The organism is Pseudomonas sp. GW456-E7 (genome assembly GCF_059424105.1).
On the sequence record NZ_JBWKZB010000036.1, the window covers coordinates 1 to 55,844 of the forward strand.

General features: G+C 61.3%; 53 protein-coding genes (1 of these 53 running past the window's edge). 20 read left to right on the forward strand and 33 right to left on the reverse strand.

The window, feature by feature from the left end; translation table 11 throughout:
* Positions 1–196: 196 nt before the first annotated feature.
* On the reverse strand, positions 197–1,036 hold the full coding sequence (locus tag AC07YV_RS21100; RefSeq protein WP_102701052.1) for a helix-turn-helix domain-containing protein: 840 nt from the start codon (positions 1,034–1,036) through the stop codon (positions 197–199).
* A 94-nt stretch (positions 1,037–1,130) separates the two neighbouring features.
* On the opposite strand from AC07YV_RS21100, the gene AC07YV_RS21105 reads away from it, so the two are divergent.
* Positions 1,131–2,051, forward strand: a complete 921-nt coding sequence (locus AC07YV_RS21105; RefSeq protein ID WP_256357968.1) for a LysR family transcriptional regulator — start codon at positions 1,131–1,133, stop codon at positions 2,049–2,051.
* A 136-nt stretch (positions 2,052–2,187) separates the two neighbouring features.
* Here the strand turns inward: AC07YV_RS21105 and AC07YV_RS21110 are convergent, their stop codons facing one another.
* Positions 2,188–3,102 (reverse strand): LysR family transcriptional regulator, encoded by a 915-nt coding sequence (locus AC07YV_RS21110; RefSeq protein ID WP_102701054.1) that lies wholly within the window; start codon positions 3,100–3,102, stop codon positions 2,188–2,190.
* Between the two features lie 71 nt (positions 3,103–3,173).
* Between AC07YV_RS21110 and AC07YV_RS21115 the strand changes: the two genes are divergently transcribed.
* Positions 3,174–4,214 carry an AraC family transcriptional regulator gene (locus AC07YV_RS21115; RefSeq protein WP_102701055.1) on the forward strand — a complete coding sequence of 347 codons (1,041 nt, stop codon included), beginning with the start codon at positions 3,174–3,176 and terminating at the stop codon, positions 4,212–4,214.
* Positions 4,215–4,885: 671 nt separating this feature from the next.
* Here the strand turns inward: AC07YV_RS21115 and AC07YV_RS21120 are convergent.
* From AC07YV_RS21120 to AC07YV_RS21150, 7 genes are all read right to left on the reverse strand, one after another.
* Positions 4,886–5,896: a YeiH family protein gene (locus AC07YV_RS21120; protein WP_102701056.1), complete on the reverse strand. Its 1,011-nt coding sequence runs from the start codon at positions 5,894–5,896 to the stop codon at positions 4,886–4,888.
* Entirely contained in the window at positions 5,893–6,219 is a 327-nt protein-coding gene (locus AC07YV_RS21125; RefSeq protein WP_015093598.1) for a Rieske (2Fe-2S) protein, read from the reverse strand. Before AC07YV_RS21125 ends, AC07YV_RS21120 begins: the two co-directional genes overlap by 4 nt.
* Positions 6,216–6,878, reverse strand: a complete 663-nt coding sequence (locus tag AC07YV_RS21130; RefSeq protein ID WP_102701057.1) for a DsbA family oxidoreductase — start codon at positions 6,876–6,878, stop codon at positions 6,216–6,218. The genes AC07YV_RS21125 and AC07YV_RS21130 overlap by 4 nt, the downstream gene beginning before the upstream one ends.
* On the reverse strand, positions 6,875–8,206 hold the full coding sequence (locus AC07YV_RS21135) for an MFS transporter (protein ID WP_102701058.1): 1,332 nt from the start codon (positions 8,204–8,206) through the stop codon (positions 6,875–6,877). The genes AC07YV_RS21130 and AC07YV_RS21135 overlap by 4 nt, the downstream gene beginning before the upstream one ends.
* Before the next feature lie 92 nt (positions 8,207–8,298).
* Positions 8,299–9,351 (reverse strand): beta-keto acid cleavage family enzyme, encoded by a 1,053-nt coding sequence (locus AC07YV_RS21140; RefSeq protein ID WP_007979210.1) that lies wholly within the window; start codon positions 9,349–9,351, stop codon positions 8,299–8,301.
* A gap of 100 nt (positions 9,352–9,451) precedes the next feature.
* The gene (locus AC07YV_RS21145; RefSeq protein ID WP_102701059.1) at positions 9,452–10,300 is read right to left on the reverse strand and encodes a TauD/TfdA dioxygenase family protein; all 849 of its coding nucleotides are present in this window, start codon (positions 10,298–10,300) and stop codon (positions 9,452–9,454) included.
* Between the two features lie 13 nt (positions 10,301–10,313).
* A complete protein-coding gene (locus tag AC07YV_RS21150) occupies positions 10,314–11,294 on the reverse strand; it encodes a quinone oxidoreductase family protein (protein ID WP_015093595.1) in 981 nt (326 codons plus the stop codon).
* A 267-nt stretch (positions 11,295–11,561) separates the two neighbouring features.
* On the opposite strand from AC07YV_RS21150, the gene AC07YV_RS21155 reads away from it, so the two are divergent.
* The 4 genes from AC07YV_RS21155 to AC07YV_RS21170 all read left to right on the forward strand — a co-directional run bounded on the left by AC07YV_RS21155 (position 11,562) and on the right by AC07YV_RS21170 (position 14,821).
* Positions 11,562–13,484 (forward strand): alkaline phosphatase D family protein, encoded by a 1,923-nt coding sequence (locus tag AC07YV_RS21155; RefSeq protein ID WP_102701060.1) that lies wholly within the window; start codon positions 11,562–11,564, stop codon positions 13,482–13,484.
* A gap of 140 nt (positions 13,485–13,624) precedes the next feature.
* Positions 13,625–14,107 (forward strand): P-loop NTPase family protein, encoded by a 483-nt coding sequence (locus AC07YV_RS21160; RefSeq protein ID WP_102701061.1) that lies wholly within the window; start codon positions 13,625–13,627, stop codon positions 14,105–14,107.
* 208 nt (positions 14,108–14,315) lie between these two features.
* Positions 14,316–14,570: a type II toxin-antitoxin system prevent-host-death family antitoxin gene (locus AC07YV_RS21165; protein WP_056728535.1), complete on the forward strand. Its 255-nt coding sequence runs from the start codon at positions 14,316–14,318 to the stop codon at positions 14,568–14,570.
* Positions 14,567–14,821 carry a Txe/YoeB family addiction module toxin gene (locus AC07YV_RS21170; RefSeq protein ID WP_015093589.1) on the forward strand — a complete coding sequence of 85 codons (255 nt, stop codon included), beginning with the start codon at positions 14,567–14,569 and terminating at the stop codon, positions 14,819–14,821. Before AC07YV_RS21165 ends, AC07YV_RS21170 begins: the two co-directional genes overlap by 4 nt.
* A gap of 8 nt (positions 14,822–14,829) precedes the next feature.
* On the opposite strand, the gene AC07YV_RS21175 is transcribed toward AC07YV_RS21170, so the two are convergent.
* Positions 14,830–16,005 carry an aspartate aminotransferase family protein gene (locus AC07YV_RS21175; RefSeq protein ID WP_102701062.1) on the reverse strand — a complete coding sequence of 392 codons (1,176 nt, stop codon included), beginning with the start codon at positions 16,003–16,005 and terminating at the stop codon, positions 14,830–14,832.
* A gap of 102 nt (positions 16,006–16,107) precedes the next feature.
* Here AC07YV_RS21175 and AC07YV_RS21180 point away from each other — a divergent pair, with 102 nt between their 5' ends.
* Together AC07YV_RS21180 and AC07YV_RS21185 are read left to right on the forward strand one after the other, a co-directional pair.
* Positions 16,108–17,013, forward strand: a complete 906-nt coding sequence (locus AC07YV_RS21180) for a LysR family transcriptional regulator (RefSeq protein WP_102701063.1) — start codon at positions 16,108–16,110, stop codon at positions 17,011–17,013.
* Between the two features lie 61 nt (positions 17,014–17,074).
* Positions 17,075–18,088 (forward strand): sensor domain-containing diguanylate cyclase, encoded by a 1,014-nt coding sequence (locus AC07YV_RS21185; RefSeq protein ID WP_102701064.1) that lies wholly within the window; start codon positions 17,075–17,077, stop codon positions 18,086–18,088.
* Positions 18,089–18,092: 4 nt separating this feature from the next.
* Here AC07YV_RS21185 and msrA read toward each other — a convergent pair whose 3' ends face one another.
* Together msrA and msrB are read right to left on the reverse strand one after the other, a co-directional pair.
* Positions 18,093–18,800: a peptide-methionine (S)-S-oxide reductase MsrA gene (msrA, locus tag AC07YV_RS21190; protein ID WP_102701065.1), complete on the reverse strand. Its 708-nt coding sequence runs from the start codon at positions 18,798–18,800 to the stop codon at positions 18,093–18,095.
* A 42-nt stretch (positions 18,801–18,842) separates the two neighbouring features.
* Positions 18,843–19,361: a peptide-methionine (R)-S-oxide reductase MsrB gene (gene msrB / locus AC07YV_RS21195; RefSeq protein WP_102701066.1), complete on the reverse strand. Its 519-nt coding sequence runs from the start codon at positions 19,359–19,361 to the stop codon at positions 18,843–18,845.
* A gap of 298 nt (positions 19,362–19,659) precedes the next feature.
* Between msrB and AC07YV_RS21200 the strand changes: the two genes are divergently transcribed.
* Together AC07YV_RS21200 and AC07YV_RS21205 are read left to right on the forward strand one after the other, a co-directional pair.
* Entirely contained in the window at positions 19,660–20,379 is a 720-nt protein-coding gene (locus AC07YV_RS21200; protein ID WP_102701067.1) for a response regulator transcription factor, read from the forward strand.
* Complete coding sequence (locus AC07YV_RS21205; protein ID WP_102701068.1) at positions 20,376–21,896, forward strand: sensor histidine kinase; 1,521 nt, start codon at positions 20,376–20,378, stop codon at positions 21,894–21,896. Before AC07YV_RS21200 ends, AC07YV_RS21205 begins: the two co-directional genes overlap by 4 nt.
* A gap of 112 nt (positions 21,897–22,008) precedes the next feature.
* On the opposite strand, the gene AC07YV_RS21210 is transcribed toward AC07YV_RS21205, so the two are convergent.
* The 4 genes from AC07YV_RS21210 to AC07YV_RS21225 form a co-directional block, all read right to left on the reverse strand.
* Positions 22,009–22,764, reverse strand: coding sequence for a class II aldolase/adducin family protein (locus AC07YV_RS21210; protein ID WP_102701069.1), 756 nt, complete (start codon positions 22,762–22,764; stop codon positions 22,009–22,011).
* Positions 22,761–23,711 carry a CobW family GTP-binding protein gene (locus tag AC07YV_RS21215; RefSeq protein WP_102701070.1) on the reverse strand — a complete coding sequence of 317 codons (951 nt, stop codon included), beginning with the start codon at positions 23,709–23,711 and terminating at the stop codon, positions 22,761–22,763. The genes AC07YV_RS21210 and AC07YV_RS21215 overlap by 4 nt, the downstream gene beginning before the upstream one ends.
* Positions 23,708–25,456: an amidohydrolase gene (locus AC07YV_RS21220; RefSeq protein WP_102701071.1), complete on the reverse strand. Its 1,749-nt coding sequence runs from the start codon at positions 25,454–25,456 to the stop codon at positions 23,708–23,710. The genes AC07YV_RS21215 and AC07YV_RS21220 overlap by 4 nt, the downstream gene beginning before the upstream one ends.
* A gap of 81 nt (positions 25,457–25,537) precedes the next feature.
* On the reverse strand, positions 25,538–27,142 hold the full coding sequence (locus AC07YV_RS21225; protein WP_102701072.1) for a 5-guanidino-2-oxopentanoate decarboxylase: 1,605 nt from the start codon (positions 27,140–27,142) through the stop codon (positions 25,538–25,540).
* A gap of 293 nt (positions 27,143–27,435) precedes the next feature.
* Between AC07YV_RS21225 and AC07YV_RS21230 the strand changes: the two genes are divergently transcribed.
* From AC07YV_RS21230 to AC07YV_RS21260, 7 genes are all read left to right on the forward strand, one after another.
* Entirely contained in the window at positions 27,436–28,341 is a 906-nt protein-coding gene (locus AC07YV_RS21230; RefSeq protein ID WP_102701073.1) for a LysR substrate-binding domain-containing protein, read from the forward strand.
* A 302-nt stretch (positions 28,342–28,643) separates the two neighbouring features.
* On the forward strand, positions 28,644–29,735 hold the full coding sequence (locus AC07YV_RS21235; RefSeq protein WP_102701074.1) for an ABC transporter ATP-binding protein: 1,092 nt from the start codon (positions 28,644–28,646) through the stop codon (positions 29,733–29,735).
* Between the two features lie 88 nt (positions 29,736–29,823).
* Entirely contained in the window at positions 29,824–30,936 is a 1,113-nt protein-coding gene (locus AC07YV_RS21240; protein ID WP_102701075.1) for an ABC transporter substrate-binding protein, read from the forward strand.
* Positions 30,937–30,946: 10 nt separating this feature from the next.
* Entirely contained in the window at positions 30,947–31,819 is an 873-nt protein-coding gene (locus AC07YV_RS21245; RefSeq protein WP_095965821.1) for an ABC transporter permease, read from the forward strand.
* A gap of 7 nt (positions 31,820–31,826) precedes the next feature.
* The gene (locus tag AC07YV_RS21250) at positions 31,827–32,654 is read left to right on the forward strand and encodes an ABC transporter permease (protein ID WP_015093575.1); all 828 of its coding nucleotides are present in this window, start codon (positions 31,827–31,829) and stop codon (positions 32,652–32,654) included.
* A 211-nt stretch (positions 32,655–32,865) separates the two neighbouring features.
* Positions 32,866–33,570, forward strand: coding sequence for a hypothetical protein (locus AC07YV_RS21255; protein WP_008018881.1), 705 nt, complete (start codon positions 32,866–32,868; stop codon positions 33,568–33,570).
* Between the two features lie 359 nt (positions 33,571–33,929).
* Complete coding sequence (locus tag AC07YV_RS21260) at positions 33,930–35,360, forward strand: aminotransferase-like domain-containing protein (protein WP_102701076.1); 1,431 nt, start codon at positions 33,930–33,932, stop codon at positions 35,358–35,360.
* Positions 35,361–35,474: 114 nt separating this feature from the next.
* On the opposite strand, the gene AC07YV_RS21265 is transcribed toward AC07YV_RS21260, so the two are convergent.
* The 10 genes from AC07YV_RS21265 to AC07YV_RS21310 form a co-directional block, all read right to left on the reverse strand.
* Complete coding sequence (locus tag AC07YV_RS21265) at positions 35,475–36,275, reverse strand: N-acyl homoserine lactonase family protein (protein WP_102701077.1); 801 nt, start codon at positions 36,273–36,275, stop codon at positions 35,475–35,477.
* A 14-nt stretch (positions 36,276–36,289) separates the two neighbouring features.
* Positions 36,290–37,249 (reverse strand): diiron oxygenase, encoded by a 960-nt coding sequence (locus AC07YV_RS21270; protein ID WP_102701078.1) that lies wholly within the window; start codon positions 37,247–37,249, stop codon positions 36,290–36,292.
* A 67-nt stretch (positions 37,250–37,316) separates the two neighbouring features.
* On the reverse strand, positions 37,317–38,075 hold the full coding sequence (locus AC07YV_RS21275) for a TauD/TfdA family dioxygenase (protein WP_102701079.1): 759 nt from the start codon (positions 38,073–38,075) through the stop codon (positions 37,317–37,319).
* A 21-nt stretch (positions 38,076–38,096) separates the two neighbouring features.
* A complete protein-coding gene (locus tag AC07YV_RS21280) occupies positions 38,097–38,969 on the reverse strand; it encodes a branched-chain amino acid aminotransferase (RefSeq protein ID WP_102701105.1) in 873 nt (290 codons plus the stop codon).
* Between the two features lie 31 nt (positions 38,970–39,000).
* Positions 39,001–40,341: a KamA family radical SAM protein gene (locus AC07YV_RS21285; protein ID WP_102701080.1), complete on the reverse strand. Its 1,341-nt coding sequence runs from the start codon at positions 40,339–40,341 to the stop codon at positions 39,001–39,003.
* Positions 40,342–40,373: 32 nt separating this feature from the next.
* Positions 40,374–41,018 (reverse strand): glutathione transferase, encoded by a 645-nt coding sequence (gene yfcF, locus AC07YV_RS21290; RefSeq protein ID WP_102701081.1) that lies wholly within the window; start codon positions 41,016–41,018, stop codon positions 40,374–40,376.
* Positions 41,019–41,251: 233 nt separating this feature from the next.
* On the reverse strand, positions 41,252–41,737 hold the full coding sequence (locus tag AC07YV_RS21295) for a cupin domain-containing protein (protein WP_102701082.1): 486 nt from the start codon (positions 41,735–41,737) through the stop codon (positions 41,252–41,254).
* Positions 41,738–41,820: 83 nt separating this feature from the next.
* Positions 41,821–42,315 carry a RidA family protein gene (locus AC07YV_RS21300; protein ID WP_102701083.1) on the reverse strand — a complete coding sequence of 165 codons (495 nt, stop codon included), beginning with the start codon at positions 42,313–42,315 and terminating at the stop codon, positions 41,821–41,823.
* Positions 42,316–42,363: 48 nt separating this feature from the next.
* Positions 42,364–43,644: an ATP-grasp domain-containing protein gene (locus AC07YV_RS21305; RefSeq protein WP_102701084.1), complete on the reverse strand. Its 1,281-nt coding sequence runs from the start codon at positions 43,642–43,644 to the stop codon at positions 42,364–42,366.
* Positions 43,645–43,686: 42 nt separating this feature from the next.
* Positions 43,687–44,787: an MFS transporter gene (locus AC07YV_RS21310; protein ID WP_102701085.1), complete on the reverse strand. Its 1,101-nt coding sequence runs from the start codon at positions 44,785–44,787 to the stop codon at positions 43,687–43,689.
* A gap of 148 nt (positions 44,788–44,935) precedes the next feature.
* Here AC07YV_RS21310 and AC07YV_RS21315 point away from each other — a divergent pair, with 148 nt between their 5' ends.
* A complete protein-coding gene (locus AC07YV_RS21315) occupies positions 44,936–46,354 on the forward strand; it encodes an aminotransferase-like domain-containing protein (RefSeq protein WP_102701086.1) in 1,419 nt (472 codons plus the stop codon).
* Positions 46,355–46,731: 377 nt separating this feature from the next.
* On the opposite strand, the gene cyoE is transcribed toward AC07YV_RS21315, so the two are convergent.
* The 5 genes from cyoE to cyoA are packed head-to-tail and all read right to left on the reverse strand — an operon-like array spanning position 46,732 to position 51,578.
* Positions 46,732–47,619, reverse strand: coding sequence for a heme o synthase (gene cyoE / locus AC07YV_RS21320; RefSeq protein ID WP_102701087.1), 888 nt, complete (start codon positions 47,617–47,619; stop codon positions 46,732–46,734).
* A gap of 11 nt (positions 47,620–47,630) precedes the next feature.
* On the reverse strand, positions 47,631–47,978 hold the full coding sequence (gene cyoD, locus AC07YV_RS21325; RefSeq protein ID WP_007970373.1) for a cytochrome o ubiquinol oxidase subunit IV: 348 nt from the start codon (positions 47,976–47,978) through the stop codon (positions 47,631–47,633).
* Entirely contained in the window at positions 47,979–48,605 is a 627-nt protein-coding gene (locus AC07YV_RS21330; protein ID WP_102701088.1) for a cytochrome o ubiquinol oxidase subunit III, read from the reverse strand.
* A gap of 3 nt (positions 48,606–48,608) precedes the next feature.
* Entirely contained in the window at positions 48,609–50,639 is a 2,031-nt protein-coding gene (gene cyoB, locus AC07YV_RS21335; protein WP_102701089.1) for a cytochrome o ubiquinol oxidase subunit I, read from the reverse strand.
* A gap of 3 nt (positions 50,640–50,642) precedes the next feature.
* Complete coding sequence (gene cyoA, locus AC07YV_RS21340; RefSeq protein ID WP_102701090.1) at positions 50,643–51,578, reverse strand: ubiquinol oxidase subunit II; 936 nt, start codon at positions 51,576–51,578, stop codon at positions 50,643–50,645.
* A gap of 27 nt (positions 51,579–51,605) precedes the next feature.
* Here cyoA and AC07YV_RS21345 point away from each other — a divergent pair, with 27 nt between their 5' ends.
* Entirely contained in the window at positions 51,606–51,866 is a 261-nt protein-coding gene (locus AC07YV_RS21345; protein WP_007970369.1) for a hypothetical protein, read from the forward strand.
* Positions 51,867–52,418: 552 nt separating this feature from the next.
* On the opposite strand, the gene AC07YV_RS21350 is transcribed toward AC07YV_RS21345, so the two are convergent.
* Complete coding sequence (locus tag AC07YV_RS21350) at positions 52,419–52,928, reverse strand: disulfide bond formation protein B (RefSeq protein WP_007970367.1); 510 nt, start codon at positions 52,926–52,928, stop codon at positions 52,419–52,421.
* Between the two features lie 203 nt (positions 52,929–53,131).
* Complete coding sequence (hmpA, locus tag AC07YV_RS21355; protein WP_102701091.1) at positions 53,132–54,313, reverse strand: NO-inducible flavohemoprotein; 1,182 nt, start codon at positions 54,311–54,313, stop codon at positions 53,132–53,134.
* Between the two features lie 156 nt (positions 54,314–54,469).
* On the opposite strand from hmpA, the gene norR reads away from it, so the two are divergent.
* On the forward strand, positions 54,470–55,844 hold the 5' portion of the coding sequence (norR, locus tag AC07YV_RS21360) for a nitric oxide reductase transcriptional regulator NorR (protein ID WP_102701092.1). The gene runs 176 nt beyond the window's last position; only the first 1,375 of its 1,551 coding nucleotides appear in the window; it begins with the start codon at positions 54,470–54,472; its stop codon lies off the right edge, out of view.

Here is a 55,844-nt window from a genome sequence, read left to right on the forward strand (position 1 = left end):
GAAGCCGACCGGAGGGCAATGCCCCCGGATGAATACCGCAGCGAAGGAACCCCGAGCCTCAGCGAGGGGCCGTACGTTCGGGGCGAGCGTTTTTTTGGTTACTTTTTTTAGGCGCTTGTAAAAAAAGTGACTCGCCGTAAGGGCGAAACCATAAGCCGCCGTTACCGCAGCAACGGATATGTACACCACCCAACAACTACACCCCCAGACGAAACTGCTTGGGCGTAACCCCAAACCGCTTACGAAACGCCCGAATAAAATTACTGGCCTGCCGATACCCCAACCGCTCGGCAATCCGCTCAATCGGCTGATCGCCGGCCGTCAACCAATGCCGCGCCAACTCCAGACTGTCGCTGCGACTCTGTTGCGCCGCCGCAGTCTGCCAATGCCGCAACATGCTCTGATGCAAAAACGCATTCGCCCCCAACAACGGCTCATCCAGGCTAACCGCTGGCAGGCTCAAACACGGATGTGCCCCCTCCAGCACCTCGATGCCCACGCTACGCAACCACTGCCCGGCCGCCTGCTGCGGCGTCAGGCGAACGCTGACAAACACTTCGGCCGGCGCCCGCCCCAAACGTCGGGCGATGTTGCGCACCAACGTCAGGGTCGCCGCATCGAGGCCGAAAAAATGCGCCTGCCGGCCAGCATTGCGCAGGTGCAGGCGGGCCTGCCCGTCACCCTCCTCCAGTTCCGCCACCACATAGTTGGTCACCCGTGGCAGGAAATCAGTGAAGCACGCCAGGCTCGCGCGCAAGGTGGCCGCGGAGTCCAGCAGGATGTTCAAACCCCGCAACGTGGTGGTCGCCATGCCATTGACCAGTTCACAGCCAAACGACGCCCCCGCGCCCGCACGTTCGCATTCGTTCCACAGGCGCTCGACCAGGTGCGCAGGCACCTGCAGGTCCTGCCCTTCGAGCAACGAAAGACAGATGCCGGCCCGTTGCAGCAGTTGGTCCTGACACAGGCCGGACTGCCGGGCATGGCTGAGAATGGTGCGGGTGAAGGCGCTGGAAATGAACGGTTGGCTGGTCATGGCAGGTTACGGCAAGAAGACAGGCGTGTACTTATGCCAGCCTCTGTGTTATCGATCCAATGCATTAAAAGTATCCGCCAAATGCAGGAGACGCATGATGGATCTACGACAACTCCGCCACCTTGTCGCCCTGGCCGATTACCGCAATTTCGGGCGTGCGGCCGAGGCGATCAACCTCAGCCAACCGGCCTTCAGCCGCAGCATCCAGACCCTGGAGCGCGACCTCGATTGCGCGCTGGTGGAGCGCAGCAGCCGCGAATTCCGCCTGACTGGCCAGGGTGAACTGGTGCTGCAACATGCCCGGCGCCTGCTCGCCGGCAGCCAGGCCTTGCACAACGAACTGACGCAATACAACGGTCTGACCGGTGGCGAGTTGCACTTCGGCTGTGGTCCGTATCCGGCACAGTTGCTGGTGCCCGAGGCGCTGGCGGAATTCATCCAGGCGCACCCGGCGATCCGCATCAGTTTCCACCAGGGCGACTGGGAACAACTGGCGGTCTGGCTTCGTGAACAGCAGATCGAATTCCTCGTTGCCGACGCGCGGTACTTCACCGGCGACCCGCAATACCAGGTGCAGCTGTTGCGCCCCCGGCGCGGGCGGTTCTTTTGCCGTGTCGGTCACCCCCTGGCGCACCAGCAGGACCTGTCCCTGCGCGCCCTGCTCGACTACGCGGTGGTCGGCACGCGAATACCGCCGATGATCCGCAAGATCCTCGCCGACGCGCAGGGCGAGGCGGACTTCAACCCGAGCGTGGAATGCGCGCAGTTCGATGCCATCCGCCGCGTGGTGATGCGCTCCGACGCGGTGGGCATCGCGACCATCGAGGCCCTGGCCGAACTCGCCGACCAGGGCCTGATCCGCCTGCTGGAGTTTGCCGATGTGCCCAAGGACGACCCCGGCCTGCAATTGCACTACGGCATCGTCAGCCGCGCGGGGCACTCCCTGACACCGGCGGCACTGGCGATGGTCGAGGCGGTGCTGACGGTTGACCGGCGGTTGCTGGCATCGAACTAAGGCTTGCCTGCAACGCCGCAATCCTTGTGGGAGCGAGCTTGCTCGCGATAGCGGTGTGTCATTCAACAATGATGTCGGCTGACACGGCCCAATCGCGAGCAAGCTCGCTCCCACAGGGTTCGGCGTTGCCTTGATGTCACGCCCGCCGCGCCAGCGCCTGCAATGCCCGGGGCTCACCGAGGGCGCGCAGCAGGCAATGCATCGCCTCCTCGCGGCTGCGCTCGAAGCGATAGCGGGACTCGATGTACAGCGCCAGTTTCAACTCCACGGGTTCGTCCAGGGGCAGCGGCACGTGTTGCAGGCCCAGCACACCGGCGACCCGGCTTGGCAGGCTGATGCCAAGTGGCTGGCGGTCGGCGATCAGCTTCGCGGCCAGGGTGCTCTGGGTGCTCATCGCGATATGGCGGCGCAGGCCTTTCAAGCCCAGCTGCAGGTCCACCGGGCTGAGTCCGTCGCGGCGGCTCGAGACCTGAATCTGCGGTTGCTCCAGGTATTCCTGCAGGGTGCGCGGCGGCGTCTTGAGCGCGGCGCCATAGGCAAACACGTAATGGTCGGCGGGCAATGCCTGTTTGTGCAGGCCGGCCAGGCCGGCCAGAGGCTGGTCGAGGTCGATCAGGATATCCAGCTTGCCGCTGGCCAGGTCCTGCAAGGCGTCACGGCGCCGGGGCTGGAAATAACGCACCTGCCAATCGGCATGGGGCGATTCGAGCAAGGCATCGAGCAACACCGGTTGCAGGCAATCCAGGCAACTGATGCGCAGCAGCGGATTGTTCTGCCGCGCGGCGGGGATCATGCGCAAGCCATCGCGCAATGACTCGAGCGCCGCACGCACGTAGTCGGCCAGACGATGGGCGACCAGTGTCGGCGTCACGCCCAGGCGACTTTTGATGAACAGCGGATCGCCGCACAACTCGCGCAGGCGACGCAACGCATTGCTCATGGCCGGTTGCGACAGGCACATCACCTCGGCGGCACGGGTGACGCTGCGCTGCTGGTAAATCGCATCGAAGGCGAGCAACAGGTTCAAATCGAGCTGGCGTAAATCAAGCATGGTCTTGCTCCGGCAAATCGCTTAACGTCGGGCAGCCTAACCAGTGTTCCGGAACAAGCTGTGAGCCCTACATGACAAAAAGCGATCAGCCACTGCACGATCAATCCATACCCAATGCGTTCTACGCGCCGACCCTGCTGCCGGCCATCGAAGAGTTGCTGGCCCGTGGTGTGGACCGCGAACACATCGAAGGCCTTTTTCGTCGCAGCCTGTTCGAGTTGCGCACGCCATTCATGCGCGTTCCGCTGTTCCTGTCGCGGCGCTTCTGGGCGTTTGCCCTGGAACAGACCGGCGACCCGCTGATCGGCCTGGCGGCCGGTCGGCGTTTCGTTTCCACCGCCACCAATGGCCTGACGTACCTGTTCGACGTGGCCGACTCACTGGACAGCGCCTGCCAGTATTTCGTGCGCTTCTTTCCGTTTTTCAACGGGCACTTCCAGGCGCAGATCGTGCGCGGCGGCGACAACGTCGAACTGCGTCTGCTCGATCGCGGCAGCGTGAAAGCCGGCGCAGCCACCGCCGATTACATCCTCATCAGCCTGTGCAGCATGTTGCGGCGCAAGTTCCTCGCCAGCGGCCTCGGGCGCGATCCGGTGCTGGGCATCGGGCTGACCGGACCCTGCACCGCCAACCCGCAGGATCACGAGCAAGCCTTCCGCGCCCCCGTGCAGTGGCAACAGGCGCAACACTCGATCCGCCTCGATCCACAGCTGTTCGTCATCCCGTTGACGCCGGGCAATCATGAACTGGAGCAGACACTGGTGGAATTGCTGGAACAGACCCGACGCAACAGCGAACCGACCTTGCTGGAGCAAGTCTGCGACCACTTGATCGTCGACCTCGCACAAGCCAACTGGCAGCAATGGTGTGGCACCCAGCATCTGCTCGAGCGCACCGCAGCCCGACGCTTGAAGGCGTTGGGCTGGAGTTTTTCCGAGTTGCTCGACGAGTACCGCCGCTACCGGGCCCAAGACTTTTTGCAGGGGACAGACCTGGAGCTGGTGGAGATTTCCGACCGCCTGGGCTACAGCGATGTACAAAGCTTCAATCGTGCATGCCTGCGGTGGCTGGGGTGCGCGCCGGGCGCCTGGCGAGCCCGGCAAGGACAATAAAAAGGTTCTTTGCTCACTCCCGGGAAACTGTAGGAGCCAGCCTGCTGGCGATGGACTCCAGTGCGCCGCGTTGATCCAGTTCACCCGCGTTATCGTTGACGACCATCGCTGGCAGGCCAGCTCCTACAGGGGACCGCGTTTATCCAGTTCACCCGCGTTATCGTTAACGACCATCGCTGGCAAGCCAGCTCCCACAAGGGCCGCTGCCCACGCTAAAACTGTAGGAGCCAGCTTGCTGGCGATGGACTCCAGTGCCCCGCGCTCATCCAGCTCACACGCGTTATCGTTAACGACCATCGCAGGCAAGCCAGCTCCCACAAGGGACCGTGCCCACGCTAAAACTGTAGGAGCCAGCCTGCTGGCGATGGACTAAAGCGCGCCGCGTTCATCCAGATCTCACGCGTTATCGTTGACGACCATCGCTGGCAGGCCAGCTCCTACAGGGGACCGCGTTCATCCAGTTCACACGCGATATCGTTAACGACCATCGCTGGCAAGCCAGCGCCTACAAGGGACCGCGTCCTAGTCCAAACCGGTGAAAGCAAAAAAAACGGCGACTGCTGGTACAGTCGCCGCGAAAGACCGGTGTTTGTGACACCGGTCGAGAGCCCCACGGCATGAGGAGTCAACGCCGTGTGGCCCTGCCATAAAACCTGTGGGTGATGAGGCGTTCAGAGCCCCCAGCGCAGCAGCAACAACACCAGCACGACGAGGAACACCGTCTCCCCCACCATCAGCAGGATCGGCTTGATCCCGACCGCCGCCAGCTCGCGCAAGCGGGTCTTCATGCCCAGGGCACTGATGGAAATCACCAGGCACCAGCGCGACAGTTCGTTGACCGTGCCTTGCACCGCAGGCGCGATCCATCCAGTGCTGTTGATGCAGGCCAGGATCAGAAAGCCAACGGCGAACCATGGCAACAGCGGCGGGCGCTTGCCGGTCGGGTCGGCGCCCTGCATGCGGGTGATCATCGCGGCGGTGACGATCACCGGCAGCAGCATGGCAACGCGCATCAGCTTGACCACCGTGGCCGTGTCGCCGGTCTCGGTCGACATGCTGTAGCCGGCGCCGACCACCTGGGCCACGTCGTGGATCGTGGCGCCGAGGAACACACCCGCCACCTGCGGCGACAACTGCAGCCAGTTGGCGATCATCGGGTAAACGATCATCGCCAGGGTCGACAGCGCCGAGACGCCGATCACAGTGAACAGTGTGGCCCGCTCTTTCTGCGGATGGTTCGGCAGCGCCGCTGCCAATGCCAGGGCCGCCGAGGCGCCGCAGATGGCGGTCGCGCCACCGGTGAGCATGCCGAACAGGCGCTGGAAACCCAGGGCCTTGGCGGCAATCACAGACACGCCGATAGTCACTACCACCAGGATCACCACCAGCGCTATCGGCTTCCAGCCCAGCGCGGCCATTTGCTCCAGGGTGATGCGCATGCCCAGCAGCGCCACGCCAATGCGCAGCACCGTGCGGGCGGTGAACTCGATACCGGCCTTGCACGGACCGTCATCGGCGAGAAAATTCAGGGCCATGCCCAGCAGCAAGGCGAATAGCATGACCGGCGCACCGTAGTGCTCGGACAGGAACGACGCGGCGGCCGCCACGATCAGGCTGACGATAAACCCCGGTGCCAGTTCGCGCGTGCGACTGTGGATGCGGGTGAGAGCAATGGCGCTCATGGCGCGGCCTCCTCGGAAACGATGACGATAAACGCCTGGCCGTCGATGATCTCGACCGGGTAGTTGGTGACTTTGACTTGCCTGGAGTTGAGCAAGTAGCCGCTGTGTAAATCGAAGCGCAGACCATGGGCGCAGCATTGAATCACCCGACCCTCAAGGCGCCCGCCACACAGCGAAGCGCCCTGATGCGGGCAGCTGTCGTCGATGGCAAACAGCTGCCCGTCGACGTTGAACAACGCCAGGCTTTTGTCCTCGAATTCGAACAGCGCCCGGCCACCGGCCTGCGGGTGTTTGCCGGCCGGCACGGGAATGCGTCGGGTCATGCTGGCTGCCGCTCGCGATCACTTTCCTTGAGGGCCTCGTTCATGGCCCCGAGCAGCGCCTGAGCAGGTTGTGCACCGATCACCGTCATGCGGTTGTCGAACTTGAAGCTCGGCACGCCACTGGTCGCGCCGGGAGATCCTTCGAACGGCGTGGCATCGCCCTTCAGGCAATCGAGCAGGCCGTGCGCATCAACACCGCAGGAGCGGGCAATGGCCAGCAAGGTCTCGCGGCAACCGAGGTTTTCGCGTCTCAGGAAGTAAGCGGCGAACAGGCGTTCGAGCAACATTTCACGCTGACTGGCATTGCCCAGTTCGCTGACACGCTTGAACAAGCGATGGGCGTCAGCGGTGTTGGGCATTGTCTCGATGCGGCTGAGGTCGATGGCCAGGCCAACCGCACTGGCCGCCTGCTGGACCTGCTTCTGGCGCATGGTCATGGCGTCGGCATTGCCCAGGCGCTTGCGATAGAAATCGGCGAAGGGTTCACCCTCTACCGGTATCTGAGGCAACAACTGCACGCCATGCCACACCGTGGTGATCTGCACATCCGGGTGACGACTGCGAAACTGCACCTGCGCATGTTCCAGTTGGCGTTTGCCGATCAGGCACCAGGGGCAGATAAAATCGAAAAACACATCAATACGTAAACGACGACTCACAACTTCACCTCTAAACCCGCTTCACCGACAGGGTCAGGCACGCTCTGACCCTGAAGCCGGGCAATATCTTTGTGGTAATGACACTTGGCATAAAAGAACACCGCCGCCGCCGCGAGGCTGACCAGTGGCACCAGTTGAAACGCGGCATGCAGACCGATGAGGTCGGACACCCGGCCGGTGATGAACGGTCCCGGTGCCAGCCCCAGCATGTTGTTGGCCAGGGTCAGCGTGGCGAACGCCGTACCGTGCACCGAGTAATGGGTCAGGTTGGCAACCATCGCACCGGCGGGGCCGGTGGTGCCGGTGGCAATCGCCATGCCCAGGCAGATCAGCAGCAGTTGCACTGGCCCTGCCGGCAAGGCAAACGCCGCCGACAACAGCAGGCAACTGCCCAGGCAGAAGCCGATGGCCAGGCTGACCTTGCGCTCCGGCGAATTGCGACACAGGCGATCGCTGAGCATGCCGCACAGGATCATGCCCGCACCGCTGCACAACACGATGATCGCCGCCATGCCGCCGGCCTTGTCGGTGGGCATGTCGTAGTAGCGGTTGAGGTAGCTGGGAATCCACACCATCACCGTACCGCCGACGAACAACTGCAAGCCGCTGGCGATGTAGGTCGACACAACCGAACGGCTCGACCACAGCGTGCGCAGCGGACGCTTGACCGCCGCAGCCGTCTTGTTCGCAATCTGCGCGGCACGTTGTGGCGCAATGCGCGCCTCCTTGACGATGAGCGGATAAATCAACGCCAGCACCAGGCCAAACAACGACATGCCGGCGAACGACCAGCGCCAGCCCAGCTTGGCGGCAATCGCACCACCCAACGCCATGCCCAACACCGAACCGAACATCCCGCCCGCCATGAAGGCGCTGGCCAGGGTGGCCCGCATGTGTTTGGGGAACACCGAAATCACCACCGCGATGCCCACGCTGCCGTAGGCGGCTTCGCCGACACCGACCATGAACCGTGCGATGAACATCTGCTGGTAGTCCTGCGCCAACGCGCAACCCAGGGTTGCCACGCTCCACAGGAACGCCATCAGCGCCAGGCTCTTGACCCGGCCGAAGCGGTCGGCCATCAACGACAGGGGAAACGTCAGCAGGCCGACCATCAGGGCAACGATGCCACTGAGCAGACCCAGCTGTCCGTCGCTCAACGCCCACTCAGTCTTGAGCAGGGGGAATACCGCGTTCAGTACCTGACGCGACATGTAATCGGAAATCAACAGGCCGAACGTCAAGGCAAAGACGATCCAGGCATATTGGCGCGCAATGCCGACTCCGCTGGAGTCGTCATCGTCAGCGGCTATTGGGTGAAAGGCCATGCAGCCTCCTCAAGAGCTTTGTTTTATTTTTGTTATCAAGCGTGTAACGGTCAGGCGGACGAGAGGTCACGGCCTCTCGTCCCGACCCTCGGTCAACCGCGTTGCGGTACACCTTTTTGCCCAGCCTTGCGGTTGGGGGCCATGCCGTTGGCCAACAGGGTTTCTTCAATGGTTTCGTACTGCACACCGATGCGGTAGATCTCGCGGGCTTCTTTGCCGGTGGCGATTTCGCGGCCCAGTTCGTGGGCGATGCGCACGGTTTGCTGGATCTGCGCCACCGAGCCGAAACGATCGCCCTTGTGATCAATGATAGTGTCTTCATTGCCCACGCGCGGGTGCATGCCCATGGCCATCGACATGGTATTGAACGGCATGACGTTCTTGAGCAGCGATTCGGAGGTCAGGGTGCAACCGTCCGGCGCGCGGTGGATGAAGTTGAAGAAGTTGAACGGGTTCGGGCCGTCGAAGCCGCCGCCGATGCCGATCCAGGTCAGGTTCAGCGGGCCCTTGTAGATGCCCCTGCGCACCAGGCGCTCGAGGGTTTCCATGGCGTGCATGCCGGTCAACTGGAAGTGCGGCTGGATGCCGTTGTCCATCAGGCGCTTGAGGTGCTCGGCAACCCAGGCAGGGCCGGCCGGTACGGTCATTTCGCTGTAGGCGGCCTGGGTCAGCGGATTGGCCAGGGAAGTGCCTTCCAGGTATTCCGGATACAGCAGCTCCATGATGTTCATCTGGGTGGTGTTGATCGCCACGGTGACCTGATCCGGCTTGGGGGTCAGCTCGGCCAGCATGTGGCGGGTGTCGTCGGACAGCCACTTGGCCGCTTCGCCATCGCTTTCCGGGGCGAAGGAAATCGAACCGCCGACCTGGATGATCATGTCCGGCACGGCTTCACGCACACCGGCGATCAGCTCGTTGAATTTCGACAGGCGCTTGGAGCCCTTGCCGTCCAGTTCACGCACGTGCAAGTGCAGCACCGTGGCACCGGCTTCATAGCATTCGACCGCTTTCTGGACTTGCTCGTCCATGGTCAGCGGGATGTCTTCCGGGAAGTCTTCCGGCATCCATTCCGGGCCGTACGGGGCCACGGTGATGACTACCTTTTCCATGTTTTCCGGGTGCAGCGAGTCGTCGAAGAATTGCATGGTCTACTCCAGTTCTTATGCCAGTTCTTATGATTGTCCCGCCCACCCGGGGTCGAGCCGGGTTGGCGTGTTTACGAGTGCGAATGCAGGTGGCGTTCGATCAGAACGTCTTGTCGCCGATGATCCCGGCACGTTCCATCTTGCGATGGCAGGGCGGGTAATCCATGACGGCGTAATGCTGGGTACTGCGGTTGTCCCAGATGGCGATGCTGTTCGGCTTCCAGCGCCAGCGCACCTGATACTCGGGGATGTACGCCTGACTGATCAGGTAGCGCAGCAACTCGCCGGCGCCGGGGTTGGCGTCCTGGCCGAAGCGCACCCGCTCAGGGGTGTGGTAGTTGCTGAAGTGGGTGGTGAAGGCGTTGACGAACAGCACCTTCTCGCCGGTTTCCGGATGGGTGCGCACCACCGGGTGCTCGGCGTCCGGGTACATCGCCTTGAGCGCCAGGCGTTTTTCAATCGGCATCGCCGCACCGAAGCTCGCTTCGATGCTGTGGCGGGCACGCAGGTCGGCGATCTTGACCTTTACCTCTTCCGGCAAGTTCGCATAGGCCTGGACCATGTTGGTCCACATGGTGTCGCCGCCCACTGGCGGGCATTCCACGCAACGCAGCACGCAGCCCATCGGCGGTGCTTCGCGCCAGGTGGCATCGGTGTGCCAGGCGTTTTCATAGCGGTCCATCGGCTGGTCCGGATTCTTGTAGATCCGCACCAGTCCAGGATGATCCGGATCACTGCCGGCCACCGGATGATCTTCCAGCTCGCCGAAGCGTCGGGCGAAGGCCACGTGCTCGGCGCGGGTGATGTCCTGATCGCGCAGGAACACCACGCGGTGCTTGAGCAACTGGGCGCGAATCTCGGCAAACAGACCGTCGTCATGCACCGCGTCGGCCAGGTTGACGCCGATCAGTTCGGCGCCAATGCTGCAGGTCAATTGTTCGACTTTCATGGCTGGCCGCTCCTTAAACGACGAAAATCGAAGAGCCGGTCGTCTTGCGCGATTCAAGGTCGCGATGGGCCTGCACCGCGTCCTGCAAGGCGTAGTGCTGGTTGATCTCGATCTTGATCCGGCCGCTGCCGACGTGGTCGAACAACTCACCGGCCAGGGCGGCTTTTTCGGCCGGGTCGCTGATGTAGTTGGCCAGGGCAGGACGGGTCAGGTACAGCGAACCTTTCATCGCCAGCATCACCGGGTCGAACGCCGGGATCGGACCGGATGCGGTACCCACGCAGACCATCAGGCCACGGGGTTTCAACGAATCCAGCGAACCCATGAAGGTGTTCTTGCCAACACTGTCGAACACCACGTTGACGCCCACGCCGTCGGTCAGTTCGCGAACGCGAGCGGCGACGTCTTCATGGCTGTAATTGATCGTATGGTCGCAACCATGAGCCCGGGCGATTTCCGCCTTTTGCTCGGTCGAAACCGTGCCGATCACGTTCAGGCCCAGCAACTTGGCCCACTGCGAAACGATCAGGCCGACACCGCCGGCAGCGGCGTGCAGCAGGATGCTGTCGCCTGCCTTGAAGTCGTAGATGCGGCGCATCAGGTACGAAGACGTCAAACCGCGCATGGTCATGGCGGCGGCGGTTTCGAAGCTGATGGTTTCCGGCAGCTTGATCAGCGGCGCGGCCGGGATCAGGCGCTCGGTGCTGTAGGCGCCGAGGGTATTGAGAAAACCGGTGTAGGTGACGCGGTCACCGACCTCGACGTTGGTGACCCCTTCACCAACGGCCTGGACCACGCCGGAAGCCTCGACGCCCATGCCATTAGGCATAGGAATCGGATAGGTACCGTTACGGAAATAGGTGTCTGCGTAGTTCAAGCCAACCGCCACATGACGGAGACGAACCTGGCCTGGACCGGGTTCGCCGACTTCGACGTCCTCGTAACGTAGAACTTCGGGACCACCGGTTTCATAAAAGCGTACGGCTTTGGCCATTTTTCTTATTCTCCAATCTGCAATATGGGCGTGTTGCATCGAATTGCGCTGATTGGACTGTAGGACGAGGCCTGTTGTGACGCTTCTCATCAGGCGACAATGGCTTTTCATTTCATGACAGGCGGGGCGGCCGAAGTTTGCGGGTTGCTGAATCCGGGCCTTTCACTCGAAACGCCGACACATGGCGCGGCAGACTCACTCTAGCCTGTCCATTCGTCACCTGCGCTATCATCGCCCGCCTCGATGCCCCAAGAGCCTTGACCCCGGATGTCCGAAACACTGCCACTGCCCGATGATCACCCAGCCCTGCCGCCGGTCCTGGCGGGCCCGCTGCTGCGGCGCCTTGAGCCCACGCGGCTGGTGCTGTGGCTGGTGGGTTCCCGGGCGCTGGCGCTGACCTTGCGCCTGCAGGGCGTCGGCGACATCCGCCTGGATAGCGGGCAATGCACGGTGATTGCAGCAGGGACTCATGCCTTTGTGCACTTGATCGACGTGCCACTCGATTGCGCCCTGCCCTGCGACGTCTCGATCGACTACGATCTGCTGATCGATGGCGCAGAACAAGGCATCGCCGACTGGGCACCGCACCTGCTGTACGGCGATGCCCGTTGCCCGAATTTCGTCCTGCGCGCACGGGTCGATCAATTGCTGCACGGCTCTTGCCGCAAACCCCATCATCCGGCGGCAGACGGCTTGCTCTGCGTCGACCGGTTGCTGGCGCAGGAACATGCAGCCGAGGACCGCCCGGCACTGCTGATGATGACCGGCGATCAGGTCTACGCCGACGATGTCGCGGGGCCGATGCTGCGGGCGACTCACGCCTTGATCGAGCGTCTGGGCCTGTTCGGCGAACACCTCGAAGGCGCCGTGGTCAGCGACAGCGCCAGGCTCTACGAGCATCCGGCCAGTTACTACCACCGTGCGGATCTGCTGCCGGCGCTGCAAAGCAATGAAACCCTGCGCGAGCGTTTCTTCGGTGGCGCACGCAAACCGATCTTCACCAGCAGCAGTGCCGACAATCACCTGGTGACCTTCGCCGAAGTCATGGCCATGTACTTGCTGGTCTGGTCGCCAGTGCCCTGGACCCTGATCGCCCCCCAGGCACCGACGCTGACACCGGAACGGCTCAAGCGCTACGCCCTTGAACAGACGCGCATCGATGCCTTCACGGCCGGCCTTGGCAACGTCGCGCGGGCACTGGCGCATCTGCCGACGCTGATGATTTTCGACGACCACGACATCACCGATGACTGGAACCTGTCCGCCCAATGGGAGGAAACGGCCTACGGCCATCCGTTCTCCCGGCGCATCATCGGCAACGCACTGCTGGCATACATGCTGTGCCAGGGCTGGGGCAACAACCCGGATGCCTTCGCTGCCGTGCTGGAGAAGGCCGCCGTGTTGAGCGCCAGTGGCGATGACCGCTACCTGGATAGCGCGGTCCAGGACGACTTGATCAATGATCTGCTGAAATTCCAGCACTGGCATTACGTGCTGCCGACCACACCGGCCATCGTGGTGATCGACACCCGCACCCGGCGCTGGCGCAGTGAAATGAACCTCAAGCAGCCTTCCGGCCTGCTCGACTGGGAAGCCCTGAGCGAACTGCAACAGGAACTGCTGGACCACCCGAGCGCGATCATCGTTTCACCGGCGCCGATCTTCGGCGTCAAACTGATTGAAACCGTGCAGCGGGTCTTCAGTTGGTGCGGTTATCCACTGCTGGTGGACGCGGAAAACTGGATGGCCCATCGCGGCGCAGCCCAGGTGATCCTGAACATTTTCCGCCACTCGCGCACGCCGGGTAACTACGTGGTGCTGTCGGGCGATGTGCACTACTCCTTCGTCTATGAAGTGCTGATCCGCCACCGCAAGGCCGGACCACGCATCTGGCAGATCACCAGCAGCGGCATCAAGAATGAATTCCCCCCCACCCTGCTCGAATGGTTCGACCGCCTCAACCGCTGGCTGTACTCACCACGCTCGCCACTGAACTGGCTGACCAAACGTCGACGCATGCGCATCGTGCCGCATGTCCCGGAACACGCCGAAGCCGGAGAGCGGCTGTGGAACTCGGCGGGGATCGGGCAGGTGTTCTTTAATGAAAAGGGTCAGCCGCAGGACATTTTTCAACACAACGCCAATGGCTCACCAAAGACACGAATGGTTGCGCCGGAGGGTGAGTACTAAAGGTATAACCCCTGTGGGAGCGAGCTTGCTCGCGATGGCGGCGTATCAGTCGACATCGATGTTGGCTTTGAGTCCGTCATCGCGAGCAAGCTCGCTCCCACAGTGATCCTCGTCAGGCACATAGGTAGAGGCAACTCGGCATGAACCTCACCCGCACCCTGATCATCGGCAACTCCGGCTCCGGCAAAAGCTGGCTGGCCGAACGACTGACCGGCCACCTGCAAGTGCCATGGATCGATCTGGATAAAATTCACTGGCTGTCCGACGAACACAGCATCCCCCGCCCCCGCGCCGAAGCATTGGCCATGGCACGGATCGCAGCCGACGAGCAGCGCTGGGTAATCGAAGGAATTTACGGCTGGATCGCCAGCGAAATCCTCCATCGCGCCACGGCGTTGATCTGGCTGAGCATCGGCGACGAGGAATGCGTGGCCAACATTCACCAACGGGAAACACAGGATGACGAACGGTTGGTGGCAATGCTGGAGTGGGCTGGCAGCTACCGCAAGCGTGATGACTCAAGTGGATTTGCTGCGCACCAGCGCCTTTTCGAGGGATTTTGCGGTGCGAAAATCCGATTGGCAGATCGAAAGGAAATCGCGGCGCTGATTCATCACCTGTAGGTTTGCGCAGCTGTGGTCGGACACAAACCCAATGGATGGCATGTAGCTCAGAATGGGATTACATCAGTCACGGAAACGTCCCGAGGAACATTCGGCGATACTCGATACAGACGTGGATGCACTGTCTGCGTAACAACCACTCGTAGGTATCGCCTTGCTAACATGTACTCATTTCTGTACGTTCTCTGCATCAAGCGAGGACAATCACATGGAAACCATCAACTACACCAACGCTCGGGCACACCTGGCGCAAACCATGGACCGGGTGAATGAAGATCGCGCCCCGCTACTGGTAACCCGTCAGAAAGGCGAGCCGGTAGTGATGATGTCATTGGCCGAATACAACGCTCTCGAAGAGACAGCCTATCTGCTGCGCTCCCCCGCCAACGCTGAACGCCTGATCAAATCAATCGGTAACCTGCGAGCAGGCAAAACCAAAACCAGGCAACTGATTGAAGAATGAATATCGAGTTCACCCCTGAAGCCTGGGACGATTATCTCTGGTTCCAGCAGAACGATAAGGCTGGGCTCAAACGTATCAACCTGTTGATCAAGGCTATCCAGCGTGAGCCCTTCGACGGCCTGGGGAAACCCGAACCGCTCAAGCATAACTTGAGCGGATTCTGGTCACGCCGGATTACGGCTGAACATCGTCTGGTCTACGCCGTTGAAGACGGCGAAATACGCGTCGTGATGTGCAGATACCATTACTGAGCAGAACTTCAGCCCTCTTTCACCACACCACTCACCCCCCTGACAATCATCTCCACCTCCCGCCCATCAAGCGTCAGCGGCGGTAGCAGGCGAATGGTTTTCCCCCGCGTGACGTTGATCAGCAAGCCATGATCCCGCGCAGCGATCAGGCTCAGGTCGCGGATCGGTTGCTTGAGTTCGATGCCGATCATCAGCCCCTGACCACGGATCGCCATGACGTTCGGGTTGCCCGCCAACTCGGTGCGCAATCTGTCGAGCAGGCGCGCGCCCTGGAGCCGTGCGTTTTCCAGCAGCCCTTGTTCCTCAACGATATCCAGCACGGTGCAACCGACCCGGCAGGCCAACGGATTACCGCCGAAGGTGCTGCCGTGGCTGCCCGGCGTGAACAGTTCGGCCGCCTTGCCACGGGCCAGGCAAGCGCCGATGGGCACGCCGTTGCCCAGGCCTTTGGCCAGGGTCATGACGTCCGGAACGATGCCTTCGTGCTGGAAGGCGAACCACTGGCCGGTGCGGCCGATGCCGGTCTGGATTTCATCGAGCATCAACAGCCACGAGCGCCGGTTGCACAGCTCGCGCACGGCCTTGAGATAGCCCGGTGGCGCCAATTGCACGCCGCCTTCGCCCTGGATCGGTTCCATCAGTACCGCCACGATCCGCGAACCGTAAGCCTGTTGCACCTTGTCCAGCGCATCGAGGTCGCCGAACGGCACTTTGACGAAATCCCCCGGCAGCTGATTGAACCCCAGGCGCACCGCCGGGCCGTCGCTGGCCGACAAGGTGCCGAGGGTGCGGCCATGGAACGCGTTCTCCATGACCACCACCAGCGGCTGTTCGATACCTTTGTGCCAGCCATGCAGCCGGGCGATTTTCAGTGCAGTTTCGTTGGCTTCGGCCCCGGAGTTGTTGAAAAACGCCCGGTCCATGCCCGCCAGCCGCGTCAGTTTCTGCGCCAGCCGTTGTTGCCAGTCGATGCTGTAGAGGTTCGACGTGTGCAGCAGTAACCCTGCCTGCTCAACGATGGCGGCGACGATTTTCGGGTGGGAGTGGCCGACGTTGGTCACCGCCACACCGGCGACTGCATCCAGGTATTCGCGCCCGGCCTGATCCCACAGGCGAGTGCCCAGGCCCTTGTTGAAACTCAGGGCCAAGGGTTGGTAAGTGCTCATCAGGCAGACGGCGGTCATGACGTCAAGCTCCAGCAAGGGTCGGTGTTTTTGCAGTATGGTTAGCCACCTGAGCTGGATAAACGCTGTAAAACTTCAATCATTTAAAAGCTGGGCTTGATAATGGATCTGTTCCAGGCAATGAGCGTCTACGTGAAAGTGGTGGAGACCGGCAGCATGACCGCCGCCGCTTTGCAGTGCGATATGTCCACGACCATGGTCGGCAACCACCTCAAGGCCCTGGAGCAGCGGCTGGGTGTGCGCCTGCTCAATCGCACGACGCGGCGTCAGCGGCTGACCGAGTTCGGCGTCGCGTATTACCAGCGTTGCCTGGAAGTGCTGGGGCTGGTGGCCGATTCCGAGCGTCTGGCCGAGCAGGCCCTCGACGAACCGAGCGGGACGCTGCGCATTACCGCTCCCCTGACCTTCGGCACCGAACGCCTGGCACCGGCACTGAGTGAGTTCAGCCGGCAAAACCCGCGGGTGAAACTTGACGTGGTACTGACCAACCGGCGCCCGGATCTGCTGGAAAACGGTCTGGACGTAGCCTTTCGCCTCGGCGCGCTGGAGCCCTCCAACCTGATCGCCCGCCCGCTGATCGACTACACCCTGACCATGTGCGCGTCACCGGACTATCTGGCCCGTCGCGGCACACCGCAAACGCCTGAAGACCTGCGACACCACGACTGCCTGTCCTTTGCCTATCCGGCCGGGGATGACTGGCAATCGGTGCAAAAGGAATGGCGCCTGGCCGGGCCCGAGGGCGAAGTCAGCGTGGGGGTCAGCGGGCCGATGCTGATCAACAGTTCGGCCGGTTTGCATCAGGCGGCGCGGACCGGCATGGGCATCGTGATGATGCCCGACGCCCTGGTCGAGCAGGACCTCAAGGACGGAAAGCTGTTGGCCCTGATGCCCGATTACTGCCCGCCCCGCCGGCCGATGCACCTGGTCTATGCCCAGGATCGCCACCGTTTGCCGAAACTGCGCCGCTTCGTCGAATTCGCCGTACAGATGTGGGGCAAGCACTAGTCGGCCGAACACGCCATGCACTAATCTGCTGACTGGCGAGTCACTGGCAAGGAGAGCTCAGATGGGAGAAGCGTCGAATATCGAACCGTTGAAGTTCAATGTCGAAGACATGAGCGACGGCATGCTGCACACCATTCTCGAGCTGGTCAGCGACGGCATTTGGGACTGGAACGCCAACACCGGCTTCGTCTACCGCACGGCGCGCTGGTACGAGATGCTCGGCTATACGCCTCATACTCTGGACAACAACGTGCTGACTTGGGAAAACGTCATCCATCCCGATGACTACCCACGCGTCATGGCCCTGTTTGACGACTACCTGAGCCAGCGTGCCAGCGGTTATCAGGCCGAATATCGCTGCCGCATGCAGGACGGCAGCTACCTGTGGATAGAAGACCGCGGCCACATCCTGGCGCGCAATGCCGATGGTTCGGTAGCGCGGATGATTGGCGCGCACCGCAGCATTGAAGACAAGCGCCGACTGTTCGAGGCGCTCGAACGACGCAATCACTCCCTGGAGGCGTTGATCGAAGAACGCACTCAGGAGTTGTCACGGGTCAATCATCAATTGCAGCTGCAGCTCGAAGAAAACCGCAAGCTGGCGCAAACCGATGCGCTGACCGCCGTTGCCAATCGCTATCGACTCGAACAGGTCCTGCCCCAGGCCTGCGACCGTGCCCAGCGCTTTCGTGAACCCCTGTCCTTGATCGCCATGGACATCGACGACTTCAAGACCATCAACGATCACTACGGCCATGCCTTGGGCGATGCTGCGCTGGTGCATGTGGTCGAGATCGTCAAACGCTTCGTGCGCGAGGGCGACCTGCTGGCCCGTTGGGGCGGCGACGAATTCATCATGACGCTGCCCAACACCCCGTTGGCCGAAGCCCGGACCCTCGCCGAGAAGATCCGCCACGGCCTTGCGGACTTGCTGCCCGTGGGAGACTTTCAGGTGACCATGAGTTTCGGCGTGGTCCAGCGCTTTGAGGAAGAACAGCAGACTGGCCTGATGGCACGGGCCGATCAGGCGCTGTACCGCTCGAAAATCGCCGGCAAGAACGTGATCTCGGGATAACCCCTTACCTCCCCGCCTTCACCAGCACCGGTTGCTCCTGATAGCGATCCGGGTACAGCTGCTTGAGCTGCGCCACTTTCGGTAGATCGTTGATCACGATGTAGGGATAGGTCGGATGTTCGGTGAGAAAGTCCTGATGTTCCTCCTCCGCCGGGTAGAAGCCGTTGTAGCTTTCCAGCCGGGTCACGATCGGTTTGTTGAACGACTTGGCGGCGTCGAGCTGGGCGATGTAGGCCTGGGCGACTCGTTGCTGTTCGCTGCTCCTGGTAAAAATCGCCGAACGATACTGGGTGCCGGTGTCCGGTCCCTGGCGATTGAGCTCGGTCGGGTTGTGCGCCACCGAGAAGTAGATTTGCAGCAAGGTGCCGTAGCTGACCTGAGCGGGATCGAAAGTGACTTCGACCGACTCCGCATGGCCGGTATTGCCGTCGCTGACGCGCTCGTATTGCGCGGTATCGGCCGCCCCGCCCGCGTAACCGGAGACGGCGCTTTTCACACCTTTGACATGCTGGAACACCCCTTGGACACCCCAGAAGCAACCGCCGGCGAACACCGCGGTTTCGCTGCGGGCCTGGGTGGTTTCGTCGAGGGCCGGCGGTGGAATAACGACGGCTTCTTCAGCTCCACTGAGAGAGAACGCCGAGCATGTCCCGATAACGCCAATGGTGGCCAGCACCAACAGCGTATGGCGCCAGGTGAACAGGGTTTTCATGTAAGGAACTCCTGAATGATCCAAGGGGGCAGACAGTCAAAATCAGACGGTTCGGGGCACGAATTTCATCGCCAGGCCGTTCATGCAGTAGCGCAGGCCGGTGGGTTTCGGGCCGTCATCGAAGACATGGCCCAGATGCCCGCCACAGCGCCGGCAGTGCACCTCTTCGCGGACCATGCCGAACGCACGGTCCTGGCGGGTGGCCACGGCCTTGTCCAGGGGTGCCCAGAAACTCGGCCAGCCGGTGCGGCTGTCAAACTTGGTGGCCGAGGAAAACAGCGGCAGGTCGCAACCGGCACAGGCGAAGGTACCGTCACGGTGCTCGTTGTTCAGCGGGCTGCTGTAGGCCCGTTCGGTGCCCTCCTCGCGCAGGATGTCGTACTGCTCGTCACTGAGGATCGCGTGCCATTCACTGTCGCTGTGGGTCACTTCGAATGTTTCCGCTGCGCTGGCCTCACTGATCAAGGCCGAGCCTGTGGAAAACTTCGGCAACAGGCCGATCGCCAGGGCTGCAACGCCCAGCCCGCCGCCCGCCAGAAGAAATTGCCGTCTTGAAAACATGCTCGCCTCCAAAAATCCAGGGGTGTTTCATGCAACACAGCCTAGGCTTTGGGTGATCGCCAAATCCTCACGGGAAGTTAAACAATTCGTGATAACTCGGGCCCCGAAAAACCCGCACAATGGGTATGCCAACCTTGAACACTGCTATTGCTGTGGGAGCGGGCTTGCTCGCGAAGACGGAGTGTCAGTCGATGGTGATACTGGCTGACCTGACGCTTTCGCGAGCAAGCCCGCTCCCACAGGTTTTTTGAACATAAGCCGAATGGCATGCGCTCATTGCACCGAAGGATTGACCTGGATGGAACAGACCAAACGCGTCCTCGTGGTCGAGGACGACCAGCACATCGCCGACCTGATCTGCCTGCATCTTCGCGATGAGCAGTTCGAGGTGGTGCACAGCGCCGATGGCGATGAAGGCATGCGCCTGCTGCAACAGGGCAACTGGGACGCACTGGTCCTCGACCTGATGCTGCCCGGTGTCGACGGCCTGGAAATCTGCCGCCGCGCCCGGGCCATGGCGCGCTACACGCCGATCATCATCACCAGCGCGCGCTCCAGCGAAGTGCACCGGATTCTCGGCCTGGAGCTGGGCGCCGACGATTACCTGGCCAAGCCCTTTTCCATGCTCGAGCTGGTGGCCCGGGTCAAGGCGCTGCTGCGTCGGGTCGACGCCATGGCGCGCAACCTGAAGATGGATGCCGGCAGCCTGCTCACCGACGGCCTGGCCATCGACCCGATCACCCGCGAGGTGGCCCTCGACGGAAAACGCCTGGACCTCACGCCCCGGGAATTCGACTTGCTGTACTTCTTCGCCCGCCAGCCCGGCAAGGTGTTTTCGCGCATGGACCTGCTCAATGCCGTGTGGGGCTACAGCCACGAAGGCTACGAGCATACGGTCAACACCCACATCAACCGCCTGCGCGCCAAGATCGAGACCGATCCGGCGCAGCCTGTACGCATCCTCACGGTCTGGGGCCGCGGCTACAAATTCGCCACCGGGGAGGAGCCGCAGCCATGAGGCTGACCCTGACGCAACGCCTGTCCCTGGTGTTCGCCGTGCTGCTGCTGGTGTGCTGCGGCACCTCGGCGTGGTTGCAGGTGCGCTCCAACCAGATGCATGAACAGGAAGTGGTGCAAGGCTTGTCCCGCGACCTGGCGCAGCACATCGCCAGCGACACGGTGCTGATGGACACCCAGGGCCTGATGCCCAACGCCGTGCGCGATTTGTTCAGCAAGCTGATGCAGGTCAACCCCAGTGTCGAGGTGTACCTGCTCGACACCGAGGGCAAGATTGTCGGCAGTGCCGCGCCCGAGGGCCGGATCCGTCGGGAGCGGGTCGATCTCGCGCCGATCCAGCGCCTGCTGCGGGGTGATCCGCTACCGATTCCCGGCGACGACCCGCGCAGCGTCGATGCGCGCAAGGTGTTCAGCGCAGCACCGCTGAAGGTGGATGGCAAGCCGGTGGGCTATCTCTACGTGGTGCTGCTCGGTGAGGATCACGACCGCCTGGCCGAACGCGGTGCGACCAGCGCAGCGCTCAACACGGCGCTGCTGTCCATCGGCCTGGTGGCGTTGCTGTGCCTGATTGCCGGTCTCACCGCGTTTGCCCTGATCACCCGACCGTTGCGCCGCTTGACCGAAACCGTCAGCCAGTTCGATATCGATGGCGTACCGGTCACGCCGGCCCTGCCCGTCGCGGCGGAAAAAGCCGCCAGCCACGATGAAATCGCCGTGCTCGATGCCGCATTCCGGCAGATGCAGGCCCGCCTGGGCGAGCAATGGCGTTCGTTGACCCGCCAGGACCAGGAGCGCCGCGAACTGGTGGCGAACATCTCCCACGACTTGCGCACGCCGCTGGCCTCGCTGCACGGCTATCTGGAAACCCTGTCGCTCAAGGACGCCACGCTGTCCCCTGCCGATCGCCGTCGCTACCTCGGCATCGCCCTGGACCAGAGCCGCAAGGTCGGTGGTCTGGCGCAGTCGTTGCTGGAACTGGTGCGACTGGAACACGGCTTCGTGCAACCGGTGCTGGAACGCTTTTCCCTGACCGACCTGGCCCAGGACATCTTCCAGAAATTCGAACTCACCGCCGAAGCGCGCCAGGTCGAACTCAAGGCCACGTTCGCGCCAAACGCCTCGGCGGCCTGCGCGGACCTCGGGCTGATCGAGCGGGTGCTGACCAACCTGTTCGACAATGCCCTGCGCCATACCCCTTCAGGTGGAGAGGTCGAACTGGGCCTGCGCCCGCAAGGGGCATTCATCGAGGTCACGGTCAGCGACACCGGCCCGGGCATTGCCCCGGAACTGCGCGAAGGTTTGTTCCTGCGCCCGTTCAACATCGGCGGCGCACGGCGTGATGGCGGGTTGGGGCTGCGGATCGTGCATCGCATCCTGCAATTGCACGGGCGCGAGATTCAATTGGTCGATGTGCCGGGACGGGGGGCGACCTTTCGCTTTTCGTTGCCGATCGATGAAGAGACAGCGTCGGCGCTGGCGGTGCGGTCGATGAACCTCAATACACCGAGGCAGGCCTGACAGACCGCAGCGCCTGTTTCGCGAGCAAGCCCGCTCCCACATTTGGAATGCATTCCCCTGTGGGAGCGGGCTTGCTCGCGAAGAGGCCAGCTCAAACAACATAAAATCCGGATCAGCCCCGATAGTCCGGTGCAATGCGCTCCAGCATCCGCAACAACGCCGCCCAAGCCAATTGCATCGCATCCGGATCACTCAACTCCCCCTCATCCAACGGACGCCCCGGATCATTGAATTGCCGCTCGGTATGCGCGCAGACCTCATGCGACGGCAGAACAACCTCACCGGCAGCTTGCGCGGCCAACTGGATTTCACAGGCCTTTTCCAGGTAATACATGCGCATAAACGCCTGCCCAACCGTCTCACCCACCGTCAGCAAGCCATGGTTGCGCAACATCATCACCGGCTTGTCACCCATGTCCGCCACCAGCCGTTGCTGCTCGCTCAGGTCCAGCGCCACGCCTTCATAATCGTGATAAGCGACACGACCATAGAACTCCATGGAAATCTGATTGACCGGCAACAACCCGCACTTCAACGCCGCCACCGCACACCCGGATTTGGTGTGGGTGTGCAGCACGCACTGCGCGTCTTCTCGAGCGCCATGGATCGCACTGTGAATCACGAAACCCGCCGGGTTGACCGGGTACGGCGATGGCTCCACTGCGTGACCATCGAGGTCGATTTTCACCAGGTTGGACGCGGTGATTTCGTCGAACATCAGCCCGTAAGGGTTGATCAGAAAGTGATGCTCCGGCCCCGGAATCCGCACCGATATGTGGGTGAAGATCAAATCGGTCATGCGAAAGTGCGCAATCAGGCGGTAGCAGGCCGCCAACTCTTCACGCAGACGTTGCTCTGTCGATGTCATACCCCGGCAACCTCTTTCACAGTGCAATCTTCCAGCCCTTGCCCCAAGGCCTCCCAGCCATCGAAGCCCCGGCGAGCGATGAACACCAGGCGTGTGGCATCGGCCCGGGCGTCATCCAGTGCCGGCAGAAACTGACTGCGGGTGCCGACATGTTGCAGCCAGTGCGCCGTGCTGCCCGGCGTCAGCAGCACCAGGCCTTTGACCCGGAATACATCGCTGGGCAGCGCCCTCAACCAGCCACGCAAGCACTCGACATCGAGGGCCGCGTTGCTCTGCCACAACCAGCTGCTGAACATCTCGCCGTGATCGCCATCGGCCACCCGGGTGAGCGGTTTCTGTGCCCGAGGCTCAAGGTCCAGATCGGTATCCAGCCACAACGCATCGGGCAACTCGGCTTGCACACTTTCATGCACACGCGTCCTGGCGCCCAGTGCATTGCGCAAGGCCTGCAACTGCGCCTCATCGACCAGATCGGTCTTGTTCAGCAACAGCAGGTCGGCAGCGGCCACCTGCGCCCGAGCCAGGCGCGCGTATTCACCCTCGAGTTGCAGATGGCGGGTGGCGTCGACCACCGTAATCACCATGTCCAGTTGCATCTGGCTGCGCAGCTGTGGATAAGCCAGGGTCTGCACGATGCGTTGCGGGTCGGACACACCGCTGCACTCGATGACGATGCGCTCCAACCTTGGTTCAAGCTGCGCCAGGCTGGCGAGTTGCGCCAGCAGGTCTTCCTGCACCGTGCAGCAGATGCAGCCGTTTTGCAGGCTGTACACCGCGTCGGTGACTTCGGAAACGATGGCCGCATCGATGTTCAGCTCGCCGAAATCGTTGACGATCACCGCCAGCCGACTGCCTTCGGCACGGCGCACCATGCGGTTGAGTAGTGTGGTTTTACCGGCGCCGAGAAACCCCGACACCACGGTTACGGCGATACGTGGGGAAGTCATTCTGCCTTGCCCTCCAGCACCGGTGGTTCGCCTTGCCAGACGGCTTTGAGGCCGACGGTTTCCAGGGTTGAATGGCGGTCGTAGACCAGTTGCCCTTCAACGAAGGTCAGCAGCACCTGGGTCTTGTGAATGTAGTTGCGTGCCGGTGCAGCGAACAGGTCACGGTCGATGACGATCAGGTCCGCCGACTTGCCCACTTGCAGGCTGCCGGTGCTGTGTTCCAGGCCCATGGCCACGGCGCCGTTGCTGGTGATCACGGTCAGCGCCTGTTCGAGGCTGATCGGGTCGCCGAAGCAGGCCGGGTCGTCGTTCCACGGGTTCTGCCGGGTGATCATGGTTTCCAGCGCCAGCCACGGGTCGATGGACGCCACCGGCCAGTCGGTGCCCATCACCGCAGTGCCGCCGGCGGCGAGCACGCCTTTGAAATCGTAGATGCGCTTGAGGCGTTCCTGGCCGTAACCGGAACGCGCACCGCTGGCGAACGGCGTCGGGTACCAGGCGGCCGGGGAAAACTCGGCGATGACATTCAGCTCCTTGAAGCGCGGCAGGTTGCCGGGGTGCAGCAAGGTGCTGTGGGCGCACTGGTGACGCACACCGCTGAAACCGTTGCGACGACGGGCCTCGGCCACGGCATCGAGGAACACGTCGGACGCGCCGTCACCGGTGCAGTGGGCGATCACGCGGATGCCCTTGCGGTCCATGTCCACCACCATGTCGGTGATGTGTTCCGGGGTCAGGTTGAGCTTGCCGCGCCAGCTCGATTCCTGCGGCCACGGGGTCAGCAGGTACGAAGACTTCGGCTCGACCGTGCCGTCAAAATGGAACTTCACCGCGTTGGCGCTCAGGCGCGCGCTGCGGTAGTAGTGACGTTCACCGGCCAGCAGCTCCCAGCGACGACGCACCGGGAAGATGTCGTCCTGCCAACTGATCGCCGCTTCGATGCGCACCGTCAGTTCGCCGCTGTCGTCGAGTTCCTTGAGGGCCTGCAAACGCTGTTCGCAGACGTGCACGTATTTGCTCGCCGTGACGCCGCGCGAGCTCTGGAAGTGCACGCCATCGCGGTAGGCGCGACGCAGCACGCTGACCGGCGTCGGTGGCATGGCGGCGTGGATCATCGCGTAGGCACCGTCGATCATCAGGCCGGTGGGTTCACCGGTCAGCTCGTCACGTTCGAAATAACCGTTGCGCGGGTCGGACGTGTGGCGGTCGATGCCGGCCAGTTCCAGGGCCTTGGAGTTGACCATCATGGTGCCCCACATGCGGTCGAGCAGTGCCACCGGGCGGTCCGGCATGACGCTGTCGAGCCACTCGCGGCCCGGGGTCAGGCCCGCCTCGCGGAAGGTGTAGCGCACCCAGTACTGGCCGTAGATCCAACCGTCGCCGGGATGACTGTCGGCATAGGCGAGGATGCTTTCGCGCAACTGTTCCGGGGTCGGGTCTTCGATGCCGACGTCGAGGTCATCGGCGTAGCGCGGCGCCAGTGCGAGGTCGGGATGCGTGTGCATGTCGTGCAGGCCCGGCATGCAGAATGCGCCTTGCAGGTCGTGCACGCGGGTGTTCGGGCCCTTGAACATCTCGATCTGGCCGAGGCCGGCGACTGCGATCAACTTGCCGTCGCGGATGGCCACGGCCTCGGCCCACGGGTTGGCCGGGTCCTGGGTGTAGATGCGACCGTTGGCCAGGATCAGGTCGGCGTAGGTCCCCTGCACGGAATGGGTAGAGGAAAAGTTATCGGACTCAGCCATGTAAGCCACCTTTGAGTTCAGGAGATTGAAAGGTCGGCCGGACGTTGTGCGTGTCGGCGACCTGAAAAAATTGTTGTTGTTTTAGTCAGCCAGAAAGGTTGTGGCGTCGACCTCGATCATCACCGGCTCAACGCTACTGCCGAGTTGCCCCAGCAGTTCGCGCAAACCGCCCAGATCACGTGCCCGGTGATGGCTGACGTGGCAGCTTTGCGCGAAGGCGGCGAAGTCCGGCGTGAGGATGTCCACCCCCAGCAACGGCACCGCCTTGGCGTTCATGTAGTCGCGGATTTCGGCGTAGCTGCTGTTGTTCCACAGCAGCAGGATCACGCCGACGCCGGCCTCTTTGGCGGCGATCAGTTCGGCGCTGGAAAACTGCAAGCCACCGTCGCCGACCAACGCCACCACCGGGCGCAAAGGTTGGGCCAGCTTGGCGCCGATGGCGGCGGGCAAACCGTAGCCGAGGGTGCCGTAGCCGCTGCCAGCGTTGAACCAGCTATTGGGGGTTGGCGCCCGGTAGCCGAGCGCGCCCTGGTACACCGGTTGGGTCGAATCGCCGACGATCAGTGGCTGCGGCAAGTGATCGCGCAGGGTATCGAGCAGCGCTTGCATACGGGATTGTCTGGCGCTCCAGCCGGCGTGCTCGAGGGCGTTGACCTGGGTCACTCGTTCAGCCGCCCAGGCTGGATCGGCCTGGCGCTGCGGCAGGCGATCGAGCAACAACAGCAAGCCTTGACCGGCATCGCCCAGCAAGCCGACCGTGGCCGCTTGTACGCCGAGTATTTGCATGGGATCGATGTCCAGGCGAATCAGCGGTGCCTTGAACTGCACAGGGCCAAGACCGAAAAAGTCGTAGTCGGTTTCCCCCAGTTCGGTGCCGACGGCCAGCACCAGGTCGGCCTCGGCAAACAGTTCGCGACCATGGGCCGAGGACTGCACACCGTCGAGCAACAAAGCATGTTCGGGGGCCAGCAAACCGCGGGCGTTGGTGGTCAGCGCCACGGGGGCCTGCAGGCGTTCGGCGAGTGCGGTCAGGGCCTCACTGGCCCGGCGCGCACCGCCACCGGCGAGAATCAACGGACGCTTGGCGTTGTTGATCAGGGCCACGGCGTCATCGATGGCTTCCAGCGCCGGGGCCGGCGCGGCCGGCAATGAACGCGGGCGCAGGTCCAGCCCCTCGGCAGACATTTCCAGCACATCCAGCGGAATCTCGATGTGCACCGGCCGTGGCCGCGTACAGCCGAACAAGGCAAAGGCCCGTGCCAGCACTTCCGGCAATTGCGACGGGTGTTGCAGCGTATGGCTGAAGGCGCAGACCCCGGCGACCAGCGCGCGCTGATCCGGCATTTCATGCAGGTGGCCATGGCCCAGGCGCAGGTGTTCGCGACGGTTGCAGGTGGAAATCACCAGCATCGGCACCGAGTCGGCATAGGCCTGGCCCATGGCGGTGATGATGTTGGTCATGCCCGGTCCGGTGATGATGAAGCACACCCCGGGCTTGCCGCTGGCACGGGCATAACCGTCGGCCATGAACCCGGCACCCTGCTCGTGGCGCGGGCTGATGTGCTTCAGGCGACTGCCGTGCAGGCCACGATACAACTCGACGGTGTGCACGCCGGGAATGCCGAAGACGGTTTCAACACCATAGCCTTCCAGCAACTGAACGAGCGCCTCGGCACAACGGGTCATGCAGCACCTCTTGGATAAGGGGCCAGCGAGGCCCAACGACGAATGGGGCTAGTATTGTTGAATCAACCGATACAACAATCGATTTTTTTTGGCCTGACTGTTCGATTTACGTCACCATACAGAAGGGCAAGCGCTAACCTTGTGGCGAGGGAGCTTGCTCCCGCTGGGTCGCGCAGCGGCCCCAAAACCCGATTCACCTCGGCATACATTTACGACTGCTTCGCAGTCGAGCGGGAGCAAGCTCCCTCGCCACAGGTCTGGCTCATGTCTTCAAACATTCAATGGGATGATTTATGCGTTTTCCTTCGATGACAGCCCTTCGTGCGCTGGATGCGGTTGCCCGTCTGGGCAGCGTGTCGGTCGCGGCCCGTGAACTGAACCTGACCCGCAGCGCCATCAGCCACCAGATCAGCAAGCTCGAGGAATGTGTCGGTTTCGCCCTGACCGAGCGCATTGGCCGAGGCATCGGCCTGACGTATCAGGGCGAACGTTATGCGCGGGAAGTGCACGGGATTCTCTTGAACCTGCTCGACGCCGGGCAGTTGGTCGACGACCAGGAAATCTCCGGGCGGCTATGCGTCAGTTGCGCGCCGGGGTTCGCCACCTATTGGCTGTGCCACCACATTGGTGCTTTTTTGCGGCAGTACCCGCAAGTGCAGTTGCAACTGGTTTCCCCGCGCACGCCGGACGACACCAACAACCACAACGTCGACCTGTTCATCGCCTACGGGATTGGCGACTGGCCGGAAATGAATGTTGAAGAGATCGTGGCTTTGCGCTTCTTCCCGGTGTGCAGCCCGCGCCTGATCAACGCCTTGGGCGGCCTGAAAAGCCCGCAGGAACTGAGCAGCTACCCCTTGCTGCACATGACCGACTACTCGGACTGGCGCGTGTGGCTGACCGCCGCGGGGGCTTCCGGAGTCAATGCGACGAGCGGCATCCTGTTTTCCGATGCGCACTGCGCCCAGTCCGCGTGCATTGCCGGCCAGGGCATCGCCATCGGTGACAACCTGATCAGCGGTGACGCGTTATCCAAGGGTTTGCTGGTGCGGCCGTTCGACATCGGCATCGACTTGCACCGTGGCTATTATCTGGTCGCCGACCCGCAGAAGGCAGACCGCACCGTGGTCCAGGCCTTCAGCAACTGGGTCAAGACCCAGCTGCAGTCATCCCGCCAGACCTGGCAGGACACCCTGTAAAAGCACATCACATTCCCCTGTGGGAGCGAGCTTGCTCGCGATGAGGCCACCACAGTCACCATTGATGTCGCCTGATAAATCGCTATCGCGAGCAAGCTCGCTCCCACAGGGTAGAAGCTCTATTTCGGGGCCTCTGGCCGAGGCGAAATACACAGCTTATTTGTTCAATAAAACTAACCAATACGAGCAAAATAATTCCATTGATGTAGCGATATTTTTAACAATAATAAGTCCCCAAAGCCCATTTCGGATTCGCATCCGTCCTCGTACGTCTTATGGGCAATAAAAAGAGGAACCTCATTGTGTCCAGCCGTTCAGCGATCCAGCTCAGCGCTCAAGGTATCAGCCAGTATTACGGCCGTTTCGCGGCGCTGGATAACGTCGATCTCGACGTTCGCCAAGGTGAATTTCTTACCCTGCTGGGTCCGTCCGGCTCGGGCAAGACCACCTTGCTGATGATTCTGGCCGGTTTCCTCAGCCCGACCTCGGGCAAGCTGATGGAGCAAGGCGTCGACATCATCCGGCGCTCCGCCGAGAAGCGGAACTACGGCATGGTGTTCCAGGGTTATGCGCTGTTCCCGCACATGAGCGTGGCCGACAACGTGGCCTACCCGCTGCGCATCCGCAAAGTCCCCGCTGAAGAACGCAATCGTCGGGTCAAGCACATCCTTGAAGTGGTCGGCCTCGGTGCACACATGCACAAGAAACCCGCCGAGATGTCCGGCGGCCAGCAGCAGCGCGTGGCGATTGCCCGGGCGCTGGTGTTCGAGCCGGAACTGCTGCTGCTCGACGAACCACTGTCGGCGCTGGACAAGAACCTGCGCGAACAACTGCAAACCGAGCTGCAACGCATCCACCGTCAGGTCGGTACCAGTTTCGTGTTCGTCACCCACGACCAGAACGAAGCGTTGGCGCTGTCCTCGCGCATCGCGATCTTCAACCACGGCAAGCTGACCCAGGTCGACACCCCGGAAAACATCTACAACCGCCCCGAGAGCCGTTTCGTCGCCGAGTTCCTGGGCAAGATGAACCTGTTCCCGCTGGACAACCTGACCCGCAACGGCCAGAACGCCAGCGGCCGCTGCGGCACCAGCGTATTGCATGCCCAGGCGCCGAACGCACTGAGTGCGGCACCGATCGTGCTGGCCGTGCGCCCCGAGCATATGGAACTGCACAGCGAATGCCCGACCCGGGATGGCTATAACGTGATGCCCGCGCAACTCACCGACAAGGTCTATCAAGGCTCCAGCACCCATCTGGCACTCAAGGTCGGGGGCGACACGCTGCCGATCAACCTGTCCGTACCCGGCAATCACCCGGGCGCGTCGATGCCCAGCGGCGCGCCGGTGTGGTTGAGCTGGCCGGTGCAGCAAAGCTTCCTGCTTCAGGCCTGAGCCAAAAAAACTGCGTCACAAAGCTCTCTTCCAATGACAACAAAAAGGCCGGTGCCCACGCAGGCACCCGCCGACTGAGGACTTGCCCATGCGCCAGGATCACCAACAAGACTGCATCGAAGTGCTTATCGACAAGGCCCGCGACGGTCAGATCAACCGTCGCACCTTCATTCAGGCCATGGGCCTGCTGGCCGCGGTGCCATTGGCGCTGCGCAGCGGCATCAGCTGGTCGGCGGACAAGCCGCTGGTGGTGGTCAACTGGGGCGGCGACGCCCTGAACGCATTCCGTTCGGCATGGACCGACACCTTCACCAAGAACACCGGCATCCAGGTGCGCATCGACGGCGCCGGCCCGACCGAAGGCGCCATCCGCTCGCAGCTGGCCAGCGGCCAACCGAGCTGGGACGTGGTCGACGTCGAGAGCTACAGCGCCATCGTGCTGGGCCGGGAAAAGATCCTGCAGCCACTGGACTACAACACCATCAAGCGCGATCAGGTGGCCCCGGCACTCTCCTCCGATTTCGGCATCGCCAGCTACCAGTTCAGCTACGTGATGGCTTGGGACAGCGAAAAATTCGGTGAAAACGGGCCCAAGACCTGGGCCGATTTCTGGGACGTGAAGAAATTCCCCGGCAAGCGCACGCTGTACAAGTGGATGAACGGCATGCTCGAAGCGGCGTTGCTGGCCGACGGCGTTCCGCCTGACCAGCTGTACCCGCTGGACGTGCCACGGGCGCTGAAGAAGATCGACGAGATCAAGCCGCACGTCCTGTCGTTCTGGAGTTCGGGTGCCGAGAGCCAGCAACTGATGGTCGACGGCGAGGTGTCGGTGGGTGCGATCTGGCACACCCGCGCCAAGCTGCTCAGCGAAGACACCGACAACCGCGTGCGCTGGAGCTTCGACAACGGCTTCATCAACTCCAGCAGTTGGGCGGTATTGAACGGCAACCCCGGCGGCACTCAACCGACCATGCAGTTCATCCAGCAAGCCTTGCAGCCTGAAGGCCAGCTCAAGCTGTTCGAACTGCTGGGCAACGGGCCTTCCAACAGCGCCACGGAGAAGCTGATGTCGGCCAAGCAACTGGAAGCCAACTGCGCCTCTGAAGAAAACCTGAAAAAGCAGATCGCTCTCAACGCCCAGTGGTACGCCGACAACTACTCCAAAGCCCTGGAAGAGTACCTGACGCGGTTGTCCAAGTGAGCCTGTGACCATGACCACCACCCTGACCTCGACCCTGACCGCCCCCAAGCCCCGCTTCAGCTCGCCGGGCCTGGAGCGCGGCCTGCTGCTGTTTCCGCTGCCGGTGCTGCTGCTGGTCTTCTATGTGCTGCCGTTCCTCGGCGTGGTCGGCTGGAGCTTCTCGCTGCCGACGCCGGGCATCGAGCAGTACCAGCGCATCGCCACGGACCCGGCGATCCACGAGATGCTCTGGCGCACGTTGCGCCTGTGCCTGACCGTCAGTGGCCTGGCCTTGATGATCGGTTACCTGCTGGCCTACTGCTGGGTGTTCAGCCCGCCGTTCTGGCAGCGCGTGGTGGAGATCTGCATCTTCATTCCGTTCTGGATTTCCGTGCTGGTGCGGGCCTTCGGCTGGTTGATCGCCCTGCGCAGCAACGGCGTGCTCAACAACGGCCTGATGGGCATGGGCCTGATCGACCAGCCGCTGCAACTGAGCCGCAATGAAATCGGCGTGGTCATCGGCATGCTCCACGTGATGATCCCGTACGCGGTGTTCCCGCTGCTGTCGACCATGCGTCAACTCGACCAGCGTGTGCTCATGGCCTCGCGCGGCCTGGGGGCTGGTGCCTTGCGCACCTTCTGGCAAGTGCTGCTGCCGCAGACCCTGCCGGGCATTCTGGGGGCGTTCATCATGGTCTTCGTGTTCTGCCTGGGCTTCTTCATCACTCCGGTGCTGTTGGGTGGCGGGCAAACGGTGATGATCGCCGAGTACGTGTTCCTGCAAATGTTCCAGACCAGCAACTGGGGCCTGGGCGCGGCACTGAGCGTGGTGTTGCTGGCCCTGGTCAGCGCGCTGATCTGGGTGCTGTTGAAAATGACCCGCGTCAACCGACTGGTAGGCTGAGATCACTATGAATACCCATCGCACAAGCCTGAGTACGCGGCTGTTGGCCGTGGTCGCCATGGCCTTCATGCTGTTCCCGCTGCTGACGGTCATTCCGGTGTCGTTCACCAGCAAGCGCTTCCTGTCGATGCCCGAAGGCAACTGGTCGCTGCGCCACTACGAAGCGCTGGTGAGCAACCCGGACTGGTTCCACGCCATCAGCCAGAGCCTGACCATCGCCTTTGCCACCAGCGTCATCGCCACCTTGCTGGCCGCGAGTTTCAGCCTCGGCATCTGGTACATGCGCTCGAAATGGGCCACGGCCCTGATCGGCCTGGTGCTGTTGCCGATGGCGATCCCGCCGGTGATTTCCGCGCTGGTGCTGTACTTCATGGAGACCAAGCTCGGTCGCTTCGCCCCGGGCATGGGCTACGACACCCTGACCGGCGTGGTGATTGCCCACGTGATCATGGTGGTGCCGTACGGCGTGGTGACCATGCTGGTGGCCCTCAGTCAGATCGACCGGCGCATCGAACTGGCCTCGCGCAACCTTGGCGCCAGCCTGATGCAGACCACGTTCATGGTGATCCTGCCGAACCTGAAGTTGGGCCTGGCCTCCACCGCGCTGTTGGGTTTCGCCCTGTCCTGGGAAGAAGTGGCGGTCACGCTGTTCATCACCAGCGTCAACGTCGACACCCTGCCCAAGCGCATCTGGAGCGGCTTGCGCGATAACGTCGACCCAAGCGTCGCGGCGATCTCGGTGTTGTTGATCTCGCTGACGTTGCTGGTGCTGATCGGACGGCTGGTGGTTCAGCATCTGGCGGATAAACGGGCGCAGAAACTCCTGCATCCTTGACTGAATACGCGCCCCTGTAGGAGCTGCCGCAGGCTGCGATCCTTTGATCCTGATTTTTCAAGATCAAAAGATCGCAGCCTGCGGCAGCTCCTACAGGGGCTTTGTCTATTGGGCCGTGACAACGCGGTCTCGGTCCAATAGATTAGGCGGCCTGAAAAAGCCCCCGGGCTTTCTCGCCCCTATTCAAGCTGAAAAAAGTAGTGAAATTTCAATGTCCGATTCCAACACCGCTGAATCCGTAGTCACCTTGTCGTCCAAAGCGGAATACGAAAACTCCATCAATCTTTCACAACACGTACCCCAGGCGAAAACCATCAGCGAGATGGTGCTGGACGCTTTCCAGTCCACCCGCGAAAGTGACCAGATCCGCGAACTGCGCGCCGCCATTCGTCAGGCCCACGACAGCTTCGACGACGACAAGGCCTATGAACTGATGGGCCAGCTCAAGCAACTCAAGGACGCCGAAGCTGCCGACATCGCCGCGCTGGAAGACCTGAGCAGCAAGTTCCCGATCAGCCGCATCCTCTCCAGCTTCAAGGACGACCCGGCGTTCCAGGAAATCGTCTACGGCCTGGCCCTGAAGGTGCTGAACCAGACGCACCAGGCCATCAGCAACCCGAGCGGTGGCAAGAGCAAGGCCGCCAAGGCCAAGAAAGAAGTCGAAGTGTTCACCATCAGCAAGGACGGCATCAGCGTCACCCTGCCGCTGCGCACCCCGCGCTCGCGCCTGAACGTCGACCGTGAAGCCCTGGAGTTCCTCGGTTTCACTTTCGTTGGCGAAGGCGAAGAGGCGGAACTGGAAAGCGAAACCTTCCTGGACAACAGCGGCGCCGAGCAAGCGGTCAACCGCAAGAACATCATCACCGCCCTGCAACAGCAGACGGCGTTCGATGGGTACAGCATCGCTGCGCAGTAAGGCGCCCTGTGGTCAGAGGGCTGCCTGTGGCGAGCGAGCTTGCTCGCGCTCGGCGGCGCAGCCGTCGTAAACCCGGTGAACTCGGTTTTTCTGAAGTAACGCGGGTAACTTGATCAGGGCGGCTTCGCCACCCAGCGGGAGCAAGCTCCCTCGCCACAGGTCACTCACTGACTCAAATAAGAGCCCTGCCCTAGCGCAGGGCTTTTTATTGCCCGTGATTCGGGCAAAACCGCGATTACTCTTCCAGTATCGACGCAGAACAACACTTCCCTTCACCCATGAGCACCACGGGTCCGCCTGCGGGGAGCGTCAACTCACTTTCCAGCCCAGACCTCGGTGGTGCAACTGCTGAGGTCATCATGAACACGACCCCTTTGTATCGCCAACTGGCCAATCACTATCTGGACGCTATCCGCAGCGGCACCTTGAAAACCGGTGAACGCTTGCCCTCGATCCGCCTGATGATGGAAAAACACGCCGTCAGCCTGTCGACCGCGGTGCAGGTGTGCCGGGAACTGGAAGACTGCGGCGTGCTGGAAGCCCGACCGCGTTCCGGCAACTACATTCGCCAGCCCGACACCCTGCCCAGGCCCGCCCCGGTTGCCTCGGCGCCAGCGCTGGATACCAGCGCCTATGTCGGCATTCATCAACAGGTCTCAACGGTGCTCAAGGCCAGCCAGCGCGCAACGGTCAAGGTCAATTTCGCCAGCGCCTACTGCGCGCCGGAGCTTTATCCGCTGAAGACCCTGCAAGACAACATGATCAAGTCGCTGCGCTACGACACCCGCCTGCTCGGCGCCGCGGGCTCGACCTGCGGCAACAGCGCATTGCGTCACCTCCTGGCGCGGCGGGCGCTGGCCAGCAAGACCCACCTGGTCCCCGAACGGATCGTGATCACCAACGGCGCCACCGAAGCGATCAACCTGGCCTTGCGTGCGGTCACCCGCCCGGGCGACACCGTGGCCGTGGAGTCGCCGACCTTCTACGGTCTGCTGCAAATTCTCGAAAGCCTGAGCCTGCGGGTACTGGAAGTCCCGGCCTCGGCCCACACCGGGCTCAATCTGGCAGCCCTGGAACTGCTGCTGCAAGGCCCTGAGCGGGTCAAGGCGTTGATCGTCATTCCCAACCTGCAAAACCCGCTGGGCAGCATCATGCCCGACGCCAACAAGGCACGGCTGGTGAAACTGTGCGCCGAGCACGACACCGTGCTGATCGAGGACGACACCTACGGCGACCTGGTGGACACCGAGCAGCCGCTGTCCACGCTCAAACATTGGGACCGCACCGACAACGTGATCTATTGCGCCTCGCTGAACAAAACCCTGGCACCGGGCATGCGCCTGGGCTGGATCAGCGCCGGCAAATGGCACGACCGTGTGGAGATGCTCAAGCACACGCAGTCGCGGGGGTGCGAGCTGATATCGCAACTGGCGGTCAGCGAATTCATGCGCACAGCGTCTTATGAACGTTACCTGCGACGCTTGAGGAAAACCCTGACCGTACAACGCGCGCAGATGAGCACGGCGATCGCCCGCTATTTCCCCATCGGCACCAGCGTGACCCACCCACAAGGCGGCACGTTGTTATGGGTGGAATTGCCTCGCCGGCATTCATCCATGGCGTTTTTTCACGAGGCGCTGAAGGTCGGCATCCAGATTTCCCCTGGGGATATCTTTTCCAACACCGAGCGTTTCGATCACTTTGTGCGCATTGGCTGCGGCGCGCCGTATTCGCCACGGATTGATGAGGCACTGCAGGCGTTGGGACGTATCCTGAAAGCTCAGGGTTAACACCGGCACTGTGGGAGCGGGCTTGCTCGCGAAGGCGTCAGTACGTTCAAAATTGATGTATCTGACACACCGCTTTCGCGAGCAAGCCCGCTCCCACAGGGTTTGAGGTGATCTTCAGATCGGGGGTTGGTGCAGGCAAACGATATGCGGGTCGTCATTCCAGTGCGGAAAGCGCTCGGCGATCAGCGGGTCGTGGCCGGGGATGACGTGGTCTTCGCCATCGGCCAGGCGGTCGATCTCGGTGAAGGCTTCGAGGGTTTGCGCCAGGTCATCGAGGATCGGAAACGGACTGCGCTCACGAATGTTGACCCATAGGTGCGCGGCATCCGAGGCCAGCACAATCCAGCCGCGCTCAGTATTCACCCGCACCACCTGGCTGCCGGGCGTATGCCCGCCCACCGGGTGCAAGGTCACACCGGGAACCACCTCGACGACTCCACCGTGCAATCGCATCCGCCCTTCGAACAACGGCGGCAGCGCCGACATCACGTCCTCGACCTCGTAGGTTTTGTTCACCGTGCGATGGGACATTTTCGGCCCGGTGCAAAAACGCAGTTCCGCTTCCTGCAAATGCACGGTCGCCTTCGGGAACAGCCCGAGGTTGCCGGCATGATCCCAGTGCAAATGGGTCAGGATCAGGTGTTCGACCCGGGCCGGATCGATGTCCAGTTGCCGCAGGGATTCCTCCGGCAGGCGGTACATCTGGCGATTGCGCCGGTGCGCCGTGGCCGGTTGGAAACAGGTGTCGACCACGATCACCTGCTGCTCGTTGCGGATGACCCAGAAGTAGTAATCCAGCGGCATCGGCGCATTCGGATCACCGCAACAGGCGTCGTAGAGAAAATTCTCCCGGGCGGTGCGCTGGGCGTTTGCGCCGACACGGATGGCGAACACTTCGTACACAGGCATGGACATAGACACCTCCGGGCTCAGGCGGCCGCCGTGGTTTTGAGGGTCGGACGGAAGTCGAAGTCGATCTGCTCGCTGATGCCCAGCTCCTGCGCCAGCTTATGCAGGCCGCTGTAGTCGCGCATGATGGTCGCGTTCCTGTTGCTTTCTCGGGTGTCGGCAATGATCAGTGCCGCCTCCTCGACCCCGAGCTGCGTCAGAATCGCCTCCCACATCGAGTAGTCCTGAGCGATAAAGGCACTCAGCGCCACCGACAGGTTACGTGCGAAAAATTCCCGCTGGGTCGGCTGCATATTGGCGTACATGACCTTCGCCACTTCAGCCAGCACCTTGCTGTGCGCGTATTCGTCGCGGTTGTGCTGCTCGGCCACCTGGCGGTTCTGCGGCTGGATGGTCTGGTCATCCGCCAGCAGATCCAGATAGGCGTTGACGCTGATCTCGGCCACCACCGCAAAGGTGATCGCCGCCAGATCCCGCTGCCATTGCTCGGTCAGCTCTGCCTGCAAGGCCTTCAGGCGCAGGTAAGTGACGGACGGCGGCAGATCCAGATCCTGATCCAGCGCCCGCTCCAGCCTGGTCCGTTCGATGGCGCGCAGGTGCATCAGCGTGTGATAGTGCTCGTCGATCAGGGTCTGTTGCATGGCCTCGCGAAAATGCCAGTCGTCCTTGCCCAGGTACTGATTGGCAATGACGCTGAGGGCCGGATTGACAATGTGTTCTTCGGCGGTGACGGTGCGCAGGTTGTAGCCGATCCAGCCCCAGGTCACCACGCTGCTTTTGAGTTCGTCACTCAAGGCCTGGAATGTCGGGTGATGGAAAAACGGCACCATGCACTCCGGGTAATCCGGGCGCAGCGGGTCGAATGCTTCAATGATCTGAGCCCTGTCCGGCGCACAAACGGAGGCGCGCCTGGTCCAGGCCTGGTTGAGCCGCACGATCAGTTGATGATCGACCTGGGCGATCTCGATTGCTGTTTGCATGACGCGATACCTGTAAGACGCGTACCCGCCAAGGGGTACGCCAAAAGAATGAAGGGCGCCGGAAAAATCAGGCCAGCCAATAGCGGGTCAGGTTGCGCGCCGGATCAGTGTAACGACTGCGGGCGTGAATCATCCGCCAGTTGTCCCAAATCAGCAGGCATCCGTCGGGAATCAGCACCGGAATGTTGTGCTCGACGAAGTAGGCCTCGCCGAGCGCGGCAAACCTGGCCAGCGGCGAAGTGCTGTTGGCGACCAGGGATTGTTGTAGAGCCTCCCTGGACGGGTTTACATCGCCGTAGTGAAACTGGTTGTAGCTGAAGCGGAAAATATCCCCGTCCTCCGTAGGCGTGAGGATGTACTCCTTGACCCGCCGTTGTCCCGGTTCGCCCGGTTTGGCGGTGGCGACAAATTCTACCGGCGTGTCATCCAGCCACTCACGCAGTTCTGGTTCACTGCGCTCCAAGGACTTGAGAAACTCGTAGCCGTCCACCAAACCGGTGTGCCCGCCCCCGCACGTGGCCTGCTTATGGCAATGCAACGCCAGATAACGCGGCGGCGGCCCGTACACGGGCGCCTCGGTGTGCGGGCCAATGCCGTTCATACTCTGGGAATATGGCAAGTCTTCGTAACCTGGCTTGCGAGTGATGGGAAAGGCCATCTGGCCGTTGAACTGCGGAATGATCGGACCGAACTCATGCAAGGTGCCTACGACATCATCGGCAAATTCTTCCGGGGTCAGCACAGTCCAGCCCAACGTCGACAGCTCTTCATGACGATGGCCGAGCGAAATGTAAGGTTGAGACGCAACAATCCCTTGATCTGACATGGTGAGATTCCTGGCAGGTGATCAGGCGTTTACGGTTGAGGTGTAGGCGGCAATGAAGTCGCGGCAGGCGTCGCCCGGTCGATAGCAGCGCTCATCGATGCTCTGCACCGGGGTGATTTCGGCGGCGGTGCCGGTGAGAAAACACTCGTCGAAGTCGCCAAGCTCCGTAGGCAAGATCGTCCGTTCGACCACCTGATAATCCAGCGCCCTGGCCAGTTCGATCACGGTTTGCCGCGTGATGCCGTTGAGAAAACAATCCGGCAGCGGGGTGTGCAGCGTCCGGCCCTTGACGAAGAACACATTGGCGCTGGTGGCTTCGGCGACGTGGCCGCGCCAGTCGAGCATCAAGGCATCGTGGTAACCCGTGTTCTCGGCGTCGTGCTTGCTCAGCGTGGCGATCTGGTAGTGCCCGGAGGCCTTGGCCTCGAACGGGCTGCTGCAGGGTGGCGGACGGCGCCAGCTCGCGGTTTTCAAGCGGATGCCGACCATGCGTGCCGCCGGGTCGAAATAGCTCGGCCACTGCCAGCAGGCGATGGCCACGTGCACACGGTTGAAGCGCGCCGAGGTGGAGATCATTTCACTGCCGCGCCAGGCCACCGGGCGCAGATAACCCTCGACCACCTTGTTGCGTTGCAGCAGTTCATGGCTCGCCGCTTCCAGTTCGGCCAGCTCATAGGGGATGGCAAAGTCCATCAGGTGCGCCGAGCGGTACAGCCGCTCGCTGTGCTCGCGCAGCTTGAAGATCCTGCCGTTGTAGACCCGCTCGCCTTCATACACGGTGCTCGCGTAATGCAGGCCATGGGTCAGCACATGCAACTGCGCCCGGGACCACTCGACGAACTCGCCGTCGAGCCAGATGACACCCTCGCGCTGATCAAACGGGATACCGCTCATATCCATCTCTCCCCATTGCTCATGAATGTTCCTACGCCGTTTCCAGCAACACCGGTATCAATTCCGGCACGGCGGCGAGCTCGGTCTGAAAGAAGAACGAACGCTCGCCGAAGGCCGGTTGCAAGTCATCGAACCAGGTCACTTGCGGATCGAAGCGCGCGTAGAACGTGCGCAACACCCATTGCGGATTGCGTGCCTGGAGGAACTGCAAGACGAAGACTTTTTCCCCGGCGACGGTCTCGATGCCGTTGATCAACACCTTGCCGTAGAAAGTGCTCATGGACGGCCCGCGCACCGTTCGCGCCAGCCCCGACACCGTGCGGTACGCCGCCTGGAAGATCTCGAAGGCCCGGGCCAGCGGCATCGCGAAGTAGTGGCTGGGGCCGGTGTCACGCTCGACGAACATGTAATAAGGCACGGCCCCGAGCCGCACGCCTTCGGTCCACAGCGCGGCCCAATCGGCGGGGTTTTCGTTGATGTGGCGGATCACCGGCGCCTGCATGCGCAGCGTCGCGCCCGTCGAGCGGATGCGCTCGATCGCCTGGCGGGCAATGGCCTGGCGGATCTCCACCGGGTGGTTGTAGTGGCCCATGATCGACAGGTTTTTACCCGCCGCGACGATGCGCTGGAACAGCGCCAGCAGCTCAGGCGCATCCTTGTCGCTGACAAAACGCTGCGGCCAGTACGCCACCGATTTGGTGCCGATGCGGATGCTCTTGAGGTGTGGCAATTGCAGCAACGGCTCGATGTATCCGGCCAGCGAACGAGTGTTCATGATCATCGGGTCGCCGCCGGTAATCAGCACATCCGTGACTTCGGTATGCACCCGCAGGTAACTGACCAGCTCCTGGGACTCGCGAGCGTTGAACTTGAGCTCTTCTTCGCCGATGAACTGCGCCCAGCGGAAACAGAAAGTGCAGTACGCGTGACAGGTCTGACCGGCGCCGGGGAAAAACAGCACAGTCTCGCGGTACTTGTGCTGGATGCCCGGCAGGACTTTGCCGTTGAGCGTGACGCCGTTGTGGGTCAACTGCCCGGCCGGATGCGGGTTCATGCGCAGCCAGATCGCCTCGATCCGGCGCTTGATCGCCGCGCTGTCATCCAGCTCGATCAGTTGCTTGAGCGAGGCATATTCCTCTGGCAGCAACATGTCCTTGTGGGGGAAGGTCATGCGGAAAACCGGATCGTCCGGAATGTTGTTCCAGTCGATCAGCGTGCCCAGCACGTATTCGTTGGTGCGAAACGGCATGACCCGGGCCACCACAGTCATGGCCTCCTGCAATGCCGGCGTCAGCTTGTGCCAGTAAGGCGTGTCGCGGATGGTGCGTGAGTTATAGGGTTTGTAGCGTTCGTGCTCCGACAGTCCTTGCATGGCCGCGCTCCTGGTGGTTGCCCTGAGTGTTGTTAGGCGATGGCCGGCGCTTTGCGCTCTATGTCCATCCACGCCCGAACGCTGTCGCGGTCCCACTGGCGACGCACATAGGCTTGGAGCCGTACCGGCACCGGATCGCCGTTGGCAACCAGGCGGTTGAGCATGATTGCCAGGTCGGTGTCGGCAATGCTCCAGTCACCGAACAGATGCTCGGCGCCCTCCTCCAGCAAATGGTCGGCGACGAACAACAGGCGCTCGACGGCGGCTTGGGCCTCGTCTGACAGCGCGGTGTTTTTCTTGCCGAAGTACACCAGGTCAAACGGGCGTTCCTTGCGCACCACCAGCAAGTCGCTGCGCAACCAGGCCTGCAATTGACGGGCGCGGGCACGCTGCTGGAGACCCTGTGGATAGAGACTTTTATGCCCCGGACAGAGTTCGTCGAGGTACTCGGCAATTGCCGAGGATTCCGACAAGGCAAAATCGTCGTGAACTAAGGTTGGAATTTTGCAGGTCAACGAAAGATCGCGATAACTCGCCCTATAGTTTTCGCGTGATTTCAGATCCACCGTGACAAGTTCAAATGAAAGTTGCTTTTCCTTGAGCGCGACAAAAGCCGACATCGCAAAAGCGCTGACATGATCGGCGCCGACATACAGTTTGAGCTTCCTGTTTTCCATAGAGCACTCCATTCACTGACTGCAGGGATTAACGTGCATTGGAAGTGATCGTAGTTAGTTGAATGAAGGCTGAATAGATACAGAATTTGTCCGTTTCAATCGATACAGAAAGTTGTTTTTTACCGGCAGACACGCAGCCAAAAGCGCTGCAAATGGGGATACAGGTGCAGGCCTCTAAAACAAAAAAAAGGGAGCCAACGAAGGTTGGCTCCCTGGGTTGATGCGTTGGGAAATTACGGCTGGGTGGTGATCAGGCCATGGCTGTCGGCAAAGTTCGAGAGCAGTGCCATTTGTGGCATGTTGCTCATGTTCAGCATCGCCAGAGGCTCGTGTTTGCTGGTGTTGACGAAGCCATGTCGGGTCCAGGCCGGCACCAGCAGCACGTCGCCGCTGCTGACGTCGACCTCATCGGCATCGCCGAGGGTCAGCACGCCGCTGCCACACTGGATAACGAACAGATGCCACCAGGAATGGGCATGACCGTTGAGCGTCACACCGGGGTTCAGCCATTGCATGGCGATCGCCATCCCGGGCGTCACGGCACAGCCGTCAATGCTCTTGTCGTGAGCCAACGCGACAATATCAACGTCGCTGGCCTCAAGGGTCTGACGCATTCCCGCCAGCTCAGTGCCTTTCCACACCTTGGCACTTTGCTGTCGATGATGCAGGCTCTGACGAAAGTCTTTATATGAAAAAAACGCACCTTGAAAGTTATCCATTCGCACGTCCTTTCTTTTTATTTCCCACACTTTAGCGCTAAACCTTAAGTTATAGGTTCAGCGCTGTAAAGCCTGGAAATAATTTACAAAACCGATGGGCGCAAGGCAGCAATCATGTCCACTTCTATCGCGGCATTCTTGGGTAATTGATAAACACCGACTGTAGTGCGCGTATGTTTACCGGCATCACCCAACACGTGACTGAACACATCCGAGGCGCCGTTGGCCACTTCGCTCAAGTCGACAAAATCCGCCGTGGACTTCACATAGACCGTTACCCGAATCAATGACTTGATCTTGTCCAGCGAACCGATGGCATCGACAATCAACGCCAACCCGCGCATCGCACTGATGCTGGCGGCCGCTTGCGCATCGGCCATGTTGAGGTCCAGCCCTACCCGGCCGGGGTAATGGATCTTGCCGTTCATGCGTGGCACCAGGCCGCTGATGTACAGCTCATCGTGATGACGGATCAGCGGCGCATAATGCCCGCCTGCGGTGTTTTCGCCGTAGATGTCATAACCAAACTCTTTGGCCAGGGCGATGAAGCGTTCATCGCAGGTCATGTGCTGGATCATTGATCGAACCCTCTTGATCAGTAATGCAAAAAACGGGTGCTTGCGGGCTCAGCACACGGCGCGGGTGGCCGGTGCCAGGCAAGTCACCTCAATGCGTGACTCAATCGACTCGGCCAGGCGCAACAGGTCGTTGCTCAGTTGCCCGTAGTGTTCGTTGAACAACACGATGTGGCCGATGAATGAGAAGTTGTCTTTGACCAACGCACTGACCGAGTCGCCAATACGCTTGGCGTACTGCCCTTCCACCAGGTCGATGCGCAGTGCGCGGGCCAGGGCCTCGATGTCTGGCGTTGCCCGCAGGATGCCGCCGGCCGGCGCCCTGAGCAGGCGAATGCCGCAGTAGCCGCGAGCCACTGGCTCATGCTGCTCGGTCTTGCCTTCCACCGCCCAGCGCACCCAGCGCTCCCACGGATCGAAATTGACGAAGGCGCGCTTGGCCAGGTCCCAGATGTGCATGCCGCCAGGGCGCATGTTGGTTTCCACGGCGCTGGTCAGATTGTCGCGGCGCAGGAACACTTCGTTGTGCCAGGCACCGTTGTCCCGGGACACCAGACCCGCCATATGCCGACCGGCAGCCATCAAGCGCGCCTGGACCTCAGTGGGAAGCGGTGCGGGGACGACTTGCTGGATCTCTGCGCGGTAGGCGCCTTCGGTGGTGGTTTTTTCAGTCACCCAGGTGCTGCCGGCCACGCAGTCCCAGCTGTATTCGCGGGCGTTCTGCACCAGTTCTTCAAGGACGATGCCGCCTTCGCGGTAGGGCTTGAGTGCGAGCCAGGCGTCACCGCACTCCGAAGGGTGATGGATCACGCGACAGCCTCGGCTCGCCCCTTCGCAGGCCGGCTTGATGAAGGCCTTGCCGCCCAGTTCGACGACGCGCTGGCGCAGTTCCGGCAGGCTTTCGACCCGCACGGAAAACACCGGCCGATATTCTTCGGGGGTGCTGCTGGCCGTCGCTTCGAGCCGGCGAAAGATCTGCTTGTCCAGGCCCGCCCGCGCTTCGTCCGGGGTAATGCCCGGCAGGCCGAAGTGACTGGCCAGCGCTGCACCAAGCAGCACGCCGCGATCGGAGAACGGCAGTACGCCGATCAGCTTCCAGCTGTCGGCATTCAGGCACCCCACCACCAGTTCAAGGGATGTCGCCACGTCTTTCTCAGCCAGCGAAGTGCTGCAGACGTGATCGGCCACCTGGTCGTCATGGGGCTGAATCTTCTCGACCAGCAGGATAAGCCTGGCGTTGTAGAGCGACTTGCACAGTTCGCGCAATTTCTGGATGTCGTGAACCCGATTGCCGTTGTAACCGACCACTACCACGCATGAAGTCGTATTCATAATGCCCCCGACCTGCAAAGTGAAAACCGCAACGGCGATGACTCAGTCATGCAACGACGCATTGGATTTACGGTTGAGCCAGTACCAGGCCAGGATCCCGCCGGCGCCGATGGCGGCGAGGACCAGCGCGTTGTCCGGCGCCGGCACCACTCGCATGATCAACACGGTCAGCCCGGCCCCTACACCCAGGGACACTTCCTTGACGAACATGTTGTTTTGCTTGACCGAGAAGTAATCGAGGTAGCTGAAGGCGCATTCGGCGATCGACAGCAACGCAACCCAGATCAGCGCCCCGACAAGGGTTTCGACGTGGAACGCGGCGGGCGAAGACAACACGGCAAAACCGCCGACGATGATCCCGATCACCGCCACGACCTTGAAGCGCCCGGTGCGCTCGATCAGCTTCATCACCGGCATCTGGGCGAACACCACCACGGCGCTGTTGAGGATCAGCATCAGGCCGTACCAGGCCGGCAGCTCGCCGGTCTTGAGCAGGATCGCCTGTGGCAGGATCGAGAACACTCCGAACAGCTTGATGCCCATGATGATCCCGGCGATCACCCAGGGTAGTTTGTTGCCCCAGTTGCTACCGGCCTGACTGGCCGGGCGGGCCAGCACCGGCTCGGTGGTGAAGGTCGCGCCGAGGGCGATCGGCAGGCACAGCAACACAAAGGCCGCCGCTCCAAGGAAAAACATCGTTGGCGTGAGCAGCGGCGACAGCAGGATCAAACCGGCCACCAGACTGCCCATGTTCATGGCCACGCGGTTGTAGGCCGCACCTTCCTTGGTCTGGGCCGCCTCGCTCTTGATCAGGTAACCGGCAATGGCAATGCCATAGGCAAAGAGTGCGGCGGCAAACATCACCATGCCTTGATGGCTGGTCAGTGCCAGCAATACCAGGCCGAGCCCGGCACACAGCAGCGTGACGCTCAGGGAGCGACGGCCAAGCACCAGTAAAGTCAGGGGCAACAACAGCAACAAGGCACGATACCCAAGGGCCAGGATGCTGTTGGTGGCTGTATCGAGCCAGACGTTGGCCTTGCCCAGCACCGCGAACAGCGAAACAGCCGTGATGATCCGGATCGTGAATAACCGCAGGTTAATGACCGGCTTGGCTACCGCGACGGTTGTTTCGACACTCATGCAGCACCTCAGGAACCGGATGAACGCCCGCCAACCAAGGCCGACATTCAGAAAAGTCTGTAAGGGCATGGTAGAGAGAGAGGCTTGTCCTGATCAGGGCAAGTTCGTATAGAATCCAACGAACTTTACTGCCGGAGAGACCAGTAAAATGCAGGTTCAACGAGCAGTCATCAAAGCCATTGAATTCCAGCCCGGCGCGCCGCTGGTGCAGCAGATCGTCGATCAGCTGACGCAAGCCATCAGCACCGGGGGCCTGCCCCACGGCGCCAAGCTGCCGCCGATTCGCGAACTCTCCGACTTGATGAACGTGGGCAAGTCCACGGTGGTCGATGCCCTGGACCGCATGCGGGCCAAGGGGCTGGTGGTGTCGCGCCAGGGCTCGGGGCATTACGTGCATCGCTCCGAAGCGGCGCTGAAAAGTGGTACCGGCCCGGACCTGCAACCCCAGGACACCCTCAGCGTGATTCGCCGCGCACTGCTGTTGGACAACGGCGCGCTGCGCCCCGGCTGCGGTTTCCTGCCAACCTCGTGGCTGCCCGCCGAAGAATTGCAGAAAGCCGTGCGCAGTACTCTGCGAGCTACGTCGTTGCGTATGGGCGAGTACGGCGTGGCCGGCGGTTACTTGCCGTTGCGCCAGGCCTTGCGGGTCAAACTGGCGACCTTCGGCATCGAAGCGCCGGTGGACCAGATCATCACCACCGCCAACACCATGCAGGCCATCGACCTGCTGATGCGCCTGCTGGTCAAACCCGGCGACACCGTACTGCTCGATGACCCCTGCTACTTCAACATGCACGCCAATCTGGCGCTGCACGGGGCCAAAGTCATCACCATCGCCCGGGATTGCGACGGCATGGACCTCGACGCGCTCGAGCAACTGCTGATCGCCCACAAACCCGTGCTGTACATGACCAACAGCACACTGCATAACCCCACCGGCCACTCGTTCACCCCGGCCCAGGTCTACCGCTTGCTGGAACTGAGCCACCGCCACGGCTTCCACATCGTCGAAGACGATCTGTACTGCGACATCCAGCAACGCCGCACCCCGCGCCTGGCGGCCAGCGGGCTGGACAATGTGAGTTATGTGTCGGGCTTCTCCAAGACCCTGACCGCCAACAGCCGCGTCAGCTACACCGTACTGTCACCGCAACTGGCGGCACGCATGGTCGCCCTGAAAATGGCCTGCGGTGGCGTGACCTCGGAACTGGCGGAGCAGATCACCTGCACCATGCTCAGTGACGGCAGCTACGCCAAACATGCACGGCGCACGGTGGACCGGTTGTATGAATCCAACAGTCGAGTGGCCGGCTGGCTGGCGGAGGCCGGGTGTTCACTTTCCTCGCTGCCCGGCGAAGGCGTGTTTATCTGGGCGCGATTGCCGGATGGATTGCATGCCGAGAACCTGGCACGACAAGGGCTGGAGAACAACATGGTATTGGCACCGGGCACCTTGCTGAGCAAAGCCCCTAATGCCAGTCAATTCCTGCGGTTCAATGTGGCGCACAGCGACAGTTTGCAGGTACGTGAGCGGTTTTTCCGGTTGCTGGATAAACCCCATAAATAACTGACTGCTCTCAATCCTGTGGGAGCGGGCTTGCCCGCGAAGAGGCCGTCACATCCAGCATCAATATTGCCTGACACACCGCCTTCGCGAGCAGGCTCGCTCCCACAGGGGGTGTGGTGTCCCGGCCATCCCCGGCCAGCAGATCGCTACGATTGCCGCCCCCATCCTTGCCGGTTAACTTCGCCCCCCCTGTAGGAGCTGCCGCAGGCTGCGATCTTTTGATTTTCAGCGATGTCAGTTCCGTCAAAGGTCAAGATCAAAAGATCGCAGCCTGCGGCAGCTCCTACAGGGGGGTTGGTGCCGTACTCAAAATTGGCTCCAACAAAAAGCCCCGCTCTTCTCTCGAAGGCGGGGCTTTTCTTTACAGCATCCGACGCTTAAGGCGCGTACGTCAGCAACAGCTCGGTCGGCACTTTGAAGTCCAGGGACATCATCACGCTCAACGCGGTAATGGTGAAGATCGAGAACACGAACAGCTTGCGTGCCCAGACCGTGTCATCCACTGCCTTGTAGCCGGTCCAGGCCATGTACAGCCAGTACATGCCCATGGCCGCGGCGACGGCGAGGTAGCTCATGCCGGCGTAGCCACTGAAGGTCAGCATCAAGGTCGCCACGAGGAAGGCCAGGATGTAGATCAGGATGTGCTTCTTGGCCACTTCGATCCCGCGTTTCACTGGCAGCACCGGAATCGATGCGGCCAGGTAATCGTTGAAGCGGAAGATCGCGATGGCATAGGAATGCGGCATCTGCCACAGGCTGAACATCACCAGCAGGGTCAGCGCAGCCATGTCGAAGGTGTTGCTCACCGCGACGTAGCCGATCACCGGCGGCATGGCGCCCGACAGGCTGCCCACTAGCGTGCCGTGAACCGACTTGCGCTTGAGGTACAGGCTGTAGAAGCCGACGTAGATCACGAAGCCGATGACCGCGAACAGTGCGGCCAACGGGTTGGCCACCTTGTACAACAGGGCAACGCCAGCGACACCCAGGACGGTCGCATAGATCAGGGCCAGTTTCAGGGAGATCAAGCCCTGGACCAGCACGCGGTTCTTGGTGCGCTCCATCTTGATGTCGATGTCGCGGTCGATGCAGTTGTTGAACACGCAACCGGAGGCAACCACCAGGGACGTGCCGATCATGGCGGCCAGGAAGATGGCCAGATCGACATGCCCTTTGGAGGCCAGGAAAAATCCGCCTGCCACAGAAAGCACGTTACCGAAAATGATCCCCGGTTTGGTGATTTGGATAAAGTGCTTAAGGGACATGCGGATCTACCTCACTTCGCCATCATGAACGTGTGGATGCTGAACATGATCCACAGCGACAAGCCAACCAGCAGGACAATCACGATCGCGGCGAAGACAAACGCAATCACGTTGTTACGCTGCGCGGCCGAACGGTCCAGGTGCAGGAAGTACACCAGGTGCACCAGCACCTGGATGACGGCGAACGCGACGACGATCATCAGGGTGATCGACTTCGGCAGCGTCGGGTACATCACCAGACCGAACGGGATCAGGGTCAGGATCACCGACAGGATGAAGCCGATGGCGTAGGACTTGACGCTGCCGTGACCGGCATCGTGGCTGTCATGGCCATTGTGGGAATGAGCTGCGTTAGCCATTTACATAGTCCCCATCAGATAAACAACGGTGAATACGCAGATCCACACGACGTCCAGGAAGTGCCAGAACAGGCTCAGGCAGCTCAGACGGGTCTTGTTGGTCGCCGTCAGGCCGTTTTTCTGCACCTGATACATCATGATCGCCATCCAGATCAGACCGCTGGTCACGTGCAGACCGTGGGTGCCGACCAGGGTGAAGAACCCGGACAGGAAGCCGGAACGGCTAGGGCCGTAGCCTTCGGAGATCAGTACGTGGAACTCGTTGATCTCCATGCCGATGAAGCCGGCACCGAACAGGAAGGTCATGGCCAGCCAGCCCAGGACCTGCTTCTTGTTGCCACGGAAGAACGCCAGCATGGCGAAGCCGTAGGTGATCGAACTGAACAGCAGCAGAGCGGTTTCGCCCAGTACGTATGGCAGTTCGAAGATGTCGTGGCCCGACGGGCCACCCGCTACGTTGTTAACCAGTACCGCGTACGCCGCGAAGATCGACGCAAACAGAATGCAGTCGGTCATCAGGTAGAGCCAGAAACCGTATACGGTCATCTCGCCCGAGTCGTGGTGATGGTCATCATGCCCATGTCCATCGACATGGGTGTGTCCAGCATTGGTCACTAAGTTCGACATGGTTTAAGCCTGTTCCAACGAGGTTTCAACACGGGTGGCGGTGGCCGGGATTTTCCCTGCCGCAACCAGACGCTTGTGCTGCTCGGCTTCGATGCGCTCGATCACGTCGACCGGCACCATATAGCCTTGATCATCACGGGCCGCGTGGATCACGAAGTAGATCACGGTGCCAGCCAGGCTCGCGATTGCCAGCCACCAGATGTGCCAGATCATCGCGAAACCGAACACGGTCAGCAGCGCGCCCATCACCACACCGGTCGCGGTGTTGTTTGGCATGTGAATCGGCTGGTACTTGGCCGGAACCTTGTACGCGGTGCCGTTTTCCTTGGCTTCGGTGAACGGGTCGACAGCGTCGGCTTTAGGCAGCACAGCGAAGTTGTAGAACGGAGGTGGCGACGAGGTCGACCATTCCAGGGTGTGTGCATTCCACGGGTCGCCGTGTTCGCACATGTTTTCCGGCTTGTTGCGGTCACGCACGCTGACGTACAGCTGGATCAGCTGGCAAGCGATACCCACGGCGATCATCACCGCACCGAACATGGCGACGTACAGGTACGGCACCCACTCAGGGTTGGTGGTGGCGTTCAGACGACGGGTCATGCCCATGAAGCCCAGTGCATAGAGCGGCATGAACGCGACGAAGAAGCCCGAGATCCAGAACCAGAATGCAGCCTTGCCCCAGCCTTCGTGCAGCTTGAAGCCGAACGCTTTAGGGAAGTAGAACGCGAAACCTGCGATGTAACCGAATACCGCACCGCCGATGATCACGTTGTGGAAGTGCGCGATCACGAACAGGCTGTTGTGCAGAACGAAGTCGGCACCCGGGATGGCCAGCAGTACGCCGGTCATGCCGCCGATGGCGAAGGTCACCATGAAGCCCAGGGTCCACAGCACCTGGCTGGTGAAACGCAGACGGCCCTGGTAGATGGTGAACAGCCAGTTGAACAGCTTCACACCCGTCGGGATGGAAATCAGCATCGTCGCCAGACCGAAGAAGGCGTTGACGCTGGCACCCGAACCCATGGTGAAGAAGTGGTGCAGCCAAACCATGAAGCCCAGGATCGAGATCGCGCCCGATGCGTAGATCATCGAGTGGTGACCGAACAGTTTCTTGCCGGTGAAGGTCGAGATGACTTCGGAGAAGATACCGAACGCTGGCAGGATCAGGATGTACACCTCAGGGTGACCCCAGGCCCAGAACAGGTTCACGTACATCATCGGATTGCCACCAAGTTCATTGGTGAAAATGTGGAAATCCATGTAACGGTCAAGCGTCAGCAGCGCCAGGGTAGCGGTCAGGATCGGGAACGAAGCCACGATCAGGACGTTGGCCCAGGTGCAGGTCCAGGTGAAGATCGGCATGTCCATCAGCTTCATGCCAGGGGTACGCATTTTCAGCACGGTGGCCAGGAAGTTGACCCCCGTCAGTGTCGTACCCAGGCCCGATAGCTGTAGCGCCCAGATGTAGTAGTCCATCCCCACGCCAGGGCTGTATTGCAGGCCCGACAGCGGCGGATAGGCAACCCAGCCGGTCTTGGCGAATTCGCCGACGCCCAGGGACAGGTTGATCAGCACCACGCCGGAAACCAGCAGCCAGAAGCTCAGGGAGTTCAGGAACGGGAACGCAACGTCACGCGCGCCGATCTGCAGCGGCACTGCAAGGTTCATCAGGCCGGTGAAGAATGGCATCGCCATGAAGATGATCATGATCACACCGTGAGCGGTGAAGATCTGGTCATAGTGTTCAGGTGGCAGGTAGCCAGGCGAACCCTCGGTGGCCATGGCCAGCTGGGTACGCATCATGATGGCGTCGGCAAAGCCGCGCAGCAGCATGACCATGGCGACGATGATGTACATCACGCCGATTTTCTTGTGGTCGACCGACGTCAGCCACTCGGTCCACAGGTAAGTCCACTTCTTGAAGTAGGTGATTGCAGCGAACAACGCCAGACCACCGAGCGCGATCATGGAGATGGTCACCATGACGATCGGCTCGTGGAACGGGATCGCTTCCCAACTTAATTTACCAAACATCGTTTACTCCTCTGCCCCGGCAGCTGAATGCGAGTTCATGTCCGTAGCGGCCACTTCTTTCTCTTTCTTCTCGTGGTGCACCTTAGGACCCGGTTTCATGCCTTCGTACTTGTCGACGATGGTCTGGAACAGGTTCGGCGTCACCGAGGAGTAGAGCTCGACTGGGTTGTTCTGGCTCTGCTTGGAAAGGGCTGCGTATTCAGCTTGTTCAAGCTGTTTAGGTGCCTTTTTGACTTCACTTACCCAGGCGTCGAAATCTTCCTGGGAAGTTGCGATCGCTTTGAATTTCATGCCGGTGAAACCAGCGCCGCTGTAGTTGGCGGAGATACCGTCCATTTCAGCGTTTTCGTTGGCGATCAGGTGCAGTTTGGTCTGCATGCCCGCCATCGCGTAGATCTGGCCACCCAGCGCAGGGATGAAGAACGAGTTCATCACGGCGTCAGAGGTAATGCGGAAGTTGATCGGGGTGTGCGCCGGGAACACGATCTTGTTGACCGTGGCGATGCCTTGTTCCGGGTAGATGAACAGCCACTTCCAGTCCAGCGCGACCACTTCGATGGTCACCGGCTTGACGTCCGATTCCAGCGGCTTGTACGGGTCCAGAGCGTGGGTCGACTTGTAGGTGACGTAACCCAGGGCAATGATGATCAGCACTGGAACGGCCCACACCGCGATCTCGATCTTGGTGGAGTGGTTCCATTTCGGGGTGTAGGTGGCGCTGGTGTTGGACGCGCGGTATTTCCAGGCGAACAGGAAGGTCATGACGATGACCGGAACCACGACCAACAGCATCAGCAGCGTTGCGGTGATGATCAGGTTTCGCTCGTCCAGACCGACCTGGCCCTTGGGATTGAGCAAGGTCATGTTGCAGCCTGACAGCAACAACGTGCCGATCAGCGGCAATAAGCCTAGTAGTCTGGGGTACCTGTTTTTACTCATCTCACGACCTCTAAAGCAGCTTGCGCAATGCAGTTGGGTTTTGATCGCCAACACTTCACCCTGCCAAGGGTTGGCATTTTTCTTGGATTGAATAAGGGCATGCCCGTCGTGCGTCAGACGCTGTACGACAAATCCCGGGCCTGCGGTGAGTTCTTATTCGAATTCGTGGTCAAAGGCCTTGTTACAGACCAATTCCATTTGGTGCGGGTAGTTGGAGGCTCCGACACCTGGGCATCGCATGAAGCCACCAGACCTCTCGACACCCTGTTCCTGCTCACACCTGGTTAAGATTTGAGCAGCGTCGGGAATTCAGTGCGGGCGATTGTAGATATGTAGCGTTTTATAAACCATGTCTCATCCCGAAATAATTTTTATCCGAACCGGCAACAATCATTCACCATTTTCGCAAAAGTGGCGCATCTTATCGAAATTGATTCTCAACAAAAACACCAAAATAAGTAGGTCTTCCACCCGCAGTTCAGACAGTATCGGGGGCCTCCCTGCTGCCCTTTACCGTGCCAAAGGCCCGATATGACGGGGGCTCTGGCCAATCGTAAGCCCCTGTTAAAACTGCCTGTTCGGGTCCGGGACGGAAAAAACCGGGAGCCTGCAAAACAGCCCAATTTCGTTACGATTCCATGTGCCAATCCAGCTTCCATGAACGCCCTGCGACGCTGACTCTGTGACAACATGTCGCACATGTGTCGCACCCTTGGCTGCCCCACATCAGGGTCTTTTTACCAGGCCTTCGGAATGCGCTCCCCAACACAAAAAAAGCCCCGCTCCTCTGTGCAAGGAACGGGGCTTTTTTTGTCCGACAATGCGTGGCGACCGATGACCTCAGCGCAGCGCTTTGCGGTTACGCGACGTCAACAGCGGGACCAGTACCACGATCAATACGAAAGCCACCAGCGCCCACTGCGCCAGCGACAAACCGAGGATCGGCGGGTATGGCGTGGAGCAGAAACCATCGACCTGGAAACCCAGCGGGAAGATCTTCGCCAGCGGCAAGTCATCGACAATCGGTTGCAGCACATCGATGCCACAGCTGACCGCCGGATAGAACTGCGTATAGACGTGATGCCCGGCAACGCCTGCACCTGCCAGCGCGCAGATCACCACCAGGGTTTCGAACACCGTGATGCTGCGACGGTTGCGCATGGCCGCGCCGATGAAGGCGAAGATCGCGATCAGCAGCAACGCATAACGTTGCAGGATGCACAGCGGGCAAGGCGCCTCGCCCAGGACAATTTGCATGTACAGCGCGCCGCCGATCAACGCCAGGCAAATGATGCCCAACAACACCAGGTAGCGCCGCTCACGCCCCAACCGCATGGATTCATCGCTCATCGCGTTTCCCTTCAAGATTCGAGTGCCCGCCAGTCTACACGCTGGCCCGGACCTTTGAGAGTCTGGAGCATGTCCGGGGGATTCGGGGGGAATAGACGACAAAGCGGTTAAGGAGGGATTAACTTTTAAAAGATCGCAGCCTCCGGCAGCTCCTACATCGGAATGGATTGCATCCTGTAGGAGCTGCCGAAGGCTGCGATCTTTTACTCCAGCGCCGCTGCCGGCCCGAAGAACTCATAGCGGCTTTGCTTCTCCGGCACACCCAGTGCCTTGAGATGGCGCTTGATGGATGCCATGAAACCTTTCGGCCCCAGGAAGTAAACATCCAGGTCACGCTGCTCCGGCAGCCATGCATTCAACTGCTGCTGGCTCAACAAACCGACCTTGTGCGCCGCCGGGCTCACGCCGTCGTCCTCGGAATAGCAGTAGAAGCGCTTGAGTTGCGGGTGACGCTCGGCCAGGCCGTCGATCCAGTCGCGGAAGGCATGCACGCTGCCGTTGCGCGCGCAGTGGATGAAATGCACCGGCCGCTGAGTCTCCAGCGCCGCTTCGAGCATCGCCAGGGTCGGGGTGATGCCAACGCCGCCGCTGATCAGTACCAATGGTTTGTCGCTGGCAGTCAGGGTGAACTCGCCCGATGGCGGGAACAGCTGGATGCTGGCGCCGACATGCATCTGGTCATGCAGGTAGTTGGACGCGCGACCACCGGCTTCACGCTTGACGCTGATGCGGTACTGGCCTTTGTTTGCCAGCGCCGACAGCGAGTAGTTGCGACGGATCTCTTCACCCTCGAGGATCAGTTTCATGCCGATGTACTGGCCGGGTTCTGCCTCGAGGATCGGGCCTTTGTCCGCCGGTTCGAAGTAGAACGAAGTGATCTCGGCGCTCTCCTGGACCTTGCCTGCCACGATGAATTCCCGCGCCCCGCGCCAGCCGCCGTGGGCCTGTTCTTTTTGGTCATAAACGCTGGCTTCGGCACCGATCAGGATGTCCGCCAGTTGGCCGTAGGCCGCGCCCCAGGCCGCGATCACTTCCGGGGTGGCGATCTCTTCGCCCAACACTTCGGCGATCGCCCGCAGCAGGCAGCTGCCGACAATCGGATAGTGCTCAGGCAGGATCTGCAGGGCCACGTGCTTGTTGATGATCTTGGCCACCAGGTCGCCCAACTGGTCGAGCTGGTCGATATGGCGCGCGTACATCAATACGCCGTTGGCCAAGGCTCGCGGCTGGTCACCGCTGGCCTGGTGGGCCTGGTTGAACAGCGGGCGGACTTGCGGGTATTCGGAGAGCATCATGCGGTAGAAGTGCGTGATCAGCGCCTCACCACCGCTTTCGAGCAGCGGTACGGTGGATTTGACGATGGCACGGTCTTGAGCGCTCAGCATAAGGTGACTCCTGGTCTTCTTGGGTTGCTAACGGATTACCCTATGCGTATCAGCTTTCGTGCCAACTATTTAATCGTTAAAAATCAATAAGTTAATAACTTAATAGTCATTTAGACACTGCCTGCTTTATAGTCATACCGACTACACGGAGTCACTATGACTGCAAAACCACTGCTCACCGCCTTGCTGCCCCTGGTTTCCGACCTGTCCCGCGAACTGCCCGAGGGCGAGCGTTATCGCCGCCTGCTGGAGGCCATGCGCGCCCTGCTCCCGTGCGATGCCGCCGCGCTGCTGCGCCTCGATGGCGAATGGCTGGTGCCGCTGGCCGTCGACGGTTTGAGTACCGACACCCTCGGTCGGCGCTTCAAGGTCAGTGAGCACCCGCGTTTCGCAGCGCTGCTCGGCAGCCCCGGCCCGACCCGTTTCGCTGCCGACAGCGACTTGCCCGACCCCTATGACGGTCTGGTCGATGGCCTGGATGATCATCTGGAAGTCCACGACTGCATGGGTTGCCCCTTGTTCATCGACGAGCGCCCCTGGGGTCTGCTGACCCTCGACGCCCTCGATCCGGAGCGCTTCGAACCGATCGAACTGGATGCCCTGCAAGCCTTCGCCAGCCTGGCCGCCGCCACGGTCAACGCCGCCGAACGCATCGAGCGGTTGAACAACCGGGTCGAAGATGAGCATCAGCGCGCCGAGGTCTACCGCCAGGCCAGCGGCCAGCAAAATCGCGAGATGATTGGCCAGAGCAAGGCCCACAAGCGTCTGGTCGAAGAAATCAGCCTGGTCGGCGGCAGCGACCTGACCGTGCTGATCACTGGCGAAACCGGGGTCGGCAAGGAGTTGGTGGCCCAGGCCATCCATGCCGCCTCGCCCCGCGCCGACAAACCGATCATCAGCCTCAACTGCGCCGCGTTGCCCGACACCTTGGTGGAAAGCGAGTTGTTCGGCCATGTCCGCGGCGCCTTTACCGGGGCGATGAACGACCGCCGTGGCAAGTTCGAGCTGGCCAATGGCGGCACGCTGTTTCTCGATGAGGTCGGTGAGCTGTCGTTGACGGTGCAGGCCAAGCTGTTGCGGGTGCTGCAGAGCGGTCAGCTGCAGCGATTGGGCTCGGACCAGGAGCATCAGGTCGACGTGCGCCTGATCGCGGCGACCAACCGCGACCTCGCCGAGGAAGTGCGCAGCGGTCGTTACCGTGCCGACTTCTATCATCGCCTCAGCGTTTATCCGCTGCTGGTGCCGGCCCTGCGCGATCGCGGGCGCGATGTGCTGCTGCTCAGCGGTTACTTCCTCGAGCAGAACCGTTCGCGCATGGGCCTCAACAGCCTGCGCCTGAGCAGCGACGCCCAGGCCGCGCTATTGGCCTATGACTGGCCCGGCAATGTGCGCGAGCTTGAACATTTGATCGGCCGCAGCGCCTTGAAAGCCCTGGGTAATTGCAAGGAACGGCCGAAGATTCTCAGCCTGAGCGCCGCCGACCTGGACTTGCCCAACGCCAGCGTTGAAACCGCTGCCGAGCAGCCTGTCG

Excerpts from the sequence above, each read along its gene's own strand:
- AC07YV_RS21255 (WP_008018881.1), top strand. The coding sequence starts at position 32,866 with ATGTCCGATTCCAACACCGCTGAATCCGTAGTCACCTTGTCGTCCAAA.
- AC07YV_RS21265 (WP_102701077.1), bottom strand. The coding sequence starts at position 36,275 with ATGTCCATGCCTGTGTACGAAGTGTTCGCCATCCGTGTCGGCGCAAAC.
- cyoA (WP_102701090.1), bottom strand. The coding sequence starts at position 51,578 with ATGAGTAAAAACAGGTACCCCAGACTACTAGGCTTATTGCCGCTGATC.
- AC07YV_RS21120 (WP_102701056.1), bottom strand. The coding sequence starts at position 5,896 with ATGAGCGCCATTGCTCTCACCCGCATCCACAGTCGCACGCGCGAACTG.
- AC07YV_RS21295 (WP_102701082.1), bottom strand. The coding sequence starts at position 41,737 with ATGGATAACTTTCAAGGTGCGTTTTTTTCATATAAAGACTTTCGTCAG.
- AC07YV_RS21245 (WP_095965821.1), top strand. The coding sequence starts at position 30,947 with ATGACCACCACCCTGACCTCGACCCTGACCGCCCCCAAGCCCCGCTTC.
- AC07YV_RS21285 (WP_102701080.1), bottom strand. The coding sequence starts at position 40,341 with ATGCAAGGACTGTCGGAGCACGAACGCTACAAACCCTATAACTCACGC.
- AC07YV_RS21135 (WP_102701058.1), bottom strand. The coding sequence starts at position 8,206 with ATGGCCTTTCACCCAATAGCCGCTGACGATGACGACTCCAGCGGAGTC.
- AC07YV_RS21275 (WP_102701079.1), bottom strand. The coding sequence starts at position 38,075 with ATGTCAGATCAAGGGATTGTTGCGTCTCAACCTTACATTTCGCTCGGC.
- AC07YV_RS21270 (WP_102701078.1), bottom strand. The coding sequence starts at position 37,249 with ATGCAAACAGCAATCGAGATCGCCCAGGTCGATCATCAACTGATCGTG.
- AC07YV_RS21330 (WP_102701088.1), bottom strand. The coding sequence starts at position 48,605 with ATGTCGAACTTAGTGACCAATGCTGGACACACCCATGTCGATGGACAT.
- cyoB (WP_102701089.1), bottom strand. The coding sequence starts at position 50,639 with ATGTTTGGTAAATTAAGTTGGGAAGCGATCCCGTTCCACGAGCCGATC.
- AC07YV_RS21175 (WP_102701062.1), bottom strand. The coding sequence starts at position 16,005 with ATGACCGCCGTCTGCCTGATGAGCACTTACCAACCCTTGGCCCTGAGT.
- AC07YV_RS21305 (WP_102701084.1), bottom strand. The coding sequence starts at position 43,644 with ATGAATACGACTTCATGCGTGGTAGTGGTCGGTTACAACGGCAATCGG.
- cyoD (WP_007970373.1), bottom strand. The coding sequence starts at position 47,978 with ATGGCTAACGCAGCTCATTCCCACAATGGCCATGACAGCCACGATGCC.
- AC07YV_RS21230 (WP_102701073.1), top strand. The coding sequence starts at position 27,436 with ATGCGTTTTCCTTCGATGACAGCCCTTCGTGCGCTGGATGCGGTTGCC.
- AC07YV_RS21240 (WP_102701075.1), top strand. The coding sequence starts at position 29,824 with ATGCGCCAGGATCACCAACAAGACTGCATCGAAGTGCTTATCGACAAG.
- AC07YV_RS21145 (WP_102701059.1), bottom strand. The coding sequence starts at position 10,300 with ATGAAAGTCGAACAATTGACCTGCAGCATTGGCGCCGAACTGATCGGC.
- AC07YV_RS21220 (WP_102701071.1), bottom strand. The coding sequence starts at position 25,456 with ATGGCTGAGTCCGATAACTTTTCCTCTACCCATTCCGTGCAGGGGACC.
- AC07YV_RS21260 (WP_102701076.1), top strand. The coding sequence starts at position 33,930 with ATGAACACGACCCCTTTGTATCGCCAACTGGCCAATCACTATCTGGAC.
- AC07YV_RS21155 (WP_102701060.1), top strand. The coding sequence starts at position 11,562 with ATGTCCGAAACACTGCCACTGCCCGATGATCACCCAGCCCTGCCGCCG.
- AC07YV_RS21250 (WP_015093575.1), top strand. The coding sequence starts at position 31,827 with ATGAATACCCATCGCACAAGCCTGAGTACGCGGCTGTTGGCCGTGGTC.
- msrA (WP_102701065.1), bottom strand. The coding sequence starts at position 18,800 with ATGAAAACCCTGTTCACCTGGCGCCATACGCTGTTGGTGCTGGCCACC.
- hmpA (WP_102701091.1), bottom strand. The coding sequence starts at position 54,313 with ATGCTGAGCGCTCAAGACCGTGCCATCGTCAAATCCACCGTACCGCTG.
- cyoE (WP_102701087.1), bottom strand. The coding sequence starts at position 47,619 with ATGTCCCTTAAGCACTTTATCCAAATCACCAAACCGGGGATCATTTTC.
- AC07YV_RS21115 (WP_102701055.1), top strand. The coding sequence starts at position 3,174 with ATGACAAAAAGCGATCAGCCACTGCACGATCAATCCATACCCAATGCG.
- AC07YV_RS21140 (WP_007979210.1), bottom strand. The coding sequence starts at position 9,351 with ATGCAATTCTTCGACGACTCGCTGCACCCGGAAAACATGGAAAAGGTA.
- AC07YV_RS21185 (WP_102701064.1), top strand. The coding sequence starts at position 17,075 with ATGGGAGAAGCGTCGAATATCGAACCGTTGAAGTTCAATGTCGAAGAC.
- AC07YV_RS21150 (WP_015093595.1), bottom strand. The coding sequence starts at position 11,294 with ATGGCCAAAGCCGTACGCTTTTATGAAACCGGTGGTCCCGAAGTTCTA.
- AC07YV_RS21350 (WP_007970367.1), bottom strand. The coding sequence starts at position 52,928 with ATGAGCGATGAATCCATGCGGTTGGGGCGTGAGCGGCGCTACCTGGTG.
- AC07YV_RS21200 (WP_102701067.1), top strand. The coding sequence starts at position 19,660 with ATGGAACAGACCAAACGCGTCCTCGTGGTCGAGGACGACCAGCACATC.
- AC07YV_RS21225 (WP_102701072.1), bottom strand. The coding sequence starts at position 27,142 with ATGACCCGTTGTGCCGAGGCGCTCGTTCAGTTGCTGGAAGGCTATGGT.
- AC07YV_RS21165 (WP_056728535.1), top strand. The coding sequence starts at position 14,316 with ATGGAAACCATCAACTACACCAACGCTCGGGCACACCTGGCGCAAACC.
- AC07YV_RS21310 (WP_102701085.1), bottom strand. The coding sequence starts at position 44,787 with ATGAGTGTCGAAACAACCGTCGCGGTAGCCAAGCCGGTCATTAACCTG.
- AC07YV_RS21125 (WP_015093598.1), bottom strand. The coding sequence starts at position 6,219 with ATGACCCGACGCATTCCCGTGCCGGCCGGCAAACACCCGCAGGCCGGT.
- AC07YV_RS21280 (WP_102701105.1), bottom strand. The coding sequence starts at position 38,969 with ATGAGCGGTATCCCGTTTGATCAGCGCGAGGGTGTCATCTGGCTCGAC.
- AC07YV_RS21345 (WP_007970369.1), top strand. The coding sequence starts at position 51,606 with ATGCAGTTGGGTTTTGATCGCCAACACTTCACCCTGCCAAGGGTTGGC.
- AC07YV_RS21210 (WP_102701069.1), bottom strand. The coding sequence starts at position 22,764 with ATGACATCGACAGAGCAACGTCTGCGTGAAGAGTTGGCGGCCTGCTAC.
- AC07YV_RS21215 (WP_102701070.1), bottom strand. The coding sequence starts at position 23,711 with ATGACTTCCCCACGTATCGCCGTAACCGTGGTGTCGGGGTTTCTCGGC.
- AC07YV_RS21110 (WP_102701054.1), bottom strand. The coding sequence starts at position 3,102 with ATGCTTGATTTACGCCAGCTCGATTTGAACCTGTTGCTCGCCTTCGAT.
- AC07YV_RS21105 (WP_256357968.1), top strand. The coding sequence starts at position 1,131 with ATGATGGATCTACGACAACTCCGCCACCTTGTCGCCCTGGCCGATTAC.
- msrB (WP_102701066.1), bottom strand. The coding sequence starts at position 19,361 with ATGTTTTCAAGACGGCAATTTCTTCTGGCGGGCGGCGGGCTGGGCGTT.
- AC07YV_RS21180 (WP_102701063.1), top strand. The coding sequence starts at position 16,108 with ATGGATCTGTTCCAGGCAATGAGCGTCTACGTGAAAGTGGTGGAGACC.
- AC07YV_RS21205 (WP_102701068.1), top strand. The coding sequence starts at position 20,376 with ATGAGGCTGACCCTGACGCAACGCCTGTCCCTGGTGTTCGCCGTGCTG.
- AC07YV_RS21160 (WP_102701061.1), top strand. The coding sequence starts at position 13,625 with ATGAACCTCACCCGCACCCTGATCATCGGCAACTCCGGCTCCGGCAAA.
- AC07YV_RS21315 (WP_102701086.1), top strand. The coding sequence starts at position 44,936 with ATGCAGGTTCAACGAGCAGTCATCAAAGCCATTGAATTCCAGCCCGGC.
- AC07YV_RS21300 (WP_102701083.1), bottom strand. The coding sequence starts at position 42,315 with ATGATCCAGCACATGACCTGCGATGAACGCTTCATCGCCCTGGCCAAA.
- AC07YV_RS21100 (WP_102701052.1), bottom strand. The coding sequence starts at position 1,036 with ATGACCAGCCAACCGTTCATTTCCAGCGCCTTCACCCGCACCATTCTC.
- yfcF (WP_102701081.1), bottom strand. The coding sequence starts at position 41,018 with ATGGAAAACAGGAAGCTCAAACTGTATGTCGGCGCCGATCATGTCAGC.
- AC07YV_RS21170 (WP_015093589.1), top strand. The coding sequence starts at position 14,567 with ATGAATATCGAGTTCACCCCTGAAGCCTGGGACGATTATCTCTGGTTC.